The sequence below is a fragment of the Streptomyces sp. 4N509B genome, assembly GCF_052245655.1.
Classification (GTDB): Bacteria; Actinomycetota; Actinomycetes; order Streptomycetales; family Streptomycetaceae; genus Streptomyces.
This window is the reverse complement of record NZ_JBQQBZ010000016.1, coordinates 1-55,894: the sequence shown is the minus strand read 5'-3', so window position 1 is coordinate 55,894 and position 55,894 is coordinate 1. Positions and strand designations below refer to the sequence as shown.

Annotated in this window: 52 protein-coding genes and 1 pseudogene (1 of these 53 cut by a window edge); 27 read left to right on the top strand and 26 right to left on the bottom strand. The window is 73.3% G+C overall.

What is annotated here, in order from left to right:
- From ACTWP5_RS16685 to ilvA, 4 genes are all read right to left on the bottom strand, one after another.
- Positions 1-1,824, bottom strand: the 5' portion of a protein-coding gene (locus ACTWP5_RS16685; RefSeq protein WP_443221753.1) for a tetratricopeptide repeat protein. Its footprint begins 1,440 nt before the window's first position; the window shows 1,824 of its 3,264 coding nt (coding positions 1-1,824); the start codon lies at positions 1,822-1,824; its stop codon lies off the left edge, out of view.
- A gap of 253 nt (positions 1,825-2,077) precedes the next feature.
- Positions 2,078-2,950 carry an ABC transporter permease gene (locus ACTWP5_RS16680; protein ID WP_443221752.1) on the bottom strand — a complete coding sequence of 291 codons (873 nt, stop codon included), beginning with the start codon at positions 2,948-2,950 and terminating at the stop codon, positions 2,078-2,080.
- The gene (locus ACTWP5_RS16675) at positions 2,947-4,011 is read right to left on the bottom strand and encodes an ATP-binding cassette domain-containing protein (RefSeq protein WP_443221751.1); all 1,065 of its coding nucleotides are present in this window, start codon (positions 4,009-4,011) and stop codon (positions 2,947-2,949) included. Before ACTWP5_RS16675 ends, ACTWP5_RS16680 begins: the two co-directional genes overlap by 4 nt.
- Before the next feature lie 342 nt (positions 4,012-4,353).
- Positions 4,354-5,580: a threonine ammonia-lyase gene (gene ilvA / locus ACTWP5_RS16670; protein ID WP_443221750.1), complete on the bottom strand. Its 1,227-nt coding sequence runs from the start codon at positions 5,578-5,580 to the stop codon at positions 4,354-4,356.
- Between the two features lie 214 nt (positions 5,581-5,794).
- Here ilvA and ACTWP5_RS16665 point away from each other — a divergent pair, with 214 nt between their 5' ends.
- Positions 5,795-6,274, top strand: a complete 480-nt coding sequence (locus ACTWP5_RS16665) for a MarR family winged helix-turn-helix transcriptional regulator (protein WP_443221749.1) — start codon at positions 5,795-5,797, stop codon at positions 6,272-6,274.
- A 264-nt stretch (positions 6,275-6,538) separates the two neighbouring features.
- Here ACTWP5_RS16665 and ACTWP5_RS16660 read toward each other — a convergent pair whose 3' ends face one another.
- Positions 6,539-7,675, bottom strand: coding sequence for a cystathionine gamma-synthase (locus tag ACTWP5_RS16660; RefSeq protein WP_443221748.1), 1,137 nt, complete (start codon positions 7,673-7,675; stop codon positions 6,539-6,541).
- Positions 7,676-7,806: 131 nt separating this feature from the next.
- Between ACTWP5_RS16660 and ACTWP5_RS16655 the strand changes: the two genes are divergently transcribed.
- Together ACTWP5_RS16655 and msrA are read left to right on the top strand one after the other, a co-directional pair.
- A complete protein-coding gene (locus ACTWP5_RS16655; protein WP_443221747.1) occupies positions 7,807-9,015 on the top strand; it encodes a hypothetical protein in 1,209 nt (402 codons plus the stop codon).
- Positions 9,016-9,063: 48 nt separating this feature from the next.
- Entirely contained in the window at positions 9,064-9,750 is a 687-nt protein-coding gene (gene msrA, locus ACTWP5_RS16650) for a peptide-methionine (S)-S-oxide reductase MsrA (RefSeq protein ID WP_443221746.1), read from the top strand.
- A gap of 78 nt (positions 9,751-9,828) precedes the next feature.
- Here msrA and ACTWP5_RS16645 read toward each other — a convergent pair whose 3' ends face one another.
- Positions 9,829-10,560, bottom strand: a complete 732-nt coding sequence (locus ACTWP5_RS16645; protein WP_443221745.1) for a creatininase family protein — start codon at positions 10,558-10,560, stop codon at positions 9,829-9,831.
- 4 nt (positions 10,561-10,564) lie between these two features.
- Positions 10,565-11,869, bottom strand: a complete 1,305-nt coding sequence (locus ACTWP5_RS16640) for a hypothetical protein (protein WP_443221744.1) — start codon at positions 11,867-11,869, stop codon at positions 10,565-10,567.
- 313 nt (positions 11,870-12,182) lie between these two features.
- On the opposite strand from ACTWP5_RS16640, the gene ACTWP5_RS16635 reads away from it, so the two are divergent.
- From ACTWP5_RS16635 to ACTWP5_RS16615, 5 genes are all read left to right on the top strand, one after another.
- Positions 12,183-12,359, top strand: a complete 177-nt coding sequence (locus ACTWP5_RS16635) for a hypothetical protein (RefSeq protein WP_443221743.1) — start codon at positions 12,183-12,185, stop codon at positions 12,357-12,359.
- Entirely contained in the window at positions 12,356-12,778 is a 423-nt protein-coding gene (locus ACTWP5_RS16630; RefSeq protein ID WP_443221742.1) for a hypothetical protein, read from the top strand. Before ACTWP5_RS16635 ends, ACTWP5_RS16630 begins: the two co-directional genes overlap by 4 nt.
- On the top strand, positions 12,775-12,990 hold the full coding sequence (locus ACTWP5_RS16625) for a hypothetical protein (RefSeq protein ID WP_443221741.1): 216 nt from the start codon (positions 12,775-12,777) through the stop codon (positions 12,988-12,990). Before ACTWP5_RS16630 ends, ACTWP5_RS16625 begins: the two co-directional genes overlap by 4 nt.
- 205 nt (positions 12,991-13,195) lie before the next feature.
- The gene (locus ACTWP5_RS16620) at positions 13,196-13,489 is read left to right on the top strand and encodes a hypothetical protein (protein WP_443221740.1); all 294 of its coding nucleotides are present in this window, start codon (positions 13,196-13,198) and stop codon (positions 13,487-13,489) included.
- A 478-nt stretch (positions 13,490-13,967) separates the two neighbouring features.
- Complete coding sequence (locus ACTWP5_RS16615) at positions 13,968-14,435, top strand: hypothetical protein (protein WP_443221739.1); 468 nt, start codon at positions 13,968-13,970, stop codon at positions 14,433-14,435.
- A 31-nt stretch (positions 14,436-14,466) separates the two neighbouring features.
- Here ACTWP5_RS16615 and ACTWP5_RS16610 read toward each other — a convergent pair whose 3' ends face one another.
- On the bottom strand, positions 14,467-15,243 hold the full coding sequence (locus tag ACTWP5_RS16610) for a GntR family transcriptional regulator (protein ID WP_443221738.1): 777 nt from the start codon (positions 15,241-15,243) through the stop codon (positions 14,467-14,469).
- Between the two features lie 182 nt (positions 15,244-15,425).
- On the opposite strand from ACTWP5_RS16610, the gene ACTWP5_RS16605 reads away from it, so the two are divergent.
- From ACTWP5_RS16605 to ACTWP5_RS16590, 4 genes are all read left to right on the top strand, one after another.
- Positions 15,426-15,764: an SCO3933 family regulatory protein gene (locus ACTWP5_RS16605; RefSeq protein ID WP_443221737.1), complete on the top strand. Its 339-nt coding sequence runs from the start codon at positions 15,426-15,428 to the stop codon at positions 15,762-15,764.
- Entirely contained in the window at positions 15,764-17,062 is a 1,299-nt protein-coding gene (locus ACTWP5_RS16600; protein ID WP_443221736.1) for an FtsK/SpoIIIE domain-containing protein, read from the top strand. The genes ACTWP5_RS16605 and ACTWP5_RS16600 overlap by 1 nt, the downstream gene beginning before the upstream one ends.
- Positions 17,059-17,238 (top strand): hypothetical protein, encoded by a 180-nt coding sequence (locus ACTWP5_RS16595; protein ID WP_443221735.1) that lies wholly within the window; start codon positions 17,059-17,061, stop codon positions 17,236-17,238. The genes ACTWP5_RS16600 and ACTWP5_RS16595 overlap by 4 nt, the downstream gene beginning before the upstream one ends.
- A gap of 334 nt (positions 17,239-17,572) precedes the next feature.
- Positions 17,573-18,955 (top strand): replication initiator, encoded by a 1,383-nt coding sequence (locus tag ACTWP5_RS16590; protein WP_443221818.1) that lies wholly within the window; start codon positions 17,573-17,575, stop codon positions 18,953-18,955.
- Between the two features lie 155 nt (positions 18,956-19,110).
- On the opposite strand, the gene ACTWP5_RS16585 is transcribed toward ACTWP5_RS16590, so the two are convergent.
- Positions 19,111-20,595 carry a recombinase family protein gene (locus tag ACTWP5_RS16585; RefSeq protein ID WP_443221734.1) on the bottom strand — a complete coding sequence of 495 codons (1,485 nt, stop codon included), beginning with the start codon at positions 20,593-20,595 and terminating at the stop codon, positions 19,111-19,113.
- A gap of 36 nt (positions 20,596-20,631) precedes the next feature.
- On the opposite strand from ACTWP5_RS16585, the pseudogene ACTWP5_RS16580 reads away from it, so the two are divergent.
- Positions 20,632-20,733: pseudogene (locus ACTWP5_RS16580) on the top strand (peptide-methionine (S)-S-oxide reductase MsrA); the annotation flags it as partial.
- A gap of 238 nt (positions 20,734-20,971) precedes the next feature.
- On the opposite strand, the gene ACTWP5_RS16575 reads toward ACTWP5_RS16580, so the two are convergent.
- The gene (locus tag ACTWP5_RS16575) at positions 20,972-22,240 is read right to left on the bottom strand and encodes a hypothetical protein (protein WP_443221733.1); all 1,269 of its coding nucleotides are present in this window, start codon (positions 22,238-22,240) and stop codon (positions 20,972-20,974) included.
- A 390-nt stretch (positions 22,241-22,630) separates the two neighbouring features.
- On the opposite strand from ACTWP5_RS16575, the gene ACTWP5_RS16570 reads away from it, so the two are divergent.
- Positions 22,631-23,314, top strand: a complete 684-nt coding sequence (locus ACTWP5_RS16570; RefSeq protein WP_443221732.1) for a ClpP family protease — start codon at positions 22,631-22,633, stop codon at positions 23,312-23,314.
- A 5-nt stretch (positions 23,315-23,319) separates the two neighbouring features.
- Positions 23,320-23,931 (top strand): ClpP family protease, encoded by a 612-nt coding sequence (locus ACTWP5_RS16565; protein ID WP_443221731.1) that lies wholly within the window; start codon positions 23,320-23,322, stop codon positions 23,929-23,931.
- A 39-nt stretch (positions 23,932-23,970) separates the two neighbouring features.
- Here ACTWP5_RS16565 and ACTWP5_RS16560 read toward each other — a convergent pair whose 3' ends face one another.
- The 3 genes from ACTWP5_RS16560 to ACTWP5_RS16550 form a co-directional block, all read right to left on the bottom strand.
- Positions 23,971-24,387: a helix-turn-helix domain-containing protein gene (locus tag ACTWP5_RS16560; protein ID WP_443221730.1), complete on the bottom strand. Its 417-nt coding sequence runs from the start codon at positions 24,385-24,387 to the stop codon at positions 23,971-23,973.
- Positions 24,388-24,469: 82 nt separating this feature from the next.
- Complete coding sequence (locus ACTWP5_RS16555) at positions 24,470-25,657, bottom strand: trans-sulfuration enzyme family protein (protein WP_443221729.1); 1,188 nt, start codon at positions 25,655-25,657, stop codon at positions 24,470-24,472.
- A 240-nt stretch (positions 25,658-25,897) separates the two neighbouring features.
- A complete protein-coding gene (locus ACTWP5_RS16550; protein ID WP_443221728.1) occupies positions 25,898-26,803 on the bottom strand; it encodes an LLM class flavin-dependent oxidoreductase in 906 nt (301 codons plus the stop codon).
- A 118-nt stretch (positions 26,804-26,921) separates the two neighbouring features.
- Here ACTWP5_RS16550 and ACTWP5_RS16545 point away from each other — a divergent pair, with 118 nt between their 5' ends.
- Both ACTWP5_RS16545 and ACTWP5_RS16540 read left to right on the top strand, forming a co-directional pair.
- Entirely contained in the window at positions 26,922-27,221 is a 300-nt protein-coding gene (locus tag ACTWP5_RS16545) for an MTH1187 family thiamine-binding protein (RefSeq protein WP_443221727.1), read from the top strand.
- A 244-nt stretch (positions 27,222-27,465) separates the two neighbouring features.
- Positions 27,466-28,155: a SanA/YdcF family protein gene (locus ACTWP5_RS16540; protein WP_443221726.1), complete on the top strand. Its 690-nt coding sequence runs from the start codon at positions 27,466-27,468 to the stop codon at positions 28,153-28,155.
- 117 nt (positions 28,156-28,272) lie between these two features.
- On the opposite strand, the gene ACTWP5_RS16535 is transcribed toward ACTWP5_RS16540, so the two are convergent.
- From ACTWP5_RS16535 to ACTWP5_RS16500, 8 genes are all read right to left on the bottom strand, one after another.
- Positions 28,273-31,737 (bottom strand): S8 family serine peptidase, encoded by a 3,465-nt coding sequence (locus ACTWP5_RS16535; RefSeq protein WP_443221725.1) that lies wholly within the window; start codon positions 31,735-31,737, stop codon positions 28,273-28,275.
- A gap of 235 nt (positions 31,738-31,972) precedes the next feature.
- The gene (locus tag ACTWP5_RS16530; protein WP_443221817.1) at positions 31,973-33,235 is read right to left on the bottom strand and encodes a L,D-transpeptidase; all 1,263 of its coding nucleotides are present in this window, start codon (positions 33,233-33,235) and stop codon (positions 31,973-31,975) included.
- Between the two features lie 311 nt (positions 33,236-33,546).
- Complete coding sequence (locus ACTWP5_RS16525; RefSeq protein ID WP_443221724.1) at positions 33,547-33,921, bottom strand: hypothetical protein; 375 nt, start codon at positions 33,919-33,921, stop codon at positions 33,547-33,549.
- Between the two features lie 19 nt (positions 33,922-33,940).
- Positions 33,941-35,704: a histidine ammonia-lyase gene (gene hutH, locus ACTWP5_RS16520; RefSeq protein WP_443221723.1), complete on the bottom strand. Its 1,764-nt coding sequence runs from the start codon at positions 35,702-35,704 to the stop codon at positions 33,941-33,943.
- Between the two features lie 17 nt (positions 35,705-35,721).
- Positions 35,722-36,834: a diguanylate cyclase domain-containing protein gene (locus ACTWP5_RS16515; protein ID WP_443221722.1), complete on the bottom strand. Its 1,113-nt coding sequence runs from the start codon at positions 36,832-36,834 to the stop codon at positions 35,722-35,724.
- Positions 36,835-36,901: 67 nt separating this feature from the next.
- On the bottom strand, positions 36,902-37,747 hold the full coding sequence (locus tag ACTWP5_RS16510; protein ID WP_443221721.1) for an enoyl-CoA hydratase/isomerase family protein: 846 nt from the start codon (positions 37,745-37,747) through the stop codon (positions 36,902-36,904).
- Positions 37,744-39,120: an adenylate/guanylate cyclase domain-containing protein gene (locus ACTWP5_RS16505; protein ID WP_443221720.1), complete on the bottom strand. Its 1,377-nt coding sequence runs from the start codon at positions 39,118-39,120 to the stop codon at positions 37,744-37,746. Before ACTWP5_RS16505 ends, ACTWP5_RS16510 begins: the two co-directional genes overlap by 4 nt.
- Before the next feature lie 352 nt (positions 39,121-39,472).
- Positions 39,473-40,354 carry a biotin--[acetyl-CoA-carboxylase] ligase gene (locus ACTWP5_RS16500; protein WP_443221719.1) on the bottom strand — a complete coding sequence of 294 codons (882 nt, stop codon included), beginning with the start codon at positions 40,352-40,354 and terminating at the stop codon, positions 39,473-39,475.
- Positions 40,355-40,465: 111 nt separating this feature from the next.
- On the opposite strand from ACTWP5_RS16500, the gene ACTWP5_RS16495 reads away from it, so the two are divergent.
- Entirely contained in the window at positions 40,466-42,052 is a 1,587-nt protein-coding gene (locus ACTWP5_RS16495) for an acyl-CoA carboxylase subunit beta (protein WP_443221718.1), read from the top strand.
- Between the two features lie 94 nt (positions 42,053-42,146).
- On the opposite strand, the gene ACTWP5_RS16490 is transcribed toward ACTWP5_RS16495, so the two are convergent.
- Positions 42,147-42,704, bottom strand: coding sequence for a dihydrofolate reductase family protein (locus ACTWP5_RS16490; RefSeq protein ID WP_443221717.1), 558 nt, complete (start codon positions 42,702-42,704; stop codon positions 42,147-42,149).
- An 80-nt stretch (positions 42,705-42,784) separates the two neighbouring features.
- Between ACTWP5_RS16490 and ACTWP5_RS16485 the strand changes: the two genes are divergently transcribed.
- The 5 genes from ACTWP5_RS16485 to ACTWP5_RS16465 all read left to right on the top strand — a co-directional run bounded on the left by ACTWP5_RS16485 (position 42,785) and on the right by ACTWP5_RS16465 (position 46,339).
- Complete coding sequence (locus tag ACTWP5_RS16485) at positions 42,785-43,015, top strand: acyl-CoA carboxylase epsilon subunit (protein ID WP_443221716.1); 231 nt, start codon at positions 42,785-42,787, stop codon at positions 43,013-43,015.
- Positions 43,016-43,098: 83 nt separating this feature from the next.
- Positions 43,099-43,221: a morphogenic membrane protein MmpB gene (mmpB, locus tag ACTWP5_RS16480; protein WP_443221715.1), complete on the top strand. Its 123-nt coding sequence runs from the start codon at positions 43,099-43,101 to the stop codon at positions 43,219-43,221.
- 110 nt (positions 43,222-43,331) lie between these two features.
- Positions 43,332-44,810, top strand: coding sequence for an ABC transporter permease (locus ACTWP5_RS16475; RefSeq protein WP_443221714.1), 1,479 nt, complete (start codon positions 43,332-43,334; stop codon positions 44,808-44,810).
- A gap of 60 nt (positions 44,811-44,870) precedes the next feature.
- Positions 44,871-45,551, top strand: coding sequence for an ABC transporter ATP-binding protein (locus ACTWP5_RS16470; RefSeq protein WP_443221713.1), 681 nt, complete (start codon positions 44,871-44,873; stop codon positions 45,549-45,551).
- Between the two features lie 92 nt (positions 45,552-45,643).
- Positions 45,644-46,339 carry a Maf family protein gene (locus tag ACTWP5_RS16465; protein WP_443221712.1) on the top strand — a complete coding sequence of 232 codons (696 nt, stop codon included), beginning with the start codon at positions 45,644-45,646 and terminating at the stop codon, positions 46,337-46,339.
- Between the two features lie 9 nt (positions 46,340-46,348).
- Here the strand turns inward: ACTWP5_RS16465 and ACTWP5_RS16460 are convergent, their stop codons facing one another.
- Positions 46,349-46,831 carry a hypothetical protein gene (locus ACTWP5_RS16460; RefSeq protein ID WP_443221711.1) on the bottom strand — a complete coding sequence of 161 codons (483 nt, stop codon included), beginning with the start codon at positions 46,829-46,831 and terminating at the stop codon, positions 46,349-46,351.
- A 394-nt stretch (positions 46,832-47,225) separates the two neighbouring features.
- Here ACTWP5_RS16460 and ACTWP5_RS16455 point away from each other — a divergent pair, with 394 nt between their 5' ends.
- Positions 47,226-49,019 (top strand): ATP-binding protein, encoded by a 1,794-nt coding sequence (locus ACTWP5_RS16455; protein ID WP_443221710.1) that lies wholly within the window; start codon positions 47,226-47,228, stop codon positions 49,017-49,019.
- Positions 49,020-49,325: 306 nt separating this feature from the next.
- Here the strand turns inward: ACTWP5_RS16455 and ACTWP5_RS16450 are convergent, their stop codons facing one another.
- Together ACTWP5_RS16450 and ACTWP5_RS16445 are read right to left on the bottom strand one after the other, a co-directional pair.
- Entirely contained in the window at positions 49,326-50,243 is a 918-nt protein-coding gene (locus ACTWP5_RS16450; RefSeq protein ID WP_443221709.1) for a DeoR/GlpR family DNA-binding transcription regulator, read from the bottom strand.
- 155 nt (positions 50,244-50,398) lie between these two features.
- Entirely contained in the window at positions 50,399-51,847 is a 1,449-nt protein-coding gene (locus ACTWP5_RS16445; RefSeq protein ID WP_443221708.1) for an NAD(P)H-quinone dehydrogenase, read from the bottom strand.
- Positions 51,848-51,986: 139 nt separating this feature from the next.
- Between ACTWP5_RS16445 and ACTWP5_RS16440 the strand changes: the two genes are divergently transcribed.
- The 3 genes from ACTWP5_RS16440 (at position 51,987) to ACTWP5_RS16430 (ending at position 55,030) form a co-directional block, all read left to right on the top strand.
- A complete protein-coding gene (locus ACTWP5_RS16440) occupies positions 51,987-52,442 on the top strand; it encodes a gamma-glutamylcyclotransferase (protein ID WP_443221707.1) in 456 nt (151 codons plus the stop codon).
- A 79-nt stretch (positions 52,443-52,521) separates the two neighbouring features.
- Entirely contained in the window at positions 52,522-53,343 is an 822-nt protein-coding gene (locus ACTWP5_RS16435; RefSeq protein ID WP_443221706.1) for a purine-nucleoside phosphorylase, read from the top strand.
- Positions 53,344-53,359: 16 nt separating this feature from the next.
- Entirely contained in the window at positions 53,360-55,030 is a 1,671-nt protein-coding gene (locus tag ACTWP5_RS16430; RefSeq protein ID WP_443221705.1) for a phospho-sugar mutase, read from the top strand.
- A gap of 82 nt (positions 55,031-55,112) precedes the next feature.
- Here the strand turns inward: ACTWP5_RS16430 and ACTWP5_RS16425 are convergent, their stop codons facing one another.
- On the bottom strand, positions 55,113-55,748 hold the full coding sequence (locus ACTWP5_RS16425; RefSeq protein WP_443221704.1) for a PH domain-containing protein: 636 nt from the start codon (positions 55,746-55,748) through the stop codon (positions 55,113-55,115).
- Between the last annotated feature and the right edge of the window lie 146 nt (positions 55,749-55,894).

The window sequence follows — 55,894 nt, the reverse complement described above, 5'->3', positions numbered from 1 at the left end:
CAGCCAGCGCAGCGCGGCCTCCAGCGAGGAGAAGCCGTGCTCGCCGGCGGCGGCGGGGAGCACGTCGGCCCGCGTGGAGGTCTTGCCGTCGACGAGGCGGATCACGGTGTCGGCGAGCTCGGCGTAGCTGCGGATCAGGCGCTCCTGGGCGGCCGAGCGCTCCTCGTCGCTCTCCTCGTCGAAGAGGCGGGCGCGGGCGAAGCGACGCACCAGGTCGTGGAGGCGGTACCGGCTGCCGCGGACGTGGCGCAGCAGGCCGGCGCGGTGGAGCGCCTCCAGGTGGCGGGTGGCCTCCTGCTGGCCGACGTCGAGCAGCGCGGCGGCGGCGCGGGCGCCGAGGCTGGCGCGGCCGGCGAGGGCGAGGCGGCGCAGCAGGCGGCGGGCGGCCTCCGGCTGGTCGGCGTAGCGCAGGCGCAGGGCGCGCTCGGCCGGGTCGAGGGCCTCGCCGTAGGCGGCGAGGTCGTCGGCGAGCTGGGCGGGGGTGCGCTCGCCGAGGGCGGAGCCGACCAGGCGCAGCAGCAGCGGGCGACTGTCGCACAGCTCGGCGATGGCACGCCAGCGGTCCGCGTCGTCGGAGGCGACGGTCTGGCCGCCGGGGACGGAGGCGCGCAGCAGCTCCTCCGTGTAGTCCTGGCCGAGGGGTCCGAGCTCCAGCTGGTGGACGGAGGCCGGCAGGTCTGCGGGGAGCGGCAGCGGCTCGGCGGCGGTGACCAGGACCAGGGAGTCGGAGCGCTCGGGGATCAGGGTGCGGACCTGCTCGACGTCGGTGGCGTCGTCGAGGATGACCACGACGGACAGGCCCGAGAGGTGCTGCTGGTACCGCTCGGCGAGGCGGCGCAGGTGCGCCGGGTCGGCGCCGCGGCCGATGCCCTCGCGGAAGAGCAGCTGCTCGCGGGGGGCGCCGAGGCGGTTCATCAGGTGGAGCAGGGCGTCGCGGGTGGGCAGCGGGTCGGTGCTCTGGCCGCGCAGGTCCACCAGGCAGGCCCCGCGGAAGAGCTCCCGCATCTCGTGGGCGGCCCAGACCGCGAGCATCGTGCGGCCGGTGCCCGAGGGGCCGTGGAGCACGACGACGGTGGGGCGGGTCTCGGTGCGGGCGCGGTCGCGGTTGACCCACTGGGTGAGCTGGGTGAGCTGGCGGCGGCGGCCGATGAAGGGGTGTCCGCGCTCGGGCAGGCGGTCGAAGGAGCGGGCGAGCACCGAGCGGGTGCGGGCCGCCGCGCTGCGGTCGCGGGTGGACCGGGCGGCCTGGCGACGCGCGTCGCGCTGGGCGGGTGTCAGGGGCCGCACGCGGGGGGCGAGGGCCCGCTGCTGCTCCATGTAGGGGCGGATGCCGCGCACCTCGACGGCGGTCAGCCAGGCCAGCCGCAGCTGCTCGACGCCGCCCGGCTGGTTGCGTCGGCCGGCGACGCTCTCGGCGGACCAGAGGTGGGCGAGGACCGCCTGGAGGACGAAGCCGGCCAGGCCGGCCAGGCCGACGAGGGCGGCGTCGCCGTAGGCCGTCGTCACCGAGCCGTCGAGGGAGCCGATCAGCAGCAGGGCGGCGAGGGCGGCTCCGCCCGCGGTGGCCAGGGCACCGCGGAGGGCCCGTCCGGTGAAGCGGTCCCGCAGCCGGCCGGCCGCGACGTCGGACTCGGCCCGCACGAGCGCCTCGTACTCCTCGAACGCGGGGCGGACGATCTCCGGAAGCGTGCCGCGGGCGCGTTGCAGGAGCTGCTCGCCGTCCACGCGGCCGTCGGAGACCCGCACCTCCTCCTCCGCCGCGCGGACCAGCAGTCTGTCGACCTCCGCGCGGTGGCGCCCCGTCAGCTCTGGCTGACCCGTCATCACGTCCCCCATCCCCGTTGGTACGTCCGTCCCCGTCGGCGCGCCCCCCTCGTCGCGGGTGCGTACGAGAACGCTTTCCCGGGGGCGAGGCTGCCCGAACCGCGCGGCGGGTGGCAAGTGCAAAGATCCCCCACGCCGCCGGAGCGGCGTGGGGGACGGGACGGGATCGTGACGGGATCGGGACGACGCCCGGACAGGGGCCCGGACGGGCCCGGACGGGCCCGGACGGGCCCGGTCTACGGTCCGGGCCGGGTCAGCGGGCGGAGGACTTGAACTTCCGGACCGCGAGGGTGCGGAAGAGCGCGATGATCAGCACCGACGAGAGCGCCGAGGCCAGCTGCGGGTTCTGCATCGGCCACGCGTCGGGGGCGACGTAGTTCGGCGGAAGGTTCCCGAAGAGGTCGCGGACGGCGAGGACGGTGGCGGAGAACGGGTTCCACTCGGCGACCGGCTGGAGCCATCCCGGCATGTTCTCCGAGGCCACGAACGCCACCGAGATGAACGTGAGCGGGAAGAGCCAGATCAGCCCCGCGGAGGTGGCCGCCTCCGGGGTGCGGACCGACAGGCCGATCAGCGCGCCGATCCACGTGAACGAGTATCCGAGGAGCAGCAGCAGGCCGAAACCGGCCAGCGCGTTCAGGGCGCCCTCGTGGACACGCCAGCCCAGCAGCAGGGCGACCAGCATGAGCACGACCAGGATGATCGCGGTCTGCACGAGGTCGGCGAAGGTGCGCCCGGTCAACACCGCGCCGCGTGCCATCGGCAGCGAGCGGAAGCGGTCGATGATGCCCTTCTGCATGTCCTCCGCGATGCCGGCGCTGGAGCCGGCGACGGCGAAGGTGACCGTCTGGGCGAAGATGCCGCCCATCAGCCACTCGCGGTACGCGTCCTCGTCGACGCCGGCGCCCGGGATGTTGATCGAGCCGCCGAAGACGTAGGAGAAGAGCACCACGAACATGATGGGCTGGATGAGGCCGAAGATGACGACCTCGGGGATGCGCATCATGCGGCGGAGGTTCCGCTTGGTGACGACGACGGAGTCGTGCAGTCCCTGGCCGAGGGTGATCCGCTCGCCGGCCGCGGACACGGACGGCCGGGCCGGGGACTGTTGCGTGGCGGTGCTCATCGCGTCTCCTCCGTGCTGTCCGCGGCGGAGTCGGCCGCGTCCTTCTGCTTCGCGTCCTTCTTCGTCGCGTTCTTCTTTCCCTCGGCCGACGGGCCGCCCGCGCCGGACCCCTCCTCCTCCGACTCGGCCGCGTGGCCGGTGAGGGAGAGGAAGACGTCGTCGAGGGTCGGCCTGCGCAGGCCGATGTCGTCGATCTCGACGCCCCTGCCGTCCAGCTCGCGGATCACCTCGGCCAGCAGCTTGGCGCCGCCGGTCACCGGCACGCTGAGCCGGCGGACGTGCTCGGTGAAGGTGACGTCGCCGTCGCCCAGGGCGCGCAGCACCTCCTCCGCGATCGGCATGTGCGCCCGCTCGTGCACCACGACCTCGATGACGTCACCGCCGGTGGCGTCCTTCAGCTGGTCGGAGGTGCCGCGGGCGATGACCCTGCCCTGGTCGACCACGGCGATGGTGTCGGCGAGCTGGTCGGCCTCCTCCAGGTACTGCGTGGTGAGCAGCAGGGTGGTGCCGCCGGAGACCAGCTCCTGGATGACCTCCCACAGGGCCTGACGGTTGCGGGGGTCGAGGCCGGTGGTGGGCTCGTCCATGAACATGACGGGCGGGCTCACGACGAGCGCGGCGGCGAGGTCGAGGCGGCGGCGCATGCCGCCCGAGTACGTCTTGGCGGTGCGGTCGGCGGCGTCGGCGAGGTTGAAGCGCTCCAGCAGCTCCGTCGCCCGACGCTTGGCGTCCCGGGCGGAGAGCTGGTACAGCTCTCCGACCATCTGGAGGTTCTCACGGCCGGTGAGGTAGTCGTCGATGGCGGCGAACTGGCCGGAGAGGCCGATGGAGCGACGCACCGCGTTGGGATGCTTCAGCACGTCGATCCCGGCGACCTCCACGCGCCCGCTGTCGGGGCGTATCAGGGTGGTCAGAACCCGGACCGTCGTGGTCTTGCCCGCACCGTTCGGCCCAAGCAGGCCGAGGACGGTGCCCTCCGGGACGTCGATGTCGACGCCGTCCAGTGCCCGTACCTCGCCGAAGGTTTTCACCAAGCCCTCGGCGTAGATGGCGCCTGGCATGTCAGTCTCCCCAAGATCTTGGGTGGTGGGTGGTCTTCAGGGTCGCCCCGTGGGGGCGGGCCCGCCAGTCTAGACTTTCGCGATACATCGCGACAGTCATTTTTCTCTGGCTCGTGTATGTCGTGTCCGTCGGGTGTGCTGGCCGCGCCGGGTGTGCCCGACGCGAGGGCCGACCGGCAGGCGCGCCGGCGGTGAACGACGTCGCGGCGCTCCACCTCGTCGCGCCCTCCGCGCCCCCGCCGCGGGCCGCGCGGCGGGACCACGGCGGCGCGGTGACGACGCGACGCCGGCACGTCACGCCGCGAGGCGACGCGACGTCCGGCGAGGACGGGAGGCGGGGCCTCAGCCGATGATCAGGTACCCGGCGGCGCGCAGCGCCTCGCCCAGCTCGGCGCAGTGCTCCGGGCCCTTGGTCTCCAGCTGGAGCTCCACCTCCACCTCGCTCACGCCGAGCCGGGGATCGGTCCGGACGTGGTTCACGGCGAGGACGTTAGCACCGGCCTGTGACAGTTCGGTCAGAAGCGCCGCGAGGGCCCCCGGCCGGTCCGGCAGACGAAGCCGCAGGGACAGGTACCGCCCGGCCGCGGCCATGCCGTGCCGCAGGGTGCGCTCCAACACCAGCGGGTCCACGTTGCCCCCCGACAGCACCGCCACCACGGGACCGCCGGCGAACGCCTCCGGCTCGCTGAGCAGTGCCGCCACGGGGCTGGCACCCGAGGGCTCGACGACGAGCTTGGCCCGCTCCAGGCAGAGCAGCAGGCCGGCGGAGAGCGCGTCCTCCGACACCGTGCGGACCTCGTCGACCAGGTCGGCGACGATGCGGAACGGCACCTCGCCGGGCCGGCCGACCTGGATGCCGTCGGCCATCGTCGACATCTCGGCCAGCGCCAGCGGCCGCCCGGCCGCCAGCGACGGCGGATAGGCCGCCGCGCCCTCCGCCTGCACGCCGACGATCCGCACGTCGGGCCGGAGGGACTTCACCGCCATCGCGACGCCCGCCGCCAGTCCGCCGCCCCCGACGCCCAACACGATGGTGCGCACCTCGGGGCACTGTTCGAGGATCTCCAGGCCGATCGTGCCCTGGCCCGCGACCACGTCCGGATGGTCGAAGGGGTGGATGAGCACCGCCCCGGTCTCCTTCTCGTACTCCCGGGCGGCCGCCAGCGACTCGTCCACGACCTGGCCGTGCAGCCGCACCTCCGCCCCGTACTCCCGGGTCGCGGCGATCTTGGGCAACGGGGCCCCCGCCGGCATGAACACCGTGGACCGCACCCCCAGCAGGCCCGCGGCCAGCGCCACGCCCTGCGCGTGGTTGCCGGCGCTCGCCGCGACGACGCCGCGCGACCGCTCGGCGACGCTGAGGCCCGCGATGCGGGTGTACGCGCCACGCACCTTGAACGAGCCGGTCCTCTGGAGGTTCTCGCACTTGAGGTGGACCGGGGCGCCCACCAGCGCCGACAGATGCCGGCTTCCCTCCATCGCGGTCACCCGGGCGACCCCGGAGAGCGTCTTCTGCGCGGCCAGGACATCCTCGAGCCCGGGACGGGTGGCCGGGATATGTACTGCCATGTCGCAAGTCTGGCAGGCGCGTGACGACGCGGCGCGCGCGGTGTCACCCGGTGGCGCTCCCACCCCTCATAACAGGCGCTTCACAGGATTCGCCATACACCGTCCGCACCCGCCTCTCCGGGCGTACGCTGTGGCCCCACGCTTGGCACAACTCCCAAGCGGCTCCGACCGCTTGCGGCCCATCGCCGTGCCCGCACACCAACCCACACCGGATATGACGCCTGAATCCATCACCTCGCAGACCGACGACCCCTCGCTGCTCGACCTGTTCCAGCACGAGGTGGCCGTCTTCGCCCGGCGCGCCGAGCAGATCCGCCTGGGCGGTCTCGGCCCCGCCAGAAACTCCATGGACCGGGCCGCGTACCTGCTGCTCAGCCGGCTCGACCAGGACGGCCCGACGGGCGTGAAGGCCCTGGCCGCCGGCATGGGCATCGACTCCTCCACCGTCACCAGACAGGTGGCGCCCCTCGTCGACTCCGGTCTGGTCAAACGCACCTCCGATCCCGACGACGGGCGCGCCGTGGTGCTCCAGCTCTCACCTCGCGGCAGCGACCGCCTCGCGGAGGTCCGCACCTCGCGGCGGGACCTGATGTCCGCGCTGACCGCGGACTGGACCCGGGAGGAGCGCGAGGTCTTCTGCGCGCTCCTCACCCGTTTCAACGCGGCGATCTCGGAGTGGCAACAGCGGGGTTGAGGCCACGCCGACGACGCCACCGCGCGGGGTGCCCCGCGCGGGGCACCGTCGAGGGTGTCACCCATGGCGGACGACGTGGCCGCACGGCCGCGAACGCGCGGTCGCGAGCGGAGGGCCCCGGCCGGAGGGGCGTCGAGGGCCGGCCCGGGTCGGTGCCCGGAGCCGGCCTTCGACGTCCGGCCCTCGACGTCCAGCCCTCAACGCCAGTCCTCGACGCCCGCGCCGGCCCCGGGGGCGCTCCCCCGGCCAGGGCGCACACGGTCGTCAGCCCAGCGCCTCCGACAGGTCCGTCAGCAGGTCCTCCACGGCCTCGATGCCCACGGACAGCCGCACCAGGTCCGCCGGAACCTCCAGCGCCGAGCCCGCCGCCGAGGCGTGCGTCATCCTCCCCGGGTGCTCGATCAGCGACTCCACACCGCCGAGCGACTCCCCCAGCGTGAAGAGCCGGGTGCGTTCGCAGACCGCGACCGCCGCCTCCTCGCCGCCCTCGACGCGGAAGGACACCATCCCGCCGAAGTCCCGCATCTGCTTGGCGGCCGTCTCGTGCCCCGGGTGCGAGGGCAGCCCGGGATAGAGGACCCGCGTCACCCGCGGGTGAGCCGTCAGCATCTCCGCGACGCGCGACGCGTTGGCGCTGTGCCGGTCCATCCGCACCGCGAGCGTCTTGACGCCCCGCATCACCAGCCAGGAGTCGAACGGTCCCGCCACCGCGCCCATGGCGTTCTGGTGGAAGGCCAGCTCCTGCGCCAGCGCCTCGTCCGAGGTGACCAGCGCGCCGCCGACCACGTCGGAGTGCCCGCCCAGGTACTTGGTGGTGGAGTGCACCACCACGTCCGCCCCCAGGGCGAGGGGCTGCTGGAGGTAGGGGCTCGCGAAGGTGTTGTCCACCACCAGCCGCGCGCCGCCCTCGTGGGCGATCTGCGCCACGGCCGCGATGTCGGTGATGCCGAGCAGCGGGTTCGACGGTGTCTCGACCCACACGGCCTTCGTCTCCGGCCGCAGTGCCGCCCGCACGGCCGCCGGGTCGCTGGTGTCGGCCACCGACCAGGCCACGCCCCAGCGCTCCACCACCTTCGACACCAGCCGGAACGTGCCCCCGTAGGCGTCGTTGGGAATGACCAGGTGGTCGCCGGGGACCAGCAGGGTGCGCAGCAGGCAGTCCTCTGCGGCGAGGCCCGAGGCGAACGCGAGGCCGCGTCTGCCGTCCTCCAGGGCGGCGAGGTTCTCCTCCAACGCGGTGCGGGTGGGGTTGGCCGAACGGCTGTACTCGTAGCCACCGCGCAGCCCGCCGACCCCGTCCTGTTTGAACGTGGAGACCTGGTGGATCGGCGGTACCACGGCCCCCGTGACCGGGTCGGGCTCCTGCCCGGCGTGGATGGCCACCGTCTCGAAGCGATTCATGACTACACGGTAGTGGGCCGTACCGTGGGAGGTGCGCGTCCGGGACGGCGCCACGGCGCCCCGGCGTCGAACGGCCGCGCCGACAGCCGCCGCGCCCGCCGGGCCAGTCCGTTCGAGGGGGAACACACCGCATGGAAGCCCTGCTCCTGCTCATCGCTCTGACCGCCGTCTTCGGCGTGCTCGTCATGCCCGCCCTGCGGCGGCGCCGCGAACGCGGGGAGCTCGAACGGGCCACCGGCCCGGCCGGCGCCGGCGAGCCCGGCTACGGCCTGCCGCACCCCGGCTTCGGCCCCGGCGGCACCACCACCGGGCTCGTCCCCGTCGACCAGCTCGACGTGCGGCTGCCCGGGCCCGATCCCGAGTTGGTCGCCGCGCTGGAGGAGGCGCAGCGCACCCAGCGGTGGCAGCCCGTGGGCCAGCTGCTGGCCCTCACCGACGACAGCGAGCAGCGCTGGCAGCGGGTGCAGTCCCTGGCCGGCGCCGCCGCCCGCGAGCTCGCGGCGTGGCGTGCCTCCGGCGCCCAGGCGGGCGCGGACGCCGAGGCGGCCGACGCCGCGCTTGGGGGCGGCGGCGCCGACGCCCCGGGCCACGACCCGCTGGCCAAGCGGATGCCGCGGGCCGACGCCGGCTGGCTGCGGCGGTGGCGCGCCGACGAGCCGGCCGACCCCGGCGGCGCCCAGGTCTACGCACAGTTCCTGGTCTGGCAGGCCATGGCCGACCCGGGCGCCGCGGAGCACCGCATCATCCTGGAGGAGGCCCGCACGGTCTGCGGCGAGGCCGCCCGGCTCGCCCCCGACGACCCGCTGCCGTACATCACGGAGCTGTTCATCGCCCGCGGCCTGAGCTACCGGGCGGAGGACTTCCGGGCCCTGTGGGAGAAGGTCACCCAGCGCGACCCCGCGCACATGGGAGCGCACCTGGCGGCGCTGCCGTACTGGTCGGAGAAGTGGCACGGCTCGCGCCGGGAGGCGGACGACTTCGCCCGGCAGGCCGCGGCCACCGCTCCGGCCGGCAGCCTCCTGCCGGCGCTGCCGCTCTTCGCGGTCTACGACCACCTGCCGGAGATCACGCTCTCCCCCGGGATGTTCCGCGGCGCCGTGATCGCCGACGCCATCGAGGCGGCGCACTTCGCCCTCCACCAGGCGCGGCCCGACCACCCCGTGGAGCCACACGTGCGCCACCTGCTGCTGTGTTTCCTGGTGCTGGCGGAGCGGTACGCGGAGGCAGCGGAACAGGTGCGGGCCGTGGATGGTTACGTAGGAGCGATCCCGTGGGTGGACCGCGACGACCCGGCCGACGCGTACGCCGCGTTCCGCGCCCTGGCCATCGCGCGCCAGTAGCGCCGTGACCGTTACGCCGTGAACGACGAGGAGAAAGACGCAGGACCCATGACGTTGCGCAACGCCTTCAACCCCTTCACCTTCAAGACCCGTCTCCCCTCCCCCGAGGAGGCCCTGCCGGGCCGCGAGGAGCCGGCCTTCACCGTCCCGGAGCGGCACACCGTCCTCGACAACCCCCTGCTCGGCCCGTACCCGGAGGGCCTGGAGGTGGCGGACGTCGCGCTGGGCTGCTTCTGGGGTGCCGAGCGTCGCTTCTGGCAGCTTCCCGAGGGTGTGTGGACGACCCTCGTCGGTTACCAGGGCGGCGTGACGCCCCACCCGACGTACGAGGAGGTGTGCACCGGCATGACCGGCCACGCCGAGGCCGTGCGCGTCGTCTTCGACCCGAAGAAGGTCAGCTACGAGCGGCTGCTCCAGGTCTTCTGGGAGTCGCACGACCCCACGCAGGGCTTCCGCCAGGGCAACGACGTCGGCACCCAGTACCGCTCGGCGGTCTACACCCACTCCCCGGCCCAGCAGGCGGCGGCCACGGCCTCCCGTGAGGCCTACCAGAAGGTCCTCACGACCGCCGGGTACGGCGACATCACGACGGAGATCCTCCCGGCCGACCCCCGCCCGTTCTACCCGGCGGAGGGCTACCACCAGCAGTACCTCGACCGCAATAAAGCCGGCTACTGCGGCCTCGGCGGCACGGGCCTCGCCTGCCCGGTGGGCGTGGCCCCGGCCGACGGCTGACCACTGCGTCGACCAGGCACTAAGGAGGTACGAGCCGGGCGACGAGCCCGCTCGTGCCTCCTTTGGCTGCCCGCCCCGTCAGCCTTGCGGAGCGGTCCTATGAGGACTGATCAGCGTCAGGTGGGCGCGTGCGGAGTCGGCCAGGCTGTCGAGGATGGCCTTGCCCTTGGCGGCGGTCGCCAGTGACGGCTGGCCGACGATGCCGTTCGTCGTGTAGCCGGCCATGCCCACGGTGAGAAGGTGCGGGCGGTCCGGCGCCGAGTGATCCTCCTCGCCTATCCCGTCGCCCACCACCTCGGGCGCGCCGTGCAGCAGGAGCGAGACCTCGAACTCGCCGCCGTGCATGTCCTCGGCGCTGCTGCTGACCAGCCCCGCGTCGGTGCGGGCGCGATGGCGGTCCTCGGGGGCGGGGAAGAGCGCGACGCATGGGCCGTCCACGTTGAGTTCCTGGACGACGTTGGAGAGCACGTAGTTTCCGCCGTGCCCGTTGACGATCAACAGACCGGGCACGCCCGAGCGGTCGAGGGAGCGCCAGATGTCGTTGACCGTGGCGTAGAGCGTGGTGGCGCTGATGCTGACCGTGCCGGCCATGGGGGCGTGCTCGTGGGAGCACGAGACGGTGATGGGCGGCAGGAGGAATAGCCCGTGGTCGTCGGCGACGCGGCGGGCGATCAGGCAGGCGATGAGCGTGTCAGTGATCAGCGGAAGCCGGTCGCCGTGCTGCTCGAAGCTCCCCACAGGGAGAACGGCCACGGCGGGCCCCCTGCGTCGTTCGTCGGCCGACGTGGCGTGTGTGATCAGATCGCGCATGCTGTCAGGATCGCTCATCGCCCTGCGGTCTCCCAGGGGCAAACCGATCAAGAGCGGTCTGGTAGAACTCGCTGAACGCGGCGACCGACGGCACGCTCTGGCACGGTCGGGCGATGCGGGCGACGGCCGCGAGTTCGTTCATCGTGCGGGCCGAACCCGTCTGGCCGACGATGGCCAACGCCTTCGTCGCGGCTTCCGCTCCGCGTTCCGCCTCACCTGCCTTGATGTACGCGCGGGCGAGTCGCGCCAGATACACCCCACGGTCGTTCCGGTACAGCTCGGGCAGAGCGGCCAACTCCGCCTCCAGAAGCTGGATGGCGCGAAGGGGCTCGCCGAGATCGATCCAGCAGTTCGCGCGCTGGATCTCGATGTAGGTCGGGGTGCAGTAGGCGGTGTCCAGCGTGCCGTCCGCAGCCGGCTCACTCGGTGTGGCCGCGGGTGAGTGAGCCTCGTCGAACTTCGCCAGCGACGCCTTGGGATTCCCCATCAACGCGTATCCCTGTGCTTCTTGCTGAGCCGCGAGAGCCGCGATCTTCGGTGTGATGCCGGGAACACGCTGCGCCGCCCGGGCCAGACCCACGGCCTTCTGCGCGTTGGTCTGCGCGATCGCCTGGTTGGCCTTGCGGAAGAGCACGTAGGACTGCATGTGATCGTCGGCGGCTTCCTGGGCCCACTCCATCGAGCGATCCGACCAGAATCCCGAAGCCTTGAAGTCGCCCTGGTCCTGAAAGAGCCAGCCGAGGAACTCCGCGAGTCGGCTGCCGATCCGTATGAGCGCTTCACGCGGGCTGCCGCTGGCGGTCTCCAGAGCGTTCATGATGCTCCTGGCCTGGTGCAACGCGGAGGGGATGGCCTGGCGCGCGCCGAAGAAGTTCGCCGCCGTGTAGTGCTGCGGAAGCTGCCCTTCCACTAACGTCCGCAGGAACTCGGGGTCGGTCTGGTGGTCCCCATGCTGGGGGACCCACAGGTTGGCGCCGGCCACGAGGTGGACACCTGTCGGCTCGGTCGGCGCGTCCGACTCCCAGGGACGCTCGGCGAGTCCGAGCATGCCGCCAGGAATGCGCAAGCCGTCGGCTACGCGTTCGATCACCGCGAGATCGCGGATCTCCCGCTCTCCCTTGAGAACTTCGCTGACCCGGCTGGGCGTCATGTCGCAGCGTCGCGCGATGAGCGATGGGTAGATCCCAGCCTTGGCCTTCACCAGCTTGAAGATTTGGGCGAAGTCGCGTTCGCGGCACGCCGAGACCATGTCCGCGTCTGCCAGAAGACGGGCCGGAAGCTCGTGCGGCGGTTCGTACTTGACGGGCATACGACGCTCCGGGGCCGTCGTCGGGCTGGCCACTGAGGCTGTGCTGCCAGCGATCTTACCCATGGTGGGTAATCACCGTGCTCTACGTGACAGGCGGAAACGCCACGACGCTGGATGGCCCACGAGGAAACCTCGCGACCGCTGGGGGGCGGTCCGGGGGTCGGCCAACCCTGGAAGGGGCGTTGACATGCTGCACGCTGTCATCTGGCGTTGTCTTGAGCCGTTACTGCGGCTGCTTCTCCCCGCCCCCAGCGGGCGCCATCGGGCCGGTCGCGCGCCCGGGTCCGTCGAGCCAACGGACCCACCGACGCTGGTGCTGCCGCGTGGCGGTGACGAGCTCGTCCGGCCCTACATGCTGACCGCCGAGGAGCGGCAGCAACGACGCGCACGGACGACGGTGCAGCGGGGGCGTCGGCGGGCGCTGTGGCTGGCCTCCCACGGGGTCGACGTGGGCCCCAGGAAGATCCACGGCGTGGAGGTGGCCCGGTGAACGACTTCGACCCTCCGTCGGTCGGCTCGTTGATGAGGGACCAGGCCACCGACCGCCTGGGCGTCTACCAGAGCGGCGGCGGGTCGTTCGCCGTGCTCCGCCCCGTCGGCGGGGGCAAGGCGTGGGCAGCGCATCCCGCAGACCTGCGGCAGGAGATCTCTCAGCACCCCCGCCCGGCCGACGTCGAGCAACTGCGTAGCGCATACCGGCTCCACCTGGACGAGTGCGAGACCTGCGCACTCGACGAGGCGGTGTGTGACCTGGGGCGAACACTGGGCCTGACCTGTCAGGAGGCCGCTCGCGCGGTCGAGTCCACGTCCGGGCGCCTCACGGCGGGCGTGCTCGTCGCTCGCCCCGGGGAACCCGTGCCGCCGTGCCCGTTCCCCTGCTCCGTCTGCCAGGCGAAGGGACGTCAGTGAACCAGGACGAGACCTACGAACTACTCGGCTGGCAGGTGGTGACCGCTGCCACCGTCAGAGTCGGCGACCGGCTGAACATAGACGGCCAGCACTACACGGTGGCGAACATGATCGCGCTCCACGGCAAGCACAAGCGGCTGATCTTCAAGGAAGGCGGGACGTACTGCCTCCGGATCGACGAACGGCGCTACGCGTACCGCGCTCCCCCGTAGCCGCCGCGCGGGCCCACGCCGGGCCTCGCGTTGATCGACAACCGCATACGAAACCGGACCACCCTCCGCCTCGCAAGCTGTCAGGTGGTCCGGCAGGGATTCCGCAGAACCCCGGTGCCGATGGTATCGGGGCTGCGGTCGTTGTGATCAAGACGCCTCACACCAGGCACCGTCCAAGACACTGCGTGAGAAGGGTTCTTGAGCGATGAACGGGCCTGACGGAGCCGTCGGACCGCTGAACGAGGAGTTCGACCCCGACGCCGTGCTGTGGGTGCGTGGGGTGGATTACGTGTCGGGCTGGCGCGACGCGCAGGCCGCTGTAGGGGAGCTGGCGGAGGCGCTTGCGGGTGCCGGGGTGGACCTGGGCGGCGTCCGTCTGCGGGCCGACGCCGCGCCGGACGGTTCGGGGGTGGTCCACCTGACGTGTTCGTCGTCGACCGCGCGAGACCTCGCCCTGCTGGCGAGGGTGACGGCGGCGCGTCTTCGGCGGGCGAGCTGATGTGCCAGGGCGCCGCGCTGACGATCGCGGGCGGCCGGAGAGTGTTGGGCCGGTGTCCTGCCCGGGTTGGGGTCGAGCATGGTCAGGGGGCCATACGCTGGCCGGCGACTCGGGCAGGCTGGTCCTGCCCGCGTTTATGCCCGAGTGGCCCCCTGTCCTTGCTCGACGCGGGCCCCGACCCGGGGAGGTGGCTCAAGACTCGGAGGCCGTCCGCCCCGGCCACCCGGTCGTGCGGCAGGCACCGGGCCGGACATCGTCTCGCTCGTCGCCCTGCTTTGGCGTGCGGGGCGGCGGCGCCGGCCGGGACCGGCCCTCAGGCCGCACGCCCGGCCGTGGCGCTACGTCCGCCCGGCGCGCCGGATGGCGCGCCCTTGAGGAAGCGAAGAAGAGTTTCGACGGAGATCGGCCTGCCTCGTGGAGGGTCGTGATGGGGGCCGCCCGGCCTGAGGGCAGTCCATAGCACAGCTAACATCCCGACATGAGTCTGATGGACTGGATGCCCATGTTCGTAGCGCTGGTCGCACTTACGGGGGCGATATGGCAGGGGCGTCGCATACGCCGCGACCGACATGATCAATTGAAGCACAGCGTAGAGCTGTTCTCAGCAATGCCTGACGACCTTCAGAACAGGGAGGCCTTTGGGAAGTATGTCGACGACGAGATATCCCACTTCTTGGACAAAGAGCGCACAAAACTCAACCGCACACTTGTTGTAGCGGCTTACATTTTCGGAGCAGCCCTTACAGGAATTGGCATTGCAGTCTATCAGTATTTCTTGACGCTCCCCGAAAGGGAAAGTGATTCATTACTGGAGTCTTTCTCAGAAGAGGTCTACAGAGGAGCACTTCGGGGAATAGGTATTGGATTCAGCATAGGCGGATTCCTCTTCATAGCCGGTTTGACGGCCGGGATTATAAGAATCAAGAGCCGACGAATCACTAGCTGAAAGATAGATCCAGATTCGATGGACGTCAGCGTCAGGGACCAGCAATACGGAGACCGTTGGAAACCTGAACGGCGATGCGGTAAGCAGCTTGGGCACGGTCGCCGCTGGTGCGTAGCTCTTCGAGGATGAGCGGGCGGTCGTCGGTGCCGTGGGTGATACGGGTCGCGTGGAGGACCGGGGTGGCGTCGGGGAGTTGGAGGCTTTCGCGCTCGTCCGGGAGGGGCATGCGGGCGCGGGCGGTCTCGTGCCATGACAGGGTGTGCCCGGCCTTGGCGAGGATGGCGTAGATCGCTTCGGGGGAGGCGTCGGGGTGGTCGGCGAGGTCGGTGCCTTCGGCAGTGGCGAACGGGATCAGGGTGCGGTGGGCCATGCGTGCGCCCGTTTCGGGGTGGACGTAGAGGCGGTCGACACCGAAGAGGGGTTCGCCGTCGGGGAGGTCCAGCAGCGTGCCGGTCTCGGTGGTGGTGTGGGTGCGGTGAACGGTGGGGAGTTCGCGAAGTTGCCAGGCGTCGTAGCCGGCGTGGAACGTGCCGTCCTTGTCCTGGGTCACGGTGCGATTGACGGTGGCCAGGGCGGTGGGGGCGGCGCGGACGAAGCTGCCCTTGCCGTGGATGACCTCGATGAGCCCTTCCGCGCGGAGAGCGGAGATCGCGTTGCGGACGGTGGGGCGGGAGACCTCGTAGCGCTCGATGAGCTGGGCTTCTGAGGGGAGCGGGCTGCCCGGCGGGTATTCGCCTGCGGCGATGGCGTCACGGATGGCGGCGGCGACCTGGCGGTAGAGCGCTCCGGGGCGCTGGATCTCGGCCATGGCGGGCGGTCTCCCTTTCTCCCCGTGCACGGTCGGGGTCATGTGTCGTGCGTCTCTCTTACGTCACTCGTCAGCATAAGTGGTTGCCCACGCGCGTCAAGCCCTGGCATAGTCGTAACTCGTAAGCACGAGTGACGTCAGGTGACCTCCTGGCGTCCCGACGGCCAGGGAGGCCAATCGACATGCAGTCCATTCCGGTGGACACCTCACGCCTGGGCGTACTGCGGTGCGCCGTGGCACCGGAGGCGAAGATCAGCAACTACGAGACACAGGAGGTGAAGAAGGACCGGGACGGCACGACGATCTACACCGTGGCGGTGATGGTCCGCCAGGACGGACGCCGCGTCTCTGTCATCGAGATCGCCGTTCCCGGTGAGCCCAAGGGCGTCGTCGAGGGCGCCGAGGTGAGGGTGACCGGCCTGGAAGCCTTCGCCTGGAACATGGGCGACCGGCACGGGATCAGCTTCCGCGCCTCCGCCATCACGCCCGTCCTCCCGGCGGGTAAGGGCGGGGGTGGCTGATGGGTGAGCTGTTGTGGGCCGTCGCCTTGGCCCTGGTGGCGTGGGTCCTCATCGTCGGGAAGCTGGTCGGGCGGCGGTGGCCCGCGTGGCACTGGTACCTGTCCGGTTATCCCGTGATGGCGGTGCGGGTGCTGGTGACCTGGCGGAAGGTCTGTCACGTCAACGACCTGACCGTGTCCTACCAGCCTTCCCGCCGGCTGCTGGGTGACCTCGTCGTACGGGGTGAGGCGTTGCGGGGCATCACGCCGCGCGCTCGGATTCCCCTGCCGGTGCCTGGTGGGTTACGCCTGCGGGTTCGTCTGCTGCCGGGGCAGACTCCGGCCCGGTTCCTGGAGGCTGCTGAGGCCATGGCCCACGCCTGGCGGGCGCACAGTGTGCGGGTTACCTCGCCTGAGCGGGGTGTGGTGGTCATCGTTGTCTCGGCGCGTGACCCGCTCGCGGAACCGCACGATGACGGCAAGGGCCGCACCGGGCTGCTCGCGGCCGTACTCGGGCGGTTGGAGACGGGCGCGGTCTGGACGCTGGACTTCCGGCGGGTGCCGCACTGGCTGGTGGTCGGCGCGACCCGGTCAGGAAAATCCACGCTCCTGGCGCGGCTGGTGTCCCAACTCGCTCCGCAACCCGTCGCGCTCGTCGGCATCGACTGCAAGGGCGGCATGGAGCTGGGGCTGTTCGCCGAACGGCTCTCCGTGCTGGCCACCACGCGCCGCCAGGCCCTGGCGGTCCTAGGCGAGCTGGTCAACGAGATGCAGCGACGGATGATCACCTGCCGCTTTGCCGGTGTCCGCTCCATCTGGGACCTGGAGGAGGAGACGCGCCCGGTGCCGGTCGTAGTCCTCGTGGACGAGCTGGCGGAGCTGTACCTCACCAACGGATCGCGGGAGGACCGTGCTGAGGCGGAACGCTGCTCGACGCATCTGTTGCGCCTGGCGCAGCTCGGCGCGGCACTCGGCGTCCACCTCGTCATCGCCGGGCAACGCGTCGGCTCCGACCTGGGTCCTGGCGTGACCGCGCTCCGTGCGCAGCTCGGCGGCCGAATCTGCCACCGCGTCAACGACCCCGGAACGGCTGAAATGGCGCTCGGTGACCTGCACAAGGACGCCGTCGCCGTGGCCCAGTCGATACGGCCGGACGAGGAAGGCGTGGCCGTGACCGGCGCCGACTCCGGCGGCTGGGTACGCGGGCGCTCCTACCTCACCACCCCCGACCAAGCCAGGGAAGCGGCGCTGACCCACGCCGACCACACCCCCCGTCTGCCGATGCTCACCATCGCCGTCGAGCTGAGCGAGGAGTCATGAACCACCACACCGGAACCGCCCTCGACACCGCGATACCCCTGGTGATCGTCCTCGGCATCGTCACGTGGCTGCTGGTCCGCTCCCGGTCGGTGAAGGTCTGGGAAGCCGTCGCGATCGCTGCGTTCGGCTTCTGCCTGGCCCTGACCCCGGTCGGCGCCGGAATCGCCAACGGCTGACTGCGTAAAGGGAGGACGACCCGTGCCCATGCGCCTCGTGCGCTGCCCCACCTGCAAGGGCGAAGGCTCCCGGCAGACCTGGACCGGACGACGGCGCCGGTGCCGCATCTGCCGGGGCACCGGAAACATCCGCTGACCCCAAACGACCAGCAGACCCCCGAAACGACACGACCAGCACACCCACGCTCCGAGGAGTGACCGCCATGGACCACCCCGCCCCAACCGCACCCATCCGCGCCGCCGTCACGGCGGCCCACCCCGGGAGGTCCCCACCATCCACCCCGAGCACACCAACCCGGCCGACAGGCGCGCCGTACTCCAGCGGGCGGCGCGCCTGCGTCGCCTCCCTGAGACAGACCGGGACGTCATCAGACTCGCCGACGACCCGCTCTACCGCCGCTGGCTCGACCAGGTCACCGCGACCGGCGGCTGTGCCCACCCCGTCCACCTCGCCGGCTCGACCACCACCTACGACCACGCCACCGGGGAGGTGCTGAGCCACTACGCCACACGCGACGAACCCGGCGAACGCCTGCTGGTCCGCTGCCGCAACCGCCGCGCGAGCGTCTGCGCCCCGTGCTCCCGACTGCACGCCGGAGACACCTTCCACCTCGTACGCGCCGGACTCGTCGGCGGGAAAGGACTCCCGTCGGAGGTGCGCGGGCACCCGCGCCTGTTCGTCACCCTCACCGCACCGAGCTTCGGCCCGGTCCACCGACCCACCACCGACGGCGCGCGCTGCCGCCCCCGCCGCTCCGGGCGCCTCTGTGAACATGACCGGCCTGAGGGCTGCGGCGCCGTCCACTCCGGTGATGACGCCCTCGTCGGGCAACCTCTCTGCGCCGGCTGCTACGACTACCCCGCCCACGTGCTGTGGCACGCGAACGCCGGACGGCTGTGGAAGGCGTTCACCGACAACCTCTACCACCACCTCGCGGCCCACACCGGACAGACCCGGACCGGCCTGCGGCGTGCCGTCCGCGTCTCCTACGCCAAGGTCGCCGAATACCAGAAGCGTTCGGCCGTCCACGTCCACGCCGTCGTCCGCCTCGACGGCGCGAACGGCCCCGGCGACGCTCCCGCTGACTGGGCCACCGCCGAAACCCTCGCCGCTTGCGTGCGCAGCGCTGCGGCGGCCGTCCGCCTCCGCACGCCTGACGAGAGGGCCTTGGGCGAGTACGAGCTGCGCTGGGGTGACCAGCTCGACGTCAGGCAGCTACACGGCTTCTCCGACCCCGACGCACTCAGAGACGACGCGGTGGCCGCATACGTGGCGAAGTACATCACCAAGGGCGCCGCCGAGACCGGCGCCGGTCTGGACCACCGCGTCAGCTCCCGCCAGGAGATCGCCCTTGCCCCCGTCACTCCGCACGTCCGCACGCTCATGGCCACATGCTGGCGCCTGGGCGGCCTGCCCCACCTCGGCACGCTCAGACTGCGGGCCTGGGCCCACACCCTCGGCTATCGCGGCCACATCCTCACCAAGTCCCGCGCGTACTCCACCACCTACGCCGCGCTACGCGAGGAACGCGCCCAACACCGCCAGTCAGACGACACGACCAACCAACCCGGCACCATCACCGAATCGACTTGGCGCTATGTCGGCTCTGGCCACTCCCCCGGCGCCGCACTGATCGCCGCCGGCATCGCGGAGGACCTCGCGCGCAACCGTGAGATAGCACGCGCTACCAGCGCTTCCGGGCGGCTGGATGAGTAGCCCGAGCCCTCGTGAGTGGGGACGTCAACAGGCCCGGTGTGCCCCGGAGTGGAGTGAGGAGCGGTGGCGGCGCATCTCAGGAATCCTCGGCCTGGAGTTGGAACGACGTGACGGACGCGGGCAGCGCTCCGCAGGGCGGCGCCCACGGTCCGGGATCAGTCTTCCTTCCACACCGGCTTCAACAGGTCGGGGTTGAAGGGCTTCCGGCCCTTGCCCGACGGCGACACGATGACGGCGTGCAGCGCTTCGAAGAGAAGCGCGCGCTTCTGCGACAGGTGCATCGTGCTCCACCTCTCCCGAACGTCGCCCCCCGTCGCCTCGGCTCGCGCGGCCCGTGCCTCCCAGCGGGCCTTCTCGGCTCGCAACTCCTTCAGCTGGGTCTCGATCTTCTTGACACGCGGGAAGTAGACGTCGTCGCTGATCTCGTCTTCCTCCCACCTGTCCGTCAACGTGCTCCGCTTCCCGATGAGCCGCTTGATCCGGTCCTCCCCGTCCCACGGCTCCACGCTGGCGGCGCGGGCCTGGCGCTCCTCCAGCTTCGCCAGCACCGCCTCGGTGACGTACTCGTCGACCAGGTCACCCCGGCGCCCGAGTCCACCACAGCCGCCGGCCGCCTTGGACGGGCAGACGTACAGGTGGGACTTGACGTCCTTGTGGCGGGACACGCGGAGCGCGGTGCCGCACAGCTCGCCGTCATGGGAGCGCCCGCAGCGCAGAAGGCCCGTGAGCAGGTGACGGGCCTGGCTGAAGTTCTCCGGAAGGACCTCGCCGATCTCCTGGCCCGTGCCGACGGCGCGCCCCTGCCTGGCCCGGAAGAGCGCGTCAACGGCTTCCCACTCCCCCGGGCTCACGACGGTTTCCCACTGGCCGACGATCGGGTTCCCCTCCTCGTCCCGCAGGATCTCGCCCCGGTACCTACGCCAGCCGCACGACCTCGGGTTCCAGAGAGTGAGCTTGAGGGAACGAAGGGTCCAGTCGTTGCCCAGGGTCGTCTTGACTCCCGCGTCCCGCCACTCCGCGCAGATGGCCGTGAGCGACTTGCCCCGAGCGAAGTCCCTGATGGCCTGGCGGAGGTACGGCGCTTCCGCCTCGTTCAGGGTCTTCTTGTCCGCGTTCCATCCGAACGGACGGGTCCCACCGACGGGAACACCGCGTTCCGCGCGCGACCGGTGGTTGTCTCGTAGCCTTCGCTGAATCTTGCGTACCTCGATCTTGGAGATGACGACGCCGAACAGTCCCATGGCCTCGACGTCCTCGCTGTACAGGTTCTTCGGGCCCTTGGCGTCGGCGTAGACGCGGCCGTCGTCGTAGGTGAGGGCGTCGACGAACCGTTCGTAGTCTCCGGCACGACGGACCAGGCGGTCGTCCGCGACGACCACGACGCCGCGCACCACCTGGCCGTCAGGCAACCGGCCCGCCCTGAGCGCGCGCAGCATGGTCTCGAAACCGTCGCGCGTCACGTCGGCCTTGGCCGCCGAGACGTCGTTGTCGGTGATCTCGGCCACGACCTTGCAACCGTGGCGCTGGGCGGTGCTCCTGTTGAGTTTGTGCTGGTCTTCCACGCCGTGCTCGTCCTTCTCGGTGTCCGAGGAGATGCGGGCGTAGGAGAGCACGGGTATCAGTTCGTCGTCGCTGGCCATGGCTACCCCCTGCATAAATTAATGCCTGAGAAGTAGTCATACCACCAGCAGTACCTCGACAAGAACCCGGCCGGCTACTGCGGCCTGGGCGGCACGGGCATCTCCTGCCCGGTGGGCGTGGCCCCCGCGGACGGCTGATCACGACCGCGACAGGGAGGTGCGAGTGGGCTGGAGAACCTGCCTCCTGCTCATACCTCCCTTCGGGTGCCCGGCTCCGGTCAGCCTTCCGAGGCGGTCCGGCCGGGACTGATCAGCGCCAGGTGGGCGCGCGCGGAGTCGGCCAGGCTGGCCGGGCGATGGGTGTGGGCCAGACGATGCTGGAGGCGCGCTGTCGGTCAGGGGACGCCGGGCCGGGCGGTCCCTGGCGAGGTGAGGGCTAGCGTTCCGTCGTCGGGGTTCGTTCGGGGGGGCCGGGTGGTTTGCGGACTCCGGAGAGGGTCGTCTGGGCCTTCTGGTCGATGAGGTGGGTCACGAGCTGCTGGGCCGCGCCGAAGATGACGGCCCAGGCGATGATCTGGGTCGGGGTGTCGAGCGCGCTGAGCCCCGGGAGGAAGGCGCCCCGGATGAAGAGGACGCCGATGAAGGCCGCGATCGCCCCGAGCGGGAACTTGAGCATGGCCACGGCCAGGGGCAGCGCGTGGGGGGAGGTGTAGTCGCCGCTGGTCCTCCGCAGGGCCGCGATGGTCGTCAGGGTGGCGCCCACGAGTCCGGCGAGTTCCACGGAGAGGACGTCCATGCGATCGGCGTACTCGCCGGCGAAGCGCCCGTCGCCGATGACGTGCTCCCCCGTGGGACAGACGACCACGCCCTCCCGGGCGCCGTCCGAGATGAGGTCCGTCTTCTCGGGGTGGGGGAAGCAGAGGTTCAGGGTCTGGGGGTCGAGCGCGCCCCACAGCGCGATGCCCGCGGCGCCCACCAGCGTCAGCGCGGTGGCGAGCCACAGGATGTTCGCGAAGAGTCGGACGCGCCGTGACCGGGTGTCGAGGATCGCGTAGGCGACGCGGAGTGCCTGCACCATGGTCGCTCGGTCCTGGGGCGATATCGCCGCCTCCTCGTTCTCGCGACGGCCCCCTTCCGCCATCTTCCGGTAGACGCGCTCGGCCCTGACGCGCTGCGGACTTCCCTCGTGGAGGTAGGTCTGCACCATCTCCATGACCTGGCCGCACCGGGCGCGCAGCTCGTCGTCCGAGCTGAGGGCCAGAACGTTCACGTCGGCGGCTCTCACGTTGGCCCAGATGCGTTCCCGACGGTTGTCCGTGGTGAAGAGGCGTTTCTCCTCGCGGTACGCCGCCTCCGCGAGCGCCAGGTGGCGGTCGGCCCCGGCGACGAGCTCTGCCCGGTCGCAGGAGTCCGGTCCCTCCTGCCGGCACCTCTGCCGGTTGAGTTCCGTGCGCAGGTAGGAGATCCAGGCGTAGGGGAGTTCGAGCCAGGGTGCCTTGGACCTGCCCACCTCGGTGACGCGGTCGGCGCCGCTTGTTCCGGCCGGTGTCGGCCGTTCCGTCGGCGGTTCGGTCGGTTCCGTCGGCGGTTCGGTCGCGCGCCGCGCCTCGGGGCCGACGGGTGGCTTTCGTCTGGCCAGCACGGTGCGCAACGGCCGTTTCTGCTTCGGTCCGCTCCTGGATGCGGGGTCTTCGCTCTCGGGCATCAGGGCTCCTCGTCCGGCTGAGGCGGATCGCCGGCAGGCGGAGTGGCGTGGTCGGGGCGGGCCCGGTCGGGCCGGTCGTGGCGGATCGGGTGGACCGGGCCAGCCGGGGGCGGTCGCCACCTTCCAGTACGACACGGTCGGGTGTCGTCAGCGCGATGATTGCTCCGGTCGGGTGACGGCGGGCCCGGCTCCGGAGCGGGGACGGGCGCGTCGCGGCGAGGCGAGGGAAGCGCGGGAGGCTCCTGCTCCTGCTCCCGCTGCCGTTCCCGCGGCCCCTCTGCCCAGGGCGAATCTGCCGCGGGCCAAGAAGTCCCACGTGGGGGCGGGTTCGGGTCGACAGTGGAGGTGATCGCCGCGGTGGACGGCACCGCGGGTGCGGGAGGAGGAGCGATGGGACCGCTGGGAAGGTATCCGGGGACGGCGCCCGCGGCGGCGTCGCCGCGGGCGTCGCTGGCGCCGCGCGCGGCAGAGGGTGAGTCGAGGCCGACGCCGTTCGACGACCACCTGGCCGCGCAGCTGCTGGGACAGCGGATCGTGGTGCTCGGCAGCGAGGTCGACGCCGTGTCGGCGAACCGGGTCTGCGCGCAGCTGCTGCTGCTGTCGGCCGAGGACCCCAGGACCGACATCAGCCTGTACATCAACAGCCCCGGCGGCTCGGTCCACGACGGGCTCGCGATCTACGACACGATGCGTCTGATCCCGAACGACGTGGCGACGCTCGCCGTCGGGTTCGCGGCCAGCATGGGGCAGTTCCTGCTGACCGTCGGCGCGAAGGGGAAGCGGTTCGCGCTGCCGAACGCGCGGATCATGATGCACCAGCCGTCGGCCGGCATCGGCGGCACGGTGGCGGACATCGCGATCCAGGCCCAGAACCACGAGTTCATGAAGGCGGTCGTGGAGCGGATCCTCTCGGAGCACACCGGCCAGTCGCAGGAGACGCTCTCGCGGGACGCCGACCGGGACCGGTGGTTCACGGCCGAGGAGGCGAAGGAGTACGGCATGGTCGACCAGGTCGTCGTCTCCCTCGACGACGTCCGCCCTCGCGGCGCGCGGCGCGTGGGACTGGGGGTGTGAGGGGCATGGGCCAGTACACGATCCCGAACGTCGTCGAGCGCACGCCGCAGGGCGAGCGGGCCTACGACATCTACAGCAAGTTGCTCGCCGAGCGGGTCATCTTCCTCGGCACGGAGATCGACGACGGCGTCGCGAACGTCGTCATCGCCCAGCTCCTGCACCTGGAGTCCGCGAGCCCCGACACGGAGATCTCGATCTACATCAACTCCCCCGGCGGCTCGTACACCTCGCTGATGGCGATCTACGACACGATGAGCTTCGTCAACGCGCCGATCTCGACGTTCTGCGTCGGCCAGGCCGCCTCGACGGCCGCGGTGCTGCTGGCCGGCGGCGACCCGGGGCGGCGGGCCGTCCTGGAGCACGCGCGGGTGCTGCTGGGGCAGCCGGCGACCGGGGGGCAGCGGGGGATGATCTCGGACCTCAGCGTGCACGCCAAGGAGATGCTGCGGATCCGCTCGCAGGTGGAGGAGGTCCTCGCCCGGCACACCGGGCACGACGTGGCCGCCCTCCGCGCCGACATGGACCGGGACAAGATCTTCTCGGCGCAGGAGGCCGTCGCCTACGGGCTCGCCGACCACGTGCTCACGCGGCGCGGCGCGGCCCTGGCCGTCGCCTGAGGTGCCTGACGCGCTGAGGCGCCCCTCGTGGGGGTGGCGTCAGGCGGCGACCGCGAGGAGCTCGGTCCGGTGCGTCGTGGTGGGGCGGCTCGCCCCCACCGCGGCGCGCCGGGCGCGGAGCTGCGTGAGCGAGGTGACCGTGCCGTCCGTCGGGACCGGCACGACCGCGGGCGCGGGGGCCGCGGGCTCCGGGGCCAGCCGGGCGAGCTCGTCCTGGGCGCGGGCGAGGAGGTCGGCCAGGCTGAGCCCGAGGGCGTGCGCGGCGGCGGCGAGAACCTCGGAGGACGCCTCCTTCCGGCCGCGTTCCACCTCGGAGAGGTACGGCATCGAGATGCGGGCGGCGTCGGCGACGTCCTTGAGCGTGCGCCGCTGCGTGCGGCGCTCGTGGCGAAGGACGTCACCGACGACGTGCCGCCACAGCGGCTCCCGTCGGGGGTCCGGGGCGTGGCTGCTCATCTCTTCAGGGTAGGCGCGGTGAAGTCGGCGGCGGGGTCGTGGCGTTCTGCCAGCCGCGAAACAGCCCGCCGCCGTGTCGTGGTCACGCCGCCTTGGACAGGGCCTGGTCCAGGTCGTTCCAGAGGTCGTCGGGGTGTTCGACGCCGACGGAGAGGCGGACCGTGCCCTCGCCGATGCCCGCCGCCGCGAGGGCGTCGGCGTCCAACTGCCGGTGTGAGGTGCTGGCAGGGTGCATCACGAGGGTGGTGACGTCGCCGAGCGAGACGCTGAGCGAGGCCAGTCGCACGGACTCGATGAACGCGCGGCCCGCGGGCCTGCCGCCGACGAGGTCGAAGGCCAGGACGCCACCGCCGCGGCCGTTCAACAGGCGTCGCGCGACGGCGTGGTCGGGGTGGCTGGGCAGTCCCGGGTAGTGGACGGTGGCCACGGCGGGGTGGTCGGCCAGGCGGCGGGCGAGGGTGAGCGCGGTGGCGCACTGGCGCTCCACGCGCAGCGCGAGCGTCTGCATGCCGCGGAGGGTCAGCCAGGCGGCGAACGGGTCGGCGGTGGCGCCCAGTTCGGTCGCGTGGTGCCAGACCCGGTCGTGCGGCTCGTCCGAGCCGAAGACGGCGATCCCGCCGAGGACGTCGGAGTGGCCGCCGAGGTACTTGGTGGCGGAGTGGAGGACGACGTCGGCGCCGTGGTCGAGGGGGCGGCACAGCAGGGGCGTCGCGAAGGTGTTGTCCACGACGGTGGTGATGTCGCGGCCGGCGACCTCGCCGATGAGGGTGGGGAGGTCGCTCACGCGGGTCGTGGGGTTGGCGATGGTTTCCAGCAGGAGCACGCGGGTGGTGGGGCGCAGGGCGGCCCGCAGCTCCTCGGGGTCGTCGCCGGAGACGAGGGTGAGCTCCACGCCCCAGCGGCTGGAGAGGTCGCCGAGCGTGGCGTACGTGCCCCCGTAGAGGCGGCGCTGCGCGACGACGTGGTCGCCGGGGCTGAGCAGGGCGAAGAGCACGGCGTTGACCGCCGCCATGCCGGAGGAGAACGCGATGGCCGCGTGGCCGCCCTCCAGCCCGGTGACGGCGTCCTGGAGGGTGCGGACGGTGGGGTTGCCGAAGCGGCCGTAGAAGAACGCGCCGCGGGGGTCGTGGAAGGCGGCGGACAGCTCCTCGGCGTCGGCGAAGGAGAAGAGGTGTCCCTGGTGGATCGGGACTCCGTGGGGCGTGCTGCCGGTGGGCTCGGCGACGGGGTGGTGGACGGTGCGGGTCTCCGGGTGCAGCTCCTGGCTCATGGTGGCGAGTCTGGCCCGGGGGATGGCGCGACCGACAGGGCCAATCGTAGCCAGGTGGCCTCTTGCGTGCACGTCTTTGGACCCTGACGGGGTGCGCGTGGCGAGCCGGGGGCCCGGAGTGGCACCCCGTTGGCGGCCATTGGGGCACGGGCGGGCGCCGACGGCGGGGGCGCCAGCGGCGGGGTGGACACCGGCGGGGGACGGCGTACGAGGAGAGCGGGTGGGAGGGCGGGGTGGTGGTCAGGGGGTGAGGCTGGGCAGGACGTCGCGGACCTGGGCGAGGGGGTCGTCGCCGACGGGACGGAGCACGACGGTGGCGGCGCCCGCACCCCACAGGCCGTGGACGCGGCCGGCCGCGGTGGAGACGTTCCCGGCCGCGAGGAAGACGTCCTCCGGTGGGATGCCGAGCCACTCGGAGTACTCGGCGACGATCGGGGCCGTGGCCGCCGCCAGCCGTTCCGCGTCCTCGCTGACGCAGAGGTGGGTGAAGACGATGAGCTCGTGGCCGTCCGGCGCGGAGTCCGCCGGGGCCGCGGCGCGGCCGGTGGCGATGTGGTCGAGGGCGGCGAGGACGCGGGCGGGCCCCTGCCCCTCGGCGAGGATCGTGCCGTCGGCGACGCGGCCGGACAGCTGGAGGGAACGCGGCTGCACGACGCCGGTGACCAGCGGGGGAACGGCGTCGGCGGCCGGAGGGTGGACCAGCTTCACGCCGTCGACGCGCACGGCGCGGCCGTCGACGGTGGCGGTCTCGCCGCGCAGCAGGGTGCGGACGGTGGTGAGGGTCTCCTCCAGTAGGGCGAGCTTGGTGGGGGTGTCCGCGCCGACCTGCGCCATCCACGCGGGCACCCCGTGACCGAGGCCGACGACGAGGCGGCCGGGGTGGACGCGGGCGAGGGTGGCGAGCTCCATGGCGAGGAGCGCGGGGTTGCGCAGCGGCACGGGCATGATGCCGATGCCGACGCGCAGCCGCCGGGTCGCGGCGAGCGCGAGGGCGGCGGAGGCCACGGAGCCGGCCCAGCCGAGGTCCTCGACGAGCCACAGGTCGTCGACGCCCGCCTCCTCGGCCTCCCGGGCGAAGCCCTGGAGGTCCTCTGGGCGTTGGGACCGGTCGAACATGACGCCGATGCGGCGGGAAGGATTCGTCACCGGCTCACTGTAGGTCGTCGACCGCGGATCCGTGGAGGGAGCGGCGGGGGAACTACGATGCGCCGTGGACGGAGCGCCTCACGTGGCGTTCCCGGACTGGTGGACGAGGTGGAGCACCGTGATCGTCGCGTTCTCCGTGACGCCGATCGGCGTCGGACAGCATGTGGGCAGCGCCGTGGCCGACGCCGTGCGCGTGGTGCGGGACAGTGGGCTGCCGTACCGGACCGATGCCATGTTCACCTCGGTGGAGGGGGACTGGGACGAGGTCATGGACGTGGTGAAGCGGGCCGTCGAGGCGGTGCAGGCGCACGCGGCGCGGGTGAGCGTCGTGATGAAGGCCGACCTCAACGAGGGCGTCACCGACGGCCTGAGCTCGAAGGTGGCGACCGTGGAACGGCTGCTCGCCGAGGGCGACTGACGGGCCCCGGCGCGGTACGGACGGGCTCCCGGCCGGACACTGGCGGGGGGCTGACGGGATGCTGACGGCGTGCTGACGGGGTGAGGGGCGCCGGTCGGAACTCCGGGGTCGAGCCGATCGTGTACAGGGTGTGACGGAGAACGCGAAGCGGACGGCTCGGCCTCACGCGCCGCGAGGGGTGCGGCCGCCGTGGCTCCGGCTGCCGCGGACCCTGCGGGGCAGGCGGCGGCTGCTGTGGGCCGCGATGCTGACGAGTGTGCTGGCGCTGCTGCCGTACACCTGGGTGTACGTCACGAGCAGTGATCGGATCAGGAGCGTCGAGGACGCGCCGTCGGCGCCGGTGGCGATCGTGTTCGGTGCGGGGGTGCGGCCCGACGGGCAGCCGACGCGGTGGCTGGAGCACCGGCTGGACGCCGCCGCCGAGCTGTACCACGCGGGGCGCGTCCGCGCCCTGCTCGTCACGGGCGACAACAGCACCCGCGAGTACAACGAGCCGGACGCCATGCGGCGTCACCTGCTCGCCGCGGGGGTGCCCTCCCGCCACATCGTGGCGGACTACGCGGGCTTCAGCACGTGGGACTCCTGCGCGCGGGCGCACCAGGTCTTCGGTGTGCGCCAGGCGCTGCTGGTGTCGCAGGACTTCCACATACCGAGGGCCCTCGCGCTGTGCGAGGCCGCAGGCATCGACGCCTGGGGCGTGGGGGTGCCGGAGTGGACCAGCGGGATCTACGTGTACAGCGTGGTGCGGGAGATGGCCGCGGCGACGACGGCGGTGTGGGACGTGTTCACGACGCCCGCGCCGCGCTTCGCGGGGCCGCCGGAGACGAGCCTGGAGCGGGCGCTGGAGGCCGAGGAGGGGACGGACACCGTGCCGGACGGCGAGACGGACAGGGAAACGGGCAGGGGCGCGGACCGGGAAACGGACAGGAACTGAGCCCCGGCACGGGGCGGGGGACGAGCCCCGGGCGCCACCGGCCCGGGAGCGGCCGGGGCGCCGGGTCTCGTCCCCCGTCGCGTCACCACGCCGGGCGCTCACCCGGCCGTGGCGGCGTCAGGACGTGCGGTAGGCGTCGATGATGGTCTGCGTGGTGGTGTTGCCGTCCCGGTCGGTCACCTCCGCCTGGAGGGAGACCGAGCCGCCCGCGGGCGGGTTGACCACGGTGACGGCCCCGCGCCGGACGAGCGCCCTGCGCCAGGTCTCGCCGCCGTCGACCGAGACCCTGAGGGTGAGGGAGGCGAGGTTCTCCCCCGCCGCCGCGCCCTCGACCGTGACGGGGATCCTGGTGCGCTGGCCCGCCGGAGCCGTGGAGTCCTCGGCGAGCTCGGGCGTGAAGCGGACCACCGAGGCGGGCAGCGCCGCCTCCTCCCCGTCGGGCACGTGACCCGAGGTGAAGCTGAGCGCGGTGGTGACCTCGGTGCTCACCTCGCTGATGCCGGCGCGGCTGATCGTGGAGACGAGCTCGTAGCGCGCTTCCTCGGGCGGCAGCTGGAAACGGAAGCAGTTCGGCAGGTTGATGTCCGGGGGCGACAGCTGGAACCCGGCGCAGTGCCGCGCGTCGGCCTCCGTCAGGAACGGCTCGCCGTCCCGAAGAAGGCTGATCGAGAAGCTGGCGGCGGGTCCGTTGATCAGCGCGTTGCCCTGGCCGTCGGTGAAGGGGGCGAGGTCGCTGAAGAGGAGGTCGCCCGTGCGGTGGAGGCCGCGGCCGGCGTTCTCGCCGAGGTCGGGGCCGAAAACGCCCACGTTCATGGTGAGCTCGTACCGCTGACCGGCCTCGTAGGTCCGTGCCGGGCTCTGGTAGTCCGACTCCCAGACGGAGAGGTCCGCGCTGAACTGGGAGGCGCCGATCACCCACTCGCCGGCGCCGGCTCTCACGTACTCCGTGGTGGCCTGGGGCAGGGGCTCGTCGTACGACAGGAAGTCACGCATCCCGGTGGCCGGGGAGTTCTCCGGGAAGACCACGACCGTGCCGAGGCGGTCGGCGCCCGAGGTGCCCTGCACGACGGCGAGTTCGGCGAACTCGTCCTCGGCGAGCCGCTCGGTCAGCCCCGTGAAGTACCGTCCCTCGCTGGTGTGCGAGGTGTGGTACCTGGCGCCCTCGGCCTGCCAGCCGGTGGCGACGAGGGCCGAGAACTCCTCGCCGGACATCTCGGGCCCCAGGTGGTGGGTGCGGAAGCCGTCCGGCAGGCCGGGCGGGACGATCAGGAACTCGTTCATCGCGCCGCGACGGTCGTGACCGAGGATGACGTCGGTCTGCGCGGCCGACTCCTCGAACAGGCCGAGGTCGATCTCCTCGCCCTGCCGGGTGTCGAAGGGGACCACGGTGTCGCCGCTCACCTGAAGCAGCGGCTGCACGAAACGCTCTCCGCCCGTGACCATCCCGTCGGCGTCGAGCCGCACGCCGTCCATGACCGCGAAGTACTCGCCGGGCGGCACGCGGAACGTGACGCTTCCCTCCTCCTGGGAGACCGGGACGCTGCCCAGCGGTCCGTCCATGCGCTCGATCGAGACGCCCCAGTCGGCGTACGGGCTGCCGTCCAGGTCCGTGGCCTCGATGGTGAGGTCGTACCGCTCGGACTCCCGGTCGACCACGCCCGCCGTCCGGACCGTCTGGGCACCGGCGTCGCCCTCCCCGCCCGCGGTGGCGGTGACGAAGACGCTGTACGCGCCGGTGACGTCGCCGCCGAGCCGGGGGTCGGCCGTGACGGTGACGGCGGCCGTGCCGCCGGCGGGGACGGCGACCTGGTGCGCGCTGGGCGTGAACATGCCCTCGGGGGCGGGGGCGCCGTCCGGGCCCTGGGCCCGCAGGGAGAGGTCGAGGGTGACGTCGGAGGAGCCGAGGTTGCGGTACGTCAGCTCCCGAGCCACCGGCTCGTCGTCGCCGTGCGGATACGCGGCGGTGCCGAAGCTCAGCGAGGAGGGCTCGGCGACGACCGTCTGCTCGACGGCTCGGGCCACGTCGACCAGCCCGGCCCCCTGCGTCAGAGCGGGATGCTGGACGCCCTCGCTCCCGGCGGCGGCGCCGACCGTCAGCCCGGAGGCCGAGGCCATCAGCGCGGCCTTGATCCGCTCCCCCGTCCAGTCGGGATGCTGCTGCGCCAGCAGGGCGGCGGCGCCCGCCACGTGCGGGGAGGCCATGGAGGTGCCGGATATCGCCGCGTACCCCTCGGCCACGGGCTCGCCCTCCCGCTCCACCTCGCTGCCGGGGACGACCGCGGCGCCGATGTCGACACCCGGCGCCACGAGGTCGGGCTTGAGGGCCCCGTCCCCGACGCGGGGGCCGCGCGCCGAGAAGTCGGCGGGCTGGTCCGCGTCGTCCACCGCGCCCACCGTCAGCGCGGCGTCGGCGCTGGCGGGCGACCCCACCGTGCCACCCGTGGGACCGTCGTTCCCCGCCGCGATGACGAAGAGGGCGCCGGACTCGGCCGACAGGACGTTGACCGCCTCCTCCAGCGGGTCGAGCTCCGGACGGTCCGGGCCGCCGAGGCTCATGTTGACGACGTCGGCCCCCTGCTCGACGGCCCACTCCATGCCCAGGATGATGTCGGAGTCCAGACCCCATCCGTAGTCGTCGAGGACCTTCGCGTTGATCAGGTCGGCGCCGGGGGCCACCCCGCTGTAGAGGCCGTCGGACATGGCGCCGCTGCCCGCCGCCGTCGAGGCGACGTGCGTGCCGTGGCCGTTGACGTCCCCGGTGTGGCCGGTCCAGGTGAAGTCGCGCTCGGCGACGACCTGCCCGCCCGCCAGGTCGGCGTGGGTGGTGTCGATGCCGGTGTCGAGGACGGCGATGGTGGCGCCCGTGCCGTCGAAGCCGGCCTCCCAGGCCGTGGGCGCGCCGATCCGCGGCACGCTCACGTCGAGACTGGCCTCGCGGAGGCCGTCCAGCGCGACCGCGGCGACGCCCCGCTCCAGGGCCAGCGTCGCGGCGCCCACGCCCTCGCCCCCGCCGGACGCCGAGGCGTCCACGGGACGGGTGAGCGCCTGCCAGGTGTCGGCCGCCTGGGCCGGCCGGAGCGTCACGGCCTCGCCGTTGACACTCTCCAGCCAGGACCGCTCCCCGGCCGGGGCCGCCTCGCGCACCTCGGCCCGCGCCGTGGCCTCGGCGGCGGGGCGGTCGCCCCGGTACTGGACGATGACCGGCAGCCCTCCGTCGGCGAGGCGCCGGTACGGCGCGCCGCTCAGCGTCGTGACGTCGAAGAGCCGCTCGTCGAGGAGGCCCTGACGGATCAACGGGGCGGCGTCCTGCGGAACGACGAGCCTGCCGCCGTCCTCGCTCTCGCGCACCGCGACCGGGACCCGCTCCCGGCCCTCGGCCCGCCGCAGCCCGACGACCTCGCCGCTCGCGTCGAGCAGGACCCGGTCGCCGGTGATGAGCGTGACCTCCCGGTCCACGGGCCCGGCACCGAACGCGCCACCGCCGCCGTCCGCGCCGTCCGCGGCGCCCGCGGCGGGCAGGAACGTCATGCCCCCGGCCGCCACCGTGAGCGCCGCGGCGGCGGCGACCACCGCCCGTCTCACCCGTTTCTGCCGCCTCTTCCTGCTGTGCACTCGCACGGAGCCTCCCTCGGTCACGGGCCTGCTGGCCCTGCACTCGGAGAACCACAGGAATCGGCCGTCACGTTGGCCACTTTTCAGCCAGATGGCTCAGAAGGCACCGCGGGCGCGTCGGGCGCCGAGGGTGGCCGCGATGGACGCGACCAAGCCCCGGGCAGGTCCGCCTGCCCGGGGCTTGGTCGAGGGAAGGAAGGGAGCGTCAGCTCAGCGCGCTGCCGGCGACCCACTCCGTCCAGTCCATGTTCCAGCCGTTGAGGCCGTTGTCCGGGGCGATCGTGTCGTCCTGGGAGTTGATCACGATGACCACGTCGCCGAGCAGCGAGTTCTCGTAGAACCAGGAGCCGTCGGTCGAGGAGTCGTCCGCGCCCTGCACGTCGGCGAGGCCGATGCAGCCGTGGCTGGTGTTGGTGTTGCCGAAGACGCCGCCACCCCAGTAGTTGCCGTGGATGAAGGTGCCGGAGGTGGAGAGCCGCATCGCGTGCGGCACGTCCGGTATGTCGTACTCGCCCTCACCGTCGTCGTCCGTGAAGCCGACGGTGGCGCCGTTCATCCGGGTCTCCTTCTCCTTGTCGGAGATCACCATCTGCCCGTTCCACGTCGGAGTTTCGTCGGCGCCGGTGGTGACGGGGATGGTCCTGACGGTCTCCCCGTCCCGGACCACCGTCATCTCCTGCGTCGCGGCGTTCACCGTCGACACCTGGGAGCGGCCCACCTCGAAGCTGAAGGTGCGGTCCTGCACGCCCTCCACGCCGGACGCGCCCTCGACGCCGTCCCAGTCCAGGTGGACGGTGATGTCGGTGTTCGCCTCCCAGTACGTCTCGGGGCGGCAGTCCAGGCGGGTGTCACCGAACCAGTGGCAGACGACCTCCTGGCCGCTGCTGGTGGTGATCTCCACGCCCTCCTCGACCTCGGCCTTGTTCGTGATCGCCGTGTCGAAGTTCAGCGAGACGGGCATGCCCACGCCGACCGTGGTGCCCTCCTCGGGGGTGAAGTACCCGATGAAGCTGTTCTCCGGGGAGATCGTGGTGAAGGTCCGCGTCTCGTGCGCCCTTCGGCCCTCGGAGTCGACGGCCCGCACCGACAGCTCGTACCGCCTGGCTCGTTCCAACTGGACGTTCGGGGCCCAACTGGTGTCGTTCTCCGCGAGGGTGCCCTCGACCTCCACGCCGGCCTCGACGTCGAGCAGCGACACCTCGTCCAGCGTGCCCTTGTCCACCGAGACCTGGACGTCGCTGTTGATCCCGACACGCTCCGCGCCGTCGTCGGGCGTGATGGATATCACTGCCTCCGAGACGTTGGCGTCCTCCGCGGCCTCGTCCGCGTCGGACTGGCTCGTCCCGCCGCCCTGGCCGGACCCGCCGTCGTCCTCGGCGTCGTCACCGCCGCCGCTGCACGCCGACAGCGCCAGAACCCCACTCAGCAGAGCCGCCACCGCGGTCAGGCGACGGCGTCCGCTCCGCATTGCCCTCATGTGCTCTCCAACTCCATCCCAACCCTGTCTTCCTGAAGAAGACATAAGGAGAGAACGCGATACGGCCACAACCGGTTCCACCCTAGGTGAATCCCTGCGGTGGACCGGAGGGATGGTCGTGTCTGCTGGCTCACACGGACGCCCCGGGCACCCCCGGCGGGGAGGCCCGGCTACGGGAAACCAGGGGCTGGGCACTGAGGGCTGAGCGCTGAGGGCTGAGCGCTGAGGGCTCACGAACCCGTGGGCTCACGGACGAAGGGACGAACGCGGCGCCGGACGTGCCGGCGCGGGCGTCCCTCCCGTCACTCCTCCTCGTCCTCCTGCTCCTCCTCGTACCAGGACGCGTCGGGGTCGTAGCGCGTGAGCTCGCTGCTCCACGATGCCTGCGCCAGCACCACGCCGGGCATCTCCCCGACCACGTCGACCGGGTCGACCAGGTACGCCACCGCCTCCGCGGGATCGTGGGCGACGTCACGGGCCGCCTGCTCCCGTTCGCTCGCGGGCATCTGCTCGTCGCCCGCGATCCGGGCCCAGGCGGCCCTGACCAGCTCGTCCTGGTCGTCGATCTCCAGCACCATCTCCACGCGGACCCGCACGTGGCGCCTGCTCGCGTCCTCGTCGGCGGGAACGAAGGGCTCGAAGGACCCGGAGGTCCCGGGGGACTCGTCGGTACTCATGACCCGGAGCGTAGAGCGCCTACCCGAGGGGACCGGTCACCGACTCGGCGGCGGCGACCAGCGCCCCGGAGCGGACGAACCGCTCGGCGGCCTCCAGGTCGGGGGTGAGGTACCGGTCCTCGCCGGGCCCGCCCACCCCCGCCGCCCGCGCCGCCCCGACGACCGCCACGGCCGCCGGCCCCGGCCGCATCCCCCGGGCCCGACCGCTCCCGGCGACCCGCAGCTCGACCGCGCGCGTGGCCGCGCACAGCTCCACGGCGACGACCCCGGTCAGCGCGTCCACCGCCCGCCGCAGCTTGCGCGCGGCCGACCAGCCCATCGACACGTGGTCCTCCTGCATCGCCGAGGACGGGATGGAGTCCACCGAGGCGGGCACCGCCAGCCGCTTCAGCTCGCTGACCAGCGCGGCCTGCGTGTACTGCGCGATCATCAGCCCGGAGTCCACGCCCGCGTCGCGCGCGAGGAACGGCGGCAGCCCGTGCGAGCGGTTGCGGTCCAGCAGGCGGTCGGTGCGGCGCTCGGTGATGGAGGCGAGGTCGGCGGCAGCGATGGCCAGGAAGTCGAGCACGTAGCCGAGGGGCGCGCCGTGGAAGTTGCCGTTGGACGCGACCGTGCGGTCGGGGCCCTCGCCGACCACGACGGGGTTGTCGACGGCGGCGGCGAGCTCCCGGGCGGCGACGGCGCGGGCGTGGGCGAGGGTGTCACGGCCGGCGCCGGCGACCTGCGGGGCACACCGCACCGAGTACGCGTCCTGCACGCGGGGGGCGTCGTCCTGGTGGTGGCCGGTCATGCCCGAACCCTCCAGCACCCGGCGCATGTTGGCCGCGCTCAGGGCCTGGCCCGGGTGCGGGCGCAGCGCGTTCAGCTCGGGGGCGAGGACACGGTCCGTGCCCAGCAGCGCCTCCAGGGTGAGGGCGGCGGTGACGTCGACGCTGGTCAGCAGCAGGCCCAGGTCCTCGCAGGCCAGCAGCAGCATGCCGAGCATGCCGTCAGTGCCGTTCAGCAGCGCGAGGCCCTCCTTCTCGCGCAGTTCGAGGGGGGCGATGCCGTGCCGTGCCAGCAGCTCACCGGCCGGCCGCGCCGCACCCGCGTCGGTCCCGTCGGACCCGCCCTGGCCGTCGGGCGCGGGGGTCGGGGCGGTCGGGGCGGTCGGGGCGTCCGAGGCCATCCCCTCGCCGAGGAGGGTGAGCGCGCAGTGCGCGAGCGGCGCCAGGTCGCCCGAGCAGCCGAGGGAGCCGTGCTCGGGGACGAACGGGGTGATGCCGGCGTTCAACACCGCCGCCATCGTCCGCGCCACCTCGGGCCGCACCCCGGTGTGGCCGGTGGCCAGGGTGCGCAGCCGCAGGAACATCAGCGCCCGCACCACCTCGCGCTCCAGGGGCGGACCGAGGCCGGCGGCGTGGGACCGGACGATGTTGCGTTGCAGCGCGACGCGCAGCTCCGGCGGGATGTGGCGGACGGCGAGGGCGCCGAAGCCGGTGGAGACCCCGTAGACCGGCTCCGGCCGGGCGGCCAGCTCGTCGATGGCGCGCCGGCTGGCGGCCATCGCGGCGAGGGCGTCCTCCGCCAGCTCGACGCGGGCGCCGCCCCGCGCGACGGCGACGACGTCCTCCGGCGTGGTGCCGGAGGCGCCCAGCGTGACCAGGGAGGCGTTCCGGTCCGGTGGCGACGGGGGGCGGGAGGAGGCGGAGGCGCGGTCGTGGGCGCTGTGGTGGGCGCTGTGGTGGGCGCTGTGGTGGGCGCTGTGGTGGGCGCGGTCGTGAGGGTCGTGCGTGTCTGGCATGCGGGGCAGCGTAGGTCCTACGGGCGCGGTGCGGGTGCGGTGGCCCGGCCGCGGAAGCGGCGGCGGTCGTCGCCGTCCGTCGGCGGTGGCGTCGGCGCGTCCGCCAGGGCCACCACCGCGTCGCGGGGACCGCCGCTGCCGGCCACCACGGGATCGACGGCTCCCTCGGCCTTCGCCCGGTACTGCGCGGCGTCGGCCAGCCGGAAGAGGCGGCGGGCGTTGAGCGGCGCGCCGATCGCCTCCCCGGTGGAGGCGACGCCGCACGCCACCCCGTCGGCCAGCCGCAGCTCGCGGGCGCGGCGGCACAGCTCGGCCGCGGCGCGCACCACGCGGTCCGCGGGCTGGCCGACCGCCAGCAGGCAGAACTCGTCGCCGCCCAGACGGGCGACCAGCGCGTCGTCGTCCAGCTGGGCGGCGCAGTCGGCGAGCACCTCGCCGACCCGCTCCAGCAGCTGGTCGCCGGCGGCGTGGCCGTAGGTGTCGTTGACGCGCTTGAGGCCGTTGACGTCGAAGACCACCAGGGTCACGGCGACGCCGGTGGCGCCGTGGAGCGCCGTGGCCTCGTCGAGCCGGGCGTCGACGGCGCGGCGGTTGGCCAGGCCGGTGAGGGGGTCGGTGAAGGCGAGGCGGCGCGCCTCGGCCAGCCGCTGCTGCTGGAGCAGTCCGGTGGCGATGACGGAGGCGAGCTGAGCGGCGAACTCGGTGTCCCGGGGGCCGAAGGGGGCGGCGGAGCCGGCCCGGACCACGCGCAGCTCGCCCCAGGGCTCCTCCCGCAGCACGATCGGGGCGACGACGACGCTCTCGGTGAGCTCCCCCGCCCCTCCGGCACCCGCCGCTCGGGCATCCGCCCCTCGGGCGCCCGCGTCTCCGGCACCCGCCTCTCGGGCACCCGCGTCGCCGGCGGTGGCGAGCTCCCGCACCCGCCCCCCGCTCGGTCCCCGACCCCGCGTCCGCCGCTCGCACACGGATATCGCGGCGAAGGAGCCCGCCAGGGCGCGGCGTGCCGGCTCGGCGGCGGCGTCCGCGACCTCCCCGGCCGTGGTGGCCCGTGCCGCGACGGCGGCCATGCGCTGCGCCAGCTCCACGACGACCCGCACCCGGTCCTCCGCCTCGCTCGCACCCTCGATCATGCGACCCAGGCTATGAGCGTTCGGCACGCTATGAGAGCTTCAGCTAGTCCCTGTCCCGTTCGCTGTATTATTCGCCGGCTTCGACCACGGGCCGGTCCACCGGCGGCGCCGGTGGGCTGACGGGCCAACGCGGCGGGCGCTTCTCGGCGAACGCGGCGACGCCCTCGACCCGGTCGGGTGAGAACGCCACCGTCCGCCACGCCGCGTCCTCCACCTCCAGCGCCTCCTCGACGCCCAGCCCGAAGCCGGTGCGCAGCGCCCGCTTGGCGGCGCGCAGCCCGAGGGGCGAGTTGGCCGCGACGCGGGCGGCCAGCTCCAGCGCCTCCGCCCGGTCCTCCCCCGGCTCGGTGACCCGGTCCACGAGGCCGAGGTCGAGCGCCTCGGCCGCCTCGACGCGCCGCGCCGTGAAGATCAGCTCCGCCGCCCGCGCCGCCCCGACGCGGCGGGGCAGCAGCACCGTGCCGCCGCCCCCGGGAATGACGCCCACGGACACCTCGGGCAGCCCCACCACGGCCGTCGCGTCGGCGACGATCAGGTCGCAGGAGAGCGCCAGCTCGTAGCCGCCGCCGAGCGCGAAGCCGTGGACGGCGGCGACGACGGGCATCGGCAGCTCCAGCACGCCGTTGAACGCGGCGCGCAGCAGGGTGCGCTGCCGCGCCAGCTCGGCGTCGTCGACGGCGTTGCGCTCCTTCAGGTCGGCGCCGACGCAGAACGCGCGGGGATGGGTGGAGGTGAGCACCACCGCCCGCACGGCGGGGTCGGCGGACAGGGCCGCGCAGGCGTCGGCGAGGTGTCCCGCCAGCTCCGTGGAGAGCGCGTTCATCGCGCGGTGCCGGTCCAGCACCAGCTCCGCCACGTGGTGCTCCGCGTCGAAGCGGACCGCGACCCACGCGCCGTACCGCCGTTCTGTCATGTCTGCCTCCGGGTGAGCAGCCAGGGTTCGACGATGCCGAGGCCCCTGACCGGTCGCTGGTAGAGGGGCTGGAGGGAGAAGCGGTACGCGGGGGCGCCGGACTCGCCGGGCTCACGGGCGTCGGCCGCCTTCTCCGACAGGGGCGCCAGCCCGGCCTCGGTGAGGTCGTCGCGCATCGCGCCGTCGACCATGACCATGTTCTTCGGCGCTATCGAGGTGAGGCGGCTGGCGAGGTTCACGGTGTTCCCGAAGACGTCGCCCATCCGGGTGGTCACGGTGCCGAAGGCGATGCCGACGCGCAGCTCGGGCATCATCGGGTCCGCCCCCAGCGTCTCCACCAGCCGCAGCCCGATCTCCGCCGCCCGGCCGGGGTCGTCGGCGGCGAACAGCACCTCGTCCCCGAGCGTCTTGATCAGCCGCCCGCCGTGGGCGGCGACCTGGTCGGCGGCCGTGGTCTCGAACGCCTCCACCAGCTCGCCCAGCTGCTCCTCCTCCAGCCGCCGCGTCAGCCGCGTGAAGCCGACCAGGTCCGCGAAGCCGACAGCCAGTCGACGGTCGACCATCTCGGCGTCGTCCTGGGCCTGCACCACCCGCCCGGCCGCCGCCGCGAGCTGCCGCCGCCAGACGTAGACCAGGAACTCCTCAAGCTCCGGCAGCAGCAGCTCGACCAGCGGATACGCGACCTCCGTGCGGGTCATGTCGGGCTCGGGCGGCTCGGTCAGGCCCTCCAGGAAGGAGTCGATCTGCCAGTCCGCGAGCCGCGCCGTCGTCTGGCCGGTGGAGCGCGCCACCTGCACGGCCATGCCCTCGCTCAGCAGCCCGGCCTCCACCAGGCCCGCCAGGCGGCGGAGGGCGAGCACGTCCGCCTCGGTGAGCGCCTTGGCCTGGCCTATGTCGGGGAAGCCCATGGCCCGCCAGAAGCGGGCCGCGAGCTCCATGGAGACGCCGGCGGCCCTGGCCGCCTGGAAGGGGGTGTACTGGCGCTCGGCGCCGATGATCAGCTGCTCCATCCGCAGCGGGATGGTGTCGTCGCCCTCCTCGCGGTCGCGGTCACGTCCGCGCTCGCGGTCACCGGCCGGGGTGGGCTCCTGGGAGGGCCCCGGCGGCTCGGCGGGCTCCGAGGGTTCAGGCTCCGAGGGTTCGGCGGGCTCCGAACGCCCCGAGCGCTCCGGGGTCGCCGACGGGGAACCCTGGGCGTGGGCGCCCTGGCCGGAGTCCTGAGCGGCGTCCCGGCCGCCGTCCGACGCCGGGCCGCGGTGCGGCGTCGCGCCCTCGGAGCGCGCCTGGGAGTGTGCTTCGGGGCGCTCCTCGGAACGCGGTGCGGGGCGCTGCTCCTCGGACACCGCGTGGGGCCGCGCCCCGGACGGCGCCACGGCCCGTCCGTGAGGCGGCGCCCCGGACGGCGCCTCCGCCCGTCGGCGGACGCCGTCCGGCCCCCGAGCCTGCCCGTCGCCCTCCGCCGTCACCGGCGGCGCGGCCCCGGGCTCGGGCCCGAGCGAACGCCTGTCGCCCGGCCTGGCATCAGCCACGGCCATCGCCTGCCTTCCAGCCGGCCTCCGGCGCGCTGGCCTCCCCTGTCGCCAGCCCGCCGACCGTCACCGCCGGAAGCGTGGTCCACACACTCACCAGGGCGGCAATCCCTCCGCTGCGCACTTCCCCAACCGTTCGCCTCACCGCGCTCGTCGCGCCGTTTCCTGGCCTAACCCTACGGCAGTGTGCCGTGCGTCACGCTTCACGGAGATGAACGATGTCAGCGGCCGCGACCGGGTGCCGCGCACCGTCGTCGGTCACGACGACGAGCCTGCCCTCGCCGTCCAACGCCGACGCCTCGCCCGTCAGCTCCTGCTCGCCGGGCAGCAGGGCCCTGACGCGGCGGCCGAGCGTGGCGCAGCCCGCCGCGTACGCCGACTGGATGCCGCTGATCGCCGGATCACCACCGCTGTCGGCCCAGCGGGAGTACCAGTCGGCGAGCGAGCGCAGCACCGCCCGCAGCAGCGGGTCGCGGTCGAGGTTCGCGGCGCCCGCCAGCGCCAGCGAGCCGGCCTGCGGCACGGGCAGCTCGTCCGCGCGCAGCGAGACGTTCAGCCCGACGCCGAGGACGACCGCCCGCGTCCCGTCGTAGGTCTCGGTGCGCTCGGCGAGTATGCCGCCGGCCTTCCGCTCCTCGCCGTCCACCCTCACCAGGAGGTCGTTGGGCCACTTCAGCGCCGTGTCGACGCCGGCGGCGCGGGAGAGCGCGCTGGCGGTGGCGACGCCGGCGAGCAGCGGCAGCCACCCCCAGTGGTCGCCGGGGACGTCGGGCTCCGGTTCGAGGAGGACGGAGAAGAACAGGCCGGAGCGCGGGGGCGCGCTCCACGAGCGTCCCAGCCGGCCGCGCCCGGCGGTCTGCTCCTCGGCGATCAGCACGGTGCCGGCGGTCGCCCTGCCCTCGCGGGCCGCGCCGACCAGGTCGGCGTTGGTCGAGCCGGTGGACTCGGTCACCTCCAGCCGGGTCCACAGGCTGTCGGGCCAGACGAGCGCGGAGCGCAGCAGCGCCGCGTTGAGCGGCGGCCGTCCGAGGTCGGACCAACGACTCCGGCTCGGGGGACGGCCGACGGTAGGCGTCATGTCTCCAGCCTAAGTCCGTGAGATCGCGCACGCCGCACCGCCCGGTGGCCCCCGCGCCGATAACCTACGCTGCGGTAGCCACCGCCCGACGACGCGTAGGGAGCTCGGCCCGTGACCGAACCGGACATCCACACCACCGCCGGCAAGATCGCGGACTTCCGGCGACGGGGGGAGGAGGCCACGCACGCCGGCTCGGCGCGGGCCGTGGAGAAGCAGCACGCGCGCGGCAAGCTGACGGCCAGGGAGCGCGTCGCGCTGCTGCTGGACGAGGGCTCGTTCACCGAGTTCGACGAGTTCGCCCGCCACCGCTCCGCCAGCTTCGGCCTGGAGAGGACCCGCCCCTACGGCGACGGCGTGGTGACCGGGCACGGCACGGTGGACGGCCGGCCGGTCTGCGTCTACTCGCAGGACTTCACCGTCTTCGGCGGCTCGTTGGGCGAGGTGTACGGCGAGAAGATCGTGAAGGTCATGGACTTCGCGCTGAAGACCGGCTGCCCCGTCATCGGCATCAACGACGGGGGCGGCGCCCGCATCCAGGAGGGCGTGGTGGCGCTGGGGCTCTTCGCGGAGATCTTCCGCCGCAACGTCCACGCCTCCGGGGTCGTGCCGCAGATCTCGTTGGTCATGGGCCCCTGCGCGGGCGGCGCGGTCTACTCCCCCGCCATCACGGACTTCACGGTGATGGTCGACCAGACCTCGCACATGTTCATCACGGGTCCCGACGTGATCAGGACGGTGACGGGCGAGGACGTCGGCTTCGAGGAGCTCGGCGGGGCCCGCACCCACAACACCCGCTCCGGCGTGGCCCACCACATGGCGGGCGACGAGAAGGACGCGATCGAGTACGTCAAGGCGCTGCTGTCCTACCTGCCGTCGAACAACCTCGCCGAGCCGCCCGTCTTCCCCGCCGAGGCGGACCTGTCGGAGGTGACCGACGACGACCGCCGGATGGACACGCTGGTCCCGGACTCCGACAACCACCCCTACGACATGCACGAGGTCGTCGAACACCTGCTGGACGACGGGGAGTTCCTGGAGACGCAGGCGATGTTCGCGCCGAACATCATCACGGGCTTCGGGCGTGTCGAGGGACAGTCGGTGGGGATCGTCGCCAACCAGCCGATGCAGTTCGCCGGCTGCCTCGACATCCACGCCTCGGAGAAGGCGGCCCGCTTCGTCCGCACCTGCGACGCGTTCAACGTCCCGGTCCTGACCTTCGTGGACGTCCCCGGCTTCCTGCCCGGCACGGAGCAGGAGTACAACGGCATCATCCGGCGCGGCGCGAAGCTGATCTACGCCTACGCGGAGGCGACGGTGCCGCTGGTCACCGTCATCACGCGGAAGGCGTTCGGCGGCGCGTACGACGTGATGGGGTCCAAGCACCTGGGGGCGGACGTCAACCTGGCCTGGCCCACGGCGCAGATCGCGGTCATGGGCGCCCAGGGCGCGGTCAACATCCTCCACCGGCGGCTGCTGGCCGCGATCGAGGACCCGGAGGAGCGGGAGGCCCGGCGCGCCCAGCTGACCCGGGAGTACGAGGACACGCTGCTCAACCCCTACGCCGCGGCGGAGCGCGGCTACGTGGACGCCGTGATCATGCCCTCGCACACCCGCCACCACGTGGTGCGCGCGCTGCGGGCGCTGCGCACGAAGCGGGAGCAGCTGCCGCCGCGCAAGCACGGCAACATCCCGCTGTGACCGCGGCCCTCGGCGTCCGACCCACGGGCCCGGCGGGCCCTGCACGCCCCACGGGCCGCTCAGGCCCCGCGGGCCGCTCGGGCCCTTCGGCCGCTCAGGCGGCGGCGTATCTGAGGTGGACCACGCCGGAGGCGAAGCGCCGCTCCTCCAGCAGGACGAGCGGCACGCGGGCGTCCTGCGGCAGGTACGGCAGGCCGCCGCCCACGATCACCGGCTGGACGTAGAGGTGGTACTCGTCGACCAGGCCGGCCCGGACCGCGTGGGCGGCGAGGGTGGGGCCGCCGATGACGAGGTCGGTGGAGGCCGACTCCTTCAGCCGCCGCACCTCCTCGGGGTCGAAGCGGCGCTCCAGCCGCGTCCGGCGCGTGGTGACCTCCGGCAGCGTCGAGGAGTACACGATCTTCTCCGCCGCCTGCCAGGACGTCGCGAAGTCCCGCGCCACCGGCGAGTGCTCGACCAGCTCGGCGTCGGTCTCCCACGCGGTCATCAACGCGTAGGTCCGGCGCCCGTAGAGATGGACGCCCATGCCGCGCTCCCGCTCGTTGATGAACGCGTGCACCTCCTCGTCCGGCTCCGCCCAGTCGAACGCGCCCTCCGCGTCCGCCGTGTACCCGTCGAGGGACGTGATGCCCGCGTAGACCAAACTGCCCATGACCACCGCTCCCGACCGTCTGACAGCCCCGAACCGTTCGTTCGTCCGTACGATAGGGGCAGGCACTGACAGGAGGCATCGTGATCCGAGTCGTCCGGGGGAATCCGACGCCTGAGGAGCTGGCCGCGGCCCTGGCCGTGGTGCAGGCGCGGGCCGCCGCCGCGGCGGCCGAGGGCGAGCCGCGGGGGTCCGTCGGGGGCGCCTCGGGCGCCGCTCCCGCCGCCTGGTCCGACCCGGCCCGCACCGTCCCGCGCGGCCTGCCCACCACGCCGGGCCCGAACGCCTGGCGGATGAGCTACCGACAGCTCTGACGCCCCACGGACAGCCCCTCGGGACGGCGCGTCTGAGTACCCCTACTCATGCGCGGTCGGCCCCGAACCGGCAGGATCGGACCATGCTCTGGTCCGATCTGCGCGAGAAGCCGAACGAGGAGGCGCGGGCCGCGCGCGCCATGTTGCACCGCGCCTGGTGGGTCCTGGCCGCCGCCGCGCTGGCGGCGTTCCTGCTGATCCGCTGAGCCGCCCCGACGGGCCGGGCGGCCTGGCGCCGGCCGCCGGGCCGTCGCTTCTCACCCAACTCTCATACGCGGCTCAGCCACGGCTCAGGGCGCGTTCCTAGCGTGCCCGCATGATTGTCACCTACCTACGGCGGGAGCTGCGCCGTCGGCGCCGGGCACAGCTCGTCATCGCGCTCGGGCTCGCCCTGGCCATCGCCCTGGTCGTCGTCGTCAACGCGGTCTCCTCCGGCATGCGCAAGGCCCAGGACGAGGTCCTGGAGTCGCTCTACGGCCTGGGCACCGACATGACGGTCTCCAGGGCGTTCCAGCCGGACGAGGACGGCGAGGGGAACCTGCGACGGGGCCCGCGCTTCGAGTTCGACGCCGAGGAGGGCGAGGAGCAGAGCAGGGACCAGCTGGTCGTCGACGGCTTCGAGACGCTCGACGCCGACCGCGTCGCGGAGATCGCCGGTATCGACGGCGTGGCGGGCGCGGCCGGCGGGCTGACGCTGCGCAACGTCTCGATCTCCGGCTCCTTCGTCCCCGGCCGGATCGCCGAGGGCGAGGGCGGTCCCGAGGACCCGGGCGGGTTCGGCGGCGCCGCCCCCGAGGAGGGCGGAGGCCGGGTCGAGGGCGGTGGCGCGGAGTTCGGCGTCGACGAGTTCTCGATCCTGGGGTCCGACGTGACCGCTCCCGAGCTGGGGCCGCTCAGCGGCGCGGAGATCACCGAGGGGCGGGGCTTCGCCACGGACGAGGCCGACGCCACCGTCGCCCTGCTCGACGCCGACTACGCGGCCAGCGAGGACCTCGGCGTCGGCGACACCCTCACCATCGCCGACACCGACTTCGAGATCGTCGGCCTCGTCGGCGCCGGCAGCGGCGACACGGCCACGGACGTCCACATACCGCTGGAGTGGGCCCAGACCCTGTCGGAGAACGAGGACCGCGTCACCGACGTCTACGTCCGGGCCAACGACTCGCAGCGGCTCGACGCGATCGAGACCGCCATCGTCGACCGGATCGCCGACGCCGAGGTCACCACCGCCGACGACCTCGCCGAGCAGGTGTCGGGCTCGCTGTCGACCGCCGCCGAGCTCGCCGACGGCGTGGGTCGCTGGCTGTCGTGGATCGTGCTGGGCACGTCCTTCGTCGTCGCCGGGATGCTGGCCTCCTCGGCCGTCAGCCGCCGGGTGCGGGAGTTCGGCACCCTGAAGGCGATGGGCTGGTCGCGGCGGCGGGTCACCGGGCAGGTGATGAGCGAGTCCCTGGTCACGGGCGTCGTCGGCGGCGCGGCGGGCCTCGGCCTCGGCCTGCTCGCCGCCTGGGTCGTGACCGTCGTCAGGCCCGGCCTCACGGCGGAGCTGACCGCGCCGGGCCTCGGCGGCGGCGGCGGCCTGCGTGTCCTCGGCCCCGGCGGCCCGAGCTCCCCGCCCGGCGGGGCGGACGCCGGTGGGCAGAGCGTCGACATCGGCCTGACGGCCCCGGTGAGCGTGAGCATGCTCGCCATCGCCGTCGGCCTCGCCGTGGCGGGCGGGCTCGTCGCGGGCTCCTTCGCCGCCTGGCGCGCCGCCCGTCTCCGCCCCGCCGACGCCCTGCGACGCGTCGCCTGACGCCCCGCCCCGGCCCCTCATCTCCCGCCCCATTCCTCGCGTTCGTAAGGAGACCACCCCATGTACGAACTCAGCGGCGTGACGAAGGTCTACCGCCGCGGCCGTGCCACCGTCACCGCGCTCGACGACGTCTCGTTGACCATCCCGACCGGCAGCCGCCTGGTCATCCAGGGGCCGACCGGCGGCGGCAAGTCGACGCTGCTCCAGCTCCTCGGCGGCCTCGACCGGGCCAGCGCCGGCAGCGTGACGCTCGACGGGACGGAGCTCGGCCGCCTGTCGGAGGCCCGGCTGACGCGGCTGCGCGCCGAGCGCGTCGGCTTCGTCTTCCAGGGCTTCCACCTCATCCCGACGCTGTCCGCGCAGGAGAACGTGGAGACCTCGCTGGTGCCGCTCGGGCTGCGTGCCGCGGAACGGCGGCGGCGGGCCAGGGAGGCGCTGGCCTCCGTCGGCCTGGCGGAACGCGCCGAGCACCTGCCCGCGGAGCTCTCCGGCGGCCAGCAGCAGCGTGTGGCGATCGCCCGCGCGCTGGCCAAGCGGCCCACGGTGCTGCTGGCGGACGAGCCCACTGGGAACCTCGACGAGTCGACCCGCGACGAGGTCATGGACGTCCTGGAGAAGCAGTGGCGTGAGCTGGAGCTGACGTTCGTCATGGTGACCCACGACAGCGCGGTGGCCCGCCGGGCGGAGCGGGTCGCGCGCATCACCCAGGGGAGGATCCGGGTGACCGAGCAGGCCGCCTGACCCGCCACCCCGCCCGGCCGGTCGCGCGCCGGCCAGCCGCCTCGTTCCACCGGCGGCGCGGTCCGGGCCGCCGGGTCGCTACGCTCGCGGGCATGAGCGTCCAGCCCGACACCCCCGCACCCACGCCGTCCCCGGCCTCACCGGCGTCGCCGGCCTCACCGGACTCGCCCGCGGCCCGGCGGCGTCTCGTCCTGGCCTCCGCCTCGCCCGCCCGGCTGGGCCTGCTGCGGCAGGCGGGCCTCGCGCCCGAGGTCGTGGTCAGCGGCGTGGACGAGGAGGCCCTGACCACGCCCGCGCACACGCCGAGCGAGGTGGCGCTGCTGCTGGCGCGGGCCAAGGCCGCCGCCGTGGCCGAGCGGCCCGAGGCCGCGGGGGCGCTCGTCGTCGGCTGCGACTCGGTGCTGGACATCGACGGCGTGGCGCTGGGCAAGCCGGCGGACGCCGAGGAGGCCACGGCCCGCTGGAAGGCGATGCGCGGCCGGTCGGGGGTGCTGCGCACCGGCCACTGCGTGATCGACGTGGCGGGGGGCGGCGCCGAGGCGGCGGCCGTGGCGGCGACGACCGTGCGTTTCGGGGAGCCGAGCGACGCGGAGGTCGCCGCCTACGTGGCGAGCGGCGAACCGCTCCACGTGGCGGGCGCGTTCACGCTCGACGGCCGGTCCGCGCCGTTCGTCGAGGGCATCGACGGCGACGCGGGCACGGTGATCGGGATCTCCCTGCCGCTGCTGCGGCGGCTCCTGGCCGAGTTGGGGGTCTCGATCACCGAGCTGTGGTCCGAGCCGTCCTGAGCCACCGGCTCACGGGACCGCGCCCGGCGCGGCGCCGGGGCCGGGCGGCGCCGTCGCCGGGGCGCCCGCGGGTCCCGCCGCCGGCCCCGCCGCGGCGGGCGGCGGCCCGGCGGCGTCGGCGGGCGGGTACAGCGCCAACACCAGCATGACGAGGCAGAAGACGGTGATGAGCGCGACGAACGCGGCCCAGCCCACGAGGCCGACGACGACGCTGGCGAGCACGGCGTGCAGCACGGCCGCCGCCACGAGCAGCACCCGCACCAGGCGGCCCGGGGGCCGGTCGGTGACGCAGACGCGCGCCAGCACCGCGCCGCAGGCGAGCAGGAACGCCGCGAGCAGGCCGCCCGCCGTCCACGTCGTGACGCTCATCGCCGTCGGGGAGAGGCCGGCCACCGACATGCTCTGCCGGTCCACCGCCAGACCAAGGATCAGGTGCACCATGCCGAGCGCGAGCGCACCGCCGATGAGAACGACTGCCGTGAGAGCTGCCACGCTTCGTCTGCCCCGGTTCACGCCGCGCACGCTACTGCCGAGTAAGGACCTCGGCAAGCCCCTGGGAGCCACCAGTTGCTGACTCGTGCGTGCGCGGGCGCGAGCGCAAAGAATGCGCCGCCTTGTTATCGGGTTCCCACAAGGCTTGCTGGGACGTCGTGGGTCGGACGCCCGGAGTTTACCGAGGGCGTCTCCAACCTCAAGGCAAACGCAATCCTGGCGCGTACCTTGGAAACGCAAGGCCACCAGCGGATCACGACGCCACCACGCGCCCCCTGACGACCGCTCCTCCCCTCACCGAGGGGTCCCGCGTGGGCGAGGTCACCCATGTGGGCGACTCGTTGCGTGGTGTCGCCAGTACCTAAACTCGGCTTGTTCCGAGGAGGGAGCCACTGTGCATAAGGTGCTCATCGCCAACCGCGGCGAAATCGCGGTGCGGGTCGCCCGGGCGTGCCGGGACGCGGGGCTTGCCAGCGTCGCGGTGTACGCAGATCCGGATCGGGACGCCGTGCACGTCCGGGCAGCCGACGAGGCGTTCGCCCTGGGCGGTGACACACCGGCGACCAGCTATCTGGACTTCGAGAAGGTTCTCAAGGCAGCCGCCGACTCAGGCGCGGACGCCATCCACCCCGGCTACGGATTCCTGTCGGAGAACGCGGAGTTCGCCCAGGCCGTGACCGACGCGGGGCTGACCTGGATCGGCCCGCCGCCGGCGGCCATCCGCGCCCTCGGCGACAAGGTCGCCGCCCGGCACATCGCGCAGCGGGCCGGCGCCCCGCTCGTCGCCGGCACGACCGACCCGGTGAGCGGGTCGGACGAGGTGGTGGCGTTCGCCCGGGAGCACGGGCTGCCGATCGCCATCAAGGCGGCCTTCGGCGGCGGCGGCCGCGGCCTGAAGGTGGCCCGCTCGCTGGAGGAGATCCCCGAACTGTACGACTCGGCGGTGCGTGAGGCGGAGGTCTCGTTCGGCCGGGGCGAGTGCTTCGTGGAGCGGTACCTGGACCGGCCCCGGCACGTCGAGACGCAGTGCCTGGCCGACCAGCACGGCACCGTGGTGGTGGTCTCCACCCGCGACTGCTCGCTCCAGCGACGCCACCAGAAGCTGGTCGAGGAGGCGCCCGCGCCGTACCTGAGCGAGGCGCAGAACGCCGAGCTGTACCGGGCCTCGAAGGCGATCCTGAAGGAGGCCGGCTATGTGGGCGCCGGCACCTGCGAGTTCCTCGTCGGCCAGGACGGCACCATCTCCTTCCTGGAGGTCAACACCCGCCTCCAGGTGGAGCACCCGGTGTCCGAGGAGATCACGGGCCTGGACCTGGTGCGCGAGCAGTTCCGCATCGCCGACGGCGAGGCCCTCGGGTACGACGACCCGCCGGCGCGCGGCCACTCCTTCGAGTTCCGGATCAACGGCGAGGACCCGGGGCGGAACTTCCTGCCGGCGCCCGGCACGGTGACGACCTTCGCGCCGCCGTCCGGACCCGGCGTGCGGCTGGACGCGGGCGTCGAGTCCGGCTCCGTGATCGGCCCCGCCTGGGACTCCCTGCTCGCCAAGCTGATCGTCACGGGCGCGGACCGGGAGCAGGCGCTGCGGCGCGCGGCGCGCGCCCTGGCGGAGTTCCAGGTGGAGGGCATGGCCACCGCGCTGCCGTTCCACCGGCTGGTGGTCCGTGACCCGGCGTTCGCGCCGGAGGTGTCCGACCGGGCCGGTGAGCCGTTCAGCGTGCACACGCGGTGGATCGAGACGGAGTTCACGGGGCGGATCGAGCCCTTCGGCGGCGCGGGCGAGAGCGAGGACGGCGACGAGGGCTCCGGCCAGCGCGAGACCGTCGTCGTCGAGGTCGGCGGCAAGCGGCTGGAGGTCTCCCTGCCGGCCACGCTCGCGATGCCGCTCGCCCGTGCGGCGGTCGCCGGCGGCGCCAGGCCGGCCAGGCGGCGGGCGGGCGCCGGGCGACGCGGCGTGAGCGCGGCGTCGGGCGACTCGCTGGCCTCGCCGATGCAGGGCACCGTGGTCAAGGTCGCGGTGACCGAGGGCCAGGAGGTCTCCGAGGGCGACCTGGTGGTGGTGCTGGAGGCGATGAAGATGGAGCAGCCCATCAACGCCCACCGCTCCGGCACGGTCACCGGCCTGACGGCCGAGGTCGGCGGCACCCTGTCGGCCGGCGCCGTCATCTGCGAGATCAAGGAGGCGTAGCGTCGGTCCCGGCGCCGCCGCGCTCGGCGGGGCGGCGTCGGGCCCGACACGGAGCTCGACTCGGGACGCGGACTCGGGACGGGATCCAGGACACCGACCCGGGACTCGACCCCGGCTGGGTTCGGGCTCGCGCCGGGCTCGCGCCGGGTGGGACCCGCGCTCGACCCGACGCGTCGTCCAGCGCCGGGCCCGGCGGGCCCGGCGTCGGCGCGTCGTTCCCCGTTCCCCGTTCTCCCGGGCCGTCCGGCTCTCCCCTCCCGTGCCCCGCCACGGCGGCCGCCCCGGCGAGGAAGAGCCGGACCGGGCTCACCGCAGCCGGGCCGCCGCGCTCCGCGGATGCGGGGTGACCCGCGGCCCCGGGAGGGGCAGCTCACGGCGGGGCGGTGCCTCGGCTCCCGGGGGCGGCCCCGCGAGGCCCCCCTGACCCGGCTTGGCACCGCCGGGCGGGCCGTGGCCGTGCCCGCTCCCCTGCCCGGCCACCGAGATCCGCATCCCGTGGTCGGCCAGGAGCTCCAGCTGGGTCGCCGCCCGGTCGCACTCGGGCGGCGGCTGGTCGGTGACGAGGTGGGAGATCATCTCCGTGGGCACCGTCTGGAACATCGTGTCCGTGCCCAGCTTCGTGTGGTCGGCCAGCACCACGACCTCGGCCGCCGCGCGCACCAGCGCCCGGTCCACGCTGGCGGAGAGCATGTTGGAGGTGGACAGGCCACGGTCCGCGGTGAGGCCGGCGCCGGAGATGAAGGCCCGGCTCACCCGCAGGCCGTGCAGCGCCTGCTCGGCGCCGCTGCCCACGAGGGCGTAGTTGGAGCCCCGCAGCGTGCCGCCGGTCATCACCACCTCGACGCGGTTGGCGTGGGCCAGCGCCTGGGCGACGAGCAGCGAGTTCGTCACCACCGTGAGGCCGGGAACCCTGGCCAGGCGGCGGGCCAGCTCCTGCGTGGTGGTGCCGGCGCCGACCACGACGGCCTCGCCGTCCTGGACCAGCCCCGCGGCCAGTTCGGCGATCGCGGCCTTCTCCGCCGTGGCGGCCATCGCCCGTTGCGGGAAGCCGGACTCGCGGGTGAAGCCGCCGGGCAGCACCGCGCCGCCGTGTCTGCGGTCGAGCAGCCCTTCGGCCTCCAGCGCACGGACGTCACGCCGCACGGTCACTTCTGAGGTCTGGACAACGCGGGCCAACTCGCGCAGGGACACTGCGCCGTTGGCCCGCACCATTTCGAGAATCATCTGACGACGTTCTGCAGCGAACACGGAACCGACAGTAACCCCAACGACCGTCTGGTTTCATCAGGTTGCGGGGAATTACCGAAGTTGATGCACGCACGCCCCCGGCGTGATAAGGCACGCGAGCGCCGGCGCGTGATCCCCGCGCTGACCAGTGCCTACTGGACCTCGGCCGTCTTCGGGGTATGGAGCTGGCGGGCCGCCTCGGCGATCGAGCCGGACAGAGACGGGTACACGGTGAACGCTTTTGCGATCTGTTCCACCGTCAGAGAGTTGTCCACCGCGATCGAAATCGGATGGATGAGCTCGCTGGCCCGCGGGGAGACCACGACCCCGCCCACCACGATCCCCGTGCCGGGCCGGGCGAACAGCTTCACGAAGCCGTCCCGCACGCCCTGCATCTTCGCCCGCGGGTTGCGCAGCAGCGGCAGCTTCACCACCCGCGCGTCGATCCGTCCCTCGTCGACGTCGGCCTGGCTGAACCCGACGGTCGCGATCTCCGGGTCGGTGAAGACGTTCGCCGAGACGGTGTTCAGGTTCAGCGGCGCCACCGACTCGCCCAGGAAGTGGTACATGGCGATCCGCCCCTGCATCGCGGCGACGGAGGCGAGCGCGAACACGCCCGTGCAGTCACCCGCCGCGTAGACGCCGGGGGCGGAGGTGCGGGACACCTTGTCGGTGACGATGTGGCCGCCGTCGGTCAGCCTGACGCCCGCCTCGGCCAGGCCCATGTCCGCGGTGTTCGGCACCGCGCCGACCGCCATCAGGCAGTGCGTGCCCGTCACGGTCCGCCCGTCGCTGAGCGTCACCTCGACGCGGTTCCCGACGCGCTTGGCCGCCGCCGCCCGGGAGCGGGAGAGCACGTTCATCCCGCGCCGGCGGAAGACGTCCTCCAGCACCGCCGCGGCGTCCGGGTCCTCCCCCGGCAGCACCCGGTCCCGCGAGGAGACCAGCGTGACGCGCGAGCCCAGCGCCTGGTACGCGCCGGCGAACTCCGCGCCCGTCACGCCCGAGCCGACCACGATCAGCTCCTCGGGCAGCTCGCCGAGGTCGTAGACCTGCGTCCAGGTCAGGATCCGCTCGCCGTCGGGACGGGCGTCCGGGATCTCGCGCGGGTGGCCCCCGGTGGCGATCAGCACGCCGTCCGCCACCAGCTCCCGCGTCTGTCCCGCCACGCCGTCCACGTCGAGGACGCGCACCTGCCGCGCACCGTCGGACGCCTGGCCCGGGGCCAGCTGGCCGCGCCCACGCACCACCTTCACGCCGGCGCGGGTGACGGCGCCCGTGATGTCCTGCGACTGGGCCAGTGCCAGCCGCTTGACCCGGCGGTTGACCTTGCCCAGGTCCACCTGTATGCCGCGCACCTGGTCACCGACGCCGTCGCCGTCGAAGTCGAGTTCGATCCCGAGCTCCTCGCGGGAGGAGTCGAAACCGGTCATCACCTCGGCCGTGGCGATCAGGGTCTTGGACGGGACGCAGTCCGTCAGCACCGAGGCGCCGCCCAGGCCGTCGCGGTCCACGACGGTCACCTCCGCGCCCAGCTGCGCGGCGACCAGCGCCGCCTCGTACCCGCCGGGCCCGCCGCCGATGATCACGATCCGAGTCACTCCTCCAGTGTCCCTTACGCCCGGAACGATCTTCCGCCCGCCCCTTCCGGCGCAGCGGGGTGACCCAGCCGGACGGCGGAGCGCACCGGCACCGGACGGCCCAACCGAGCACCGCCGCCCCTCCCGTACGCTCAGGGGCATGTCGCTCTACGCCGCATACGCCGGAAACCTGGACCCCCGGCTGATGTCCCGCCGCGCCCCGCACTCGCCGCTGCGTGGCACCGGATGGCTCACCGGATGGCGGCTCACCTTCGGCGGTGAGGAGATGGGGTGGGAGGGCGCGCTGGCCACGCTCGTGGAGTCGCCACCGTCACCGCACGCGCCCGCCGAGCAGGTCTTCGTCGCGCTCTACGACATCGCGCCGATGGACGAGGAGGCGCTGGACCGCTGGGAGGGCGTGGGCATGGGCGTCTACCGCCGCACCCGGGTCCGCGTCGCCACGCTCGACGGCGACGTCCCGGCCTGGGTGTACGTGCTCAACGGCTACGAGGGCGGCCTGCCCTCCGCCCGCTACCTCGGCGAGATCGCCGACGCGGCCGAGTCGGCCGGCGCCCCGCACGACTACGTGATGGAACTCCGCAAGCGGCCCTGTTAGGACACGTCGCGATCCCGTGGAACGTCCGCGGAGTGGAGGGCTTCTACGCGCGTAGGACGCAACCGGTTAGGCTCAGCGCGTGAACCCATCAGAGAACGAGCCCCCGGTTCCCCACCGGACCCCTGACGCGGCCGCCGCCGCCCGTCGGCTGCGGGAGTTGACAGGCGTCGACAGCCACGACGTAGCCCTCGTCATGGGCTCCGGCTGGGTCCCCGCGGCCGAGGCGCTCGGCGAGCCGCAGCACGAACTCCGCTTCACGGACCTGCCGGGCTTCCCCCCACCCACCGTCGAGGGCCACGCGGGTCTGCTCCGCTCCTACCGGAGGGGCGAGCGCAACGTGTTGGTCTTCCTGGGGCGCACCCACTTCTACGAGCAGCGCGACGTCACCGCCGTGGCGCACGGCGTGCGGACCGCCGTCGCCGCGGGCTGCAAGACGATCGTGCTCACCAACGGCTGCGGCGGCCTGCGCGAGGGCATGCACGTGGGGCAGCCGGTCCTCATCAGCGACCACATCAACCTCACGGGCGCCTCCCCCATTCGCGGCCCCCGCTTCGTCGACCTGACGGACCTGTACTCCCCCCGGCTGCGCGCGCTGTGCACCGAGGTCGACCCCACCCTGGAGGAGGGGGTCTACGTGCAGTTCCCCGGACCGCACTACGAGACGCCGGCCGAGATCCGCATGGTGCGGGCCATCGGCGGACACCTCGTGGGCATGTCCACGGTGCTGGAGGCGATTGCCGCGCGCGAGGCGGGCGCGGAGGTGCTTGGCATCTCCCTGGTGACCAACCTCGCCGCCGGCCTGACGGGCGAGCCTCTCAACCACGAGGAGGTCCTCCAGGCGGGCCGCGACTCCGCCGCCCGCATGGGCACCCTGCTCGCCCGCGTCCTGGCCCGCATCTGACGGAAGGTGCTGTGAGGTGACCGATCCGACCGACGTGACCGACCACGACCTGCTCGACCGGGCCCGCGCGTGGCTGGCCGAGGACCCCGACCCCGACACCCGCGCCGAACTGGCGGCGCTGCTCGACGCCGGCGACACCGCCGCGCTCGCCGAGCGGTTCTCGGGAACGCTGGAGTTCGGCACGGCGGGGCTGCGCGGCGAGATGGGCGCGGGCCCGATGCGGATGAACCGCGCCGTCGTCATCAGAGCCGCCGCCGGCCTCGCCGCGTACCTGCGGGCGCGCGGCGAGGCCGGGCTCGTCGTCGTCGGGTACGACGCCCGGCACCGCAGCGCCGACTTCGCCCGCGACACCGCCGCCGTCGTCACCGGCGCGGGCGGCGGGCTGCGGGCGGCGCTGCTGCCGGGACCGCTGCCCACGCCCGTGCTGGCGTTCGCCGTCCGCCACCTGGGCGCGGTGGCCGGCGTGGCCGTGACCGCCAGCCACAACCCACCGCGCGACAACGGCTACAAGGTCTACCTCGGCGACGGCAGCCAGATCGTGCCCCCGGCCGACGCGGAGATCGCCGCCGAGATCGCCGCCGTGGGGCCGCTGGCCGGGGTGCCACGGCCGGAGGAGGGCTGGGACGTCCTCGGCGAGGAGATCGTCGAGGCTTACCTGACCCGCAGCGGGGCGGCGCTCACCCCCGGCTCCGCCCGCACCACCACCGCCGTCTACACGCCGCTGCACGGCGTGGGCCACGCCGTGCTCACCCGGGCCTTCGCCCGTGCCGGCTTCCCCACGCCCACCCCGGTGGTGGCCCAGGCCGAGCCCGACCCGGACTTCCCCACCGTCGCCTTCCCGAACCCGGAAGAGCCCGGCGCGATGGACCTGGCGCTGGCCGCCGCCGAGGCCGCCCGCCCCAGGCCCGACCTGGTGATCGCCAACGACCCCGACGCGGACCGCTGCGCGGTCGGCGTCCCCGACCCGCGGGCGCCCGGCGGCTGGCGGATGCTGCGGGGCGACGAGCTCGGCGCGCTGCTCGCGAGTCACCTCGTCCGCAAGGGCCTGCGGGGCACCTTCGCCACCTCGATCGTCTCCTCCTCCCTGGTCGGCAGGATCGCCACCGCCGCGGGCCTGCCGTACGAGGAGACCCTCACCGGCTTCAAGTGGCTCGCCCGCGTCCCCGGTCTCGCCTTCGCCTACGAGGAGGCCCTGGGCTACTGCGTCGACCCGGGCGGCGTCCGGGACAAGGACGGCATCACCGCCGCCCTGCTCGTGGCCGAGCTCGCGGCCGAGCTGAAGGAGACCGACCGCACCCTCGGCGGGCTGCTCGACGCGCTGGCCCTCGCGCACGGCCTCCACGCGACCGACCAGCTCTCGCTCCGCGTCACGGACCTCTCCCGGCTCACCGCGATCATGGACCGGCTGCGCGCCGAGCCGCCGGCCGAGCTCGCCGGCCGCCCCGTCACCGCCAGCGAGGATCTGCTCGACGGCCTCGACGGGCTGCCGCCCACCAACGCGCTGCGCTTCCGCACCGAGGCCGCCCGCGTGATCGTCCGCCCCAGCGGCACCGAGCCCAAACTCAAGTGCTACCTGGAGACGGTGGTCCCGGTGCCCACCGCCGCCGCGCTACCGGACGCGCGCGAGGAGGCCGCGGCGGCGCTGGCGGCGCTCAGGGAGCACCTGGCCGCGCTGCTGGAGGGCTGAGGACGGAGCACGCCACGCCCGGGGACGGTCCGGACCGCCCCCGGGTGGCCGGGGTGGCCGTGTGCCGCCTGGCGGGGCCCCGTCAGGCGGTCGCCCACAGCAGCGCGAGGCCGACGGCGCCGACGACGAGCGGCGCCAGGATCTCGTACGACCAGCGGACCGTGACCGGCCCCTGCGCGGCCTCGTCCTCGCCGTGCTTCTCGGCGAGGCCGCGCAGCTCGGCGATGGCCGCGTCCGAGGGCGCGGTCTTCTCCCGCTCGTCCTCCGGGTCGAAGCCACCGCCACCGATGCCGAACATCCCGCCACGCGGCGACTCACCGCGGGCGAGCCGGTCGTTGTGCCGGTTGGCGCGGTTCCGGGCGCGCAACGAGACCGGGATGGACCACATCTGGTACGTGCTGCCGTCGGCGACCAGCTCGCAGGAGTACCGCGCCCGGATGGTCTCCACGGTGCTCCACGGGGCGATGATCGTGCGGAACGGGTTCCGCACGCGAAGCCGCTCGTCTCCCGCGAAGACCGCCGGCCGCAGGGTGAAGGCCACCACCAGCGGCACCGCGAAGAGCAGCGCGGCCAGCGCCGTGACGGGCGTGCGCCCCTCGCCGCGCAGCATCGCGTCCCCGCCCAGCCAGCCCGCGAGGCCGAGCAGCAGCACCCCCGCGACGAGCGCGGACCCGGAGCGGTAGCAGCGGTCGGCGTACTTCTCGGGCTCACCAGTCATGCTTCCGATTCTGCCGGACGCCCCGACGAGGCGGCACGCGCCGTCGGGCCCCGCGGGCAGCGTGCCTCCTCTCCGGGCGGTTCCGAGCGACTTCGAGCGACGTCCGTTGTCCGACGTCAGTCGGGGCGTGGGGGTGGGGGGAGGAA

Excerpts from the sequence above, each read along its gene's own strand:
- ACTWP5_RS16570 (WP_443221732.1), top strand. The coding sequence starts at position 22,631 with ATGGGACCGCTGGGAAGGTATCCGGGGACGGCGCCCGCGGCGGCGTCG.
- ACTWP5_RS16605 (WP_443221737.1), top strand. The coding sequence starts at position 15,426 with ATGCAGTCCATTCCGGTGGACACCTCACGCCTGGGCGTACTGCGGTGC.
- ACTWP5_RS16555 (WP_443221729.1), bottom strand. The coding sequence starts at position 25,657 with ATGAGCCAGGAGCTGCACCCGGAGACCCGCACCGTCCACCACCCCGTC.
- ACTWP5_RS16470 (WP_443221713.1), top strand. The coding sequence starts at position 44,871 with ATGTACGAACTCAGCGGCGTGACGAAGGTCTACCGCCGCGGCCGTGCC.
- ACTWP5_RS16560 (WP_443221730.1), bottom strand. The coding sequence starts at position 24,387 with ATGAGCAGCCACGCCCCGGACCCCCGACGGGAGCCGCTGTGGCGGCAC.
- ACTWP5_RS16620 (WP_443221740.1), top strand. The coding sequence starts at position 13,196 with ATGAACGGGCCTGACGGAGCCGTCGGACCGCTGAACGAGGAGTTCGAC.
- mmpB (WP_443221715.1), top strand. The coding sequence starts at position 43,099 with ATGCTCTGGTCCGATCTGCGCGAGAAGCCGAACGAGGAGGCGCGGGCC.
- ACTWP5_RS16490 (WP_443221717.1), bottom strand. The coding sequence starts at position 42,704 with ATGGGCAGTTTGGTCTACGCGGGCATCACGTCCCTCGACGGGTACACG.
- ACTWP5_RS16440 (WP_443221707.1), top strand. The coding sequence starts at position 51,987 with ATGTCGCTCTACGCCGCATACGCCGGAAACCTGGACCCCCGGCTGATG.
- ACTWP5_RS16565 (WP_443221731.1), top strand. The coding sequence starts at position 23,320 with ATGGGCCAGTACACGATCCCGAACGTCGTCGAGCGCACGCCGCAGGGC.
- ACTWP5_RS16510 (WP_443221721.1), bottom strand. The coding sequence starts at position 37,747 with ATGACAGAACGGCGGTACGGCGCGTGGGTCGCGGTCCGCTTCGACGCG.
- ACTWP5_RS16640 (WP_443221744.1), bottom strand. The coding sequence starts at position 11,869 with ATGCCCGTCAAGTACGAACCGCCGCACGAGCTTCCGGCCCGTCTTCTG.
- ilvA (WP_443221750.1), bottom strand. The coding sequence starts at position 5,580 with ATGGCAGTACATATCCCGGCCACCCGTCCCGGGCTCGAGGATGTCCTG.
- ACTWP5_RS16610 (WP_443221738.1), bottom strand. The coding sequence starts at position 15,243 with ATGGCCGAGATCCAGCGCCCCGGAGCGCTCTACCGCCAGGTCGCCGCC.
- ACTWP5_RS16525 (WP_443221724.1), bottom strand. The coding sequence starts at position 33,921 with ATGAGTACCGACGAGTCCCCCGGGACCTCCGGGTCCTTCGAGCCCTTC.
- ACTWP5_RS16615 (WP_443221739.1), top strand. The coding sequence starts at position 13,968 with ATGAGTCTGATGGACTGGATGCCCATGTTCGTAGCGCTGGTCGCACTT.
- hutH (WP_443221723.1), bottom strand. The coding sequence starts at position 35,704 with ATGCCAGACACGCACGACCCTCACGACCGCGCCCACCACAGCGCCCAC.
- ACTWP5_RS16575 (WP_443221733.1), bottom strand. The coding sequence starts at position 22,240 with ATGCCCGAGAGCGAAGACCCCGCATCCAGGAGCGGACCGAAGCAGAAA.
- ACTWP5_RS16425 (WP_443221704.1), bottom strand. The coding sequence starts at position 55,748 with ATGACTGGTGAGCCCGAGAAGTACGCCGACCGCTGCTACCGCTCCGGG.
- ACTWP5_RS16530 (WP_443221817.1), bottom strand. The coding sequence starts at position 33,235 with ATGCGGAGCGGACGCCGTCGCCTGACCGCGGTGGCGGCTCTGCTGAGT.
- ACTWP5_RS16595 (WP_443221735.1), top strand. The coding sequence starts at position 17,059 with ATGAACCACCACACCGGAACCGCCCTCGACACCGCGATACCCCTGGTG.
- ACTWP5_RS16680 (WP_443221752.1), bottom strand. The coding sequence starts at position 2,950 with ATGAGCACCGCCACGCAACAGTCCCCGGCCCGGCCGTCCGTGTCCGCG.
- ACTWP5_RS16540 (WP_443221726.1), top strand. The coding sequence starts at position 27,466 with ATGCTGACGAGTGTGCTGGCGCTGCTGCCGTACACCTGGGTGTACGTC.
- ACTWP5_RS16675 (WP_443221751.1), bottom strand. The coding sequence starts at position 4,011 with ATGCCAGGCGCCATCTACGCCGAGGGCTTGGTGAAAACCTTCGGCGAG.
- ACTWP5_RS16515 (WP_443221722.1), bottom strand. The coding sequence starts at position 36,834 with ATGATCGAGGGTGCGAGCGAGGCGGAGGACCGGGTGCGGGTCGTCGTG.
- ACTWP5_RS16600 (WP_443221736.1), top strand. The coding sequence starts at position 15,764 with ATGGGTGAGCTGTTGTGGGCCGTCGCCTTGGCCCTGGTGGCGTGGGTC.
- ACTWP5_RS16660 (WP_443221748.1), bottom strand. The coding sequence starts at position 7,675 with ATGAATCGCTTCGAGACGGTGGCCATCCACGCCGGGCAGGAGCCCGAC.
- ACTWP5_RS16475 (WP_443221714.1), top strand. The coding sequence starts at position 43,332 with ATGATTGTCACCTACCTACGGCGGGAGCTGCGCCGTCGGCGCCGGGCA.
- ACTWP5_RS16585 (WP_443221734.1), bottom strand. The coding sequence starts at position 20,595 with ATGGCCAGCGACGACGAACTGATACCCGTGCTCTCCTACGCCCGCATC.
- ACTWP5_RS16500 (WP_443221719.1), bottom strand. The coding sequence starts at position 40,354 with ATGACGCCTACCGTCGGCCGTCCCCCGAGCCGGAGTCGTTGGTCCGAC.
- ACTWP5_RS16655 (WP_443221747.1), top strand. The coding sequence starts at position 7,807 with ATGGAAGCCCTGCTCCTGCTCATCGCTCTGACCGCCGTCTTCGGCGTG.
- ACTWP5_RS16665 (WP_443221749.1), top strand. The coding sequence starts at position 5,795 with ATGACGCCTGAATCCATCACCTCGCAGACCGACGACCCCTCGCTGCTC.
- ACTWP5_RS16465 (WP_443221712.1), top strand. The coding sequence starts at position 45,644 with ATGAGCGTCCAGCCCGACACCCCCGCACCCACGCCGTCCCCGGCCTCA.
- ACTWP5_RS16450 (WP_443221709.1), bottom strand. The coding sequence starts at position 50,243 with ATGATTCTCGAAATGGTGCGGGCCAACGGCGCAGTGTCCCTGCGCGAG.
- ACTWP5_RS16645 (WP_443221745.1), bottom strand. The coding sequence starts at position 10,560 with ATGCGCGATCTGATCACACACGCCACGTCGGCCGACGAACGACGCAGG.
- msrA (WP_443221746.1), top strand. The coding sequence starts at position 9,064 with ATGACGTTGCGCAACGCCTTCAACCCCTTCACCTTCAAGACCCGTCTC.